This is a genomic window from Pseudomonas sp. F007 (assembly GCF_057814275.1).
The window spans coordinates 285728-340893 of the sequence record NZ_JBVATA010000002.1 but is presented as its reverse complement, the minus strand read 5'-3'; the positions used below and the strand labels follow the sequence as shown (position 1 = coordinate 340893).

The following is a 55166-nucleotide window of genomic DNA, read 5'->3' as shown; positions in this document are numbered from 1 at the left end:
CGCCATGTGCATGGCGTATTCACCGCTGACCTGATAGACAAAGGTCGGCACTTTAAATTCTTCTTTGACCCGATACAGGATATCGAGGTACGGCATACCCGGCTTGACCATGACCATATCCGCACCTTCGGACAGGTCGCTAGCCACTTCGTGCAAGGCCTCGTGGCCGTTGGCCGGGTCCATCTGATAGGAAGCCTTGTTGGCCTTGCCCAGGTTCGACGCGGAACCGACCGCATCGCGGAACGGCCCGTAGTAGGCACTGGCGTACTTCGCCGAATAGGCCATGATCCGCACGTTGACGTAACCGGCCAGCTCCAGCGCTTCGCGGATCGCCTGGATGCGGCCGTCCATCATGTCCGACGGCGCCACCACCTGGGCGCCCGCCGCTGCGTGGGACAGGGCCTGCTTGACCAGTGCATCGACGGTGACGTCGTTCTGCACATAGCCGTCTTCATCGAGGATGCCGTCCTGGCCGTGGGTGGTGAACGGGTCCAGGGCCACGTCGGTGATCACCCCCAGCTCCGGGAACTGCGCACGCAAGGCGCGAGTGGCGCGCTGGGCGATGCCTTGCGGATCCCAGGCTTGCGCCGCGTCGAGTGACTTGAGTTCAGTCGGGGTCACCGGGAACAGGGCAACGGCCGGAATTCCCAGCTCGACCCACTGCGCCGCTTCTTCGAGCAACAGGTCGATGGTCAGGCGTTCGACGCCCGGCATCGAGGCCACCGCTTCGCGACGGTTTTCACCGTCCAGCACAAACACCGGGAGGATCAGGTCGTTGGTGGTCAGGACGTTTTCACGGACCAGACGACGCGAAAATTCATCACGACGGTTGCGACGCAGGCGGGTTGCAGGAAACAAACGGTTGGCGGGGGTAAAGCTCACGGCAGACTCCTGAGCCCGCGCTGGCGGGCGAGCGTGACAGTTATAAGCGCACATTATGACCGTCGTGTGACAGTTATGTGCACCCCTGTGACCCGTAGTCGCATTCATTGTCCTTGTAGGATTTGTTCACGTCGAGACACATTTGGATACTTTCCTCCATGAGCCTAAGGGGTTAGGCTGCGCGTTCATTTCGCCAGCACCCAGACAATGCTCCAACAATTCCTGAATGACTTTGGCTACTTTGCCCTGTTCCTGGGCACGTTTTTCGAAGGCGAAACCATCCTGGTTCTTGCGGGATTCCTCGCGTTCCGTGGCTATATGGACATCAATATCGTGGTGGTCGTGGCGTTCCTCGGCAGTTATGCCGGCGACCAGCTGTGGTACTTCCTGGGCCGCAAGCACGGGCGCAAGCTGCTGGCCCGCAAGCCGCGCTGGCAATTGATGGGCGATCGGGCGCTGGAGCATATTCGCAAGCACCCGGACATCTGGGTCCTGAGCTTTCGCTTCGTCTATGGCCTGCGCACGGTAATGCCGGTGGCCATTGGCTTGTCGGGTTATCCGCCTGGCCGCTACCTGATCCTCAACGGTATCGGCGCGGCGATCTGGGCCGCTGCGCTGGCGGCCGCCGCGTATCATTTCGGCGCCGTGCTCGAAGGCATGCTCGGCAGCGTCAAGAAGTACGAGCTGTGGGTACTCGGCGCCCTGCTGGTGCTGGGCCTGGGCCTGTGGTTGCGTCGGCGTTTCAAGAATGCGCGACTGGCCAGGCAGATCTACGCCGACGAACAGGCACTCAAGGCCGAAAAAGCCCAGGGCGAGCCTAAGACGCCAGCCGAGTGACTCGCTGGCGGCTGCACAGCCCCATCACCCTCAGCAGGCTGTAACAGCCCGCGCAGTGCTCACCCTAAATTCATGGCGCGATCCACGGGAAACGGTTGTCCAACGATTAGGACTTAACCGCCATTGACCCTATGGCAACCGGTGACAAATTAGTGGACATTTAGCGCCATGAATCTGGAGAAGAACCCATGAGCAAAAAAGTTGCAGTGATACTTTCCGGCTGTGGCGTCTATGACGGTGCCGAGATCCACGAAAGCGTGATCACCCTGCTGCGCCTCGACCAGCGCGGCGCACAGGTGCAGTGCTTCGCCCCCAACATCGCGCAATTGCATGTGATCAACCACCTGACCGGTGAGGAAATGCCCGAGGCGCGCAATGTCCTGGTGGAGTCGGCGCGTATTGCCCGCGGTCAGGTCAAGGACATCCGCGAGGCCAACGCCGAAGACTTCGACGCGCTGATCGTGCCTGGCGGTTTTGGCGCGGCCAAGAACCTCTCCAACTTCGCCATCGAAGGCACCGGCTGCAGCGTGCAAGCAGAAGTCCTGGCCTTGGCCGAGGCCTTTGCCGAAGCCGGCAAACCGGTGGGTTTGATCTGCATTTCCCCGGCGCTGGCCGCGAAGATCTACGGTCCGGGCGTCACCTGCACCATCGGCAACGACGCCGACACTGCTGCGGCCATGACCAAGATGGGCGCCACCCACACCGATTGCGCCGTCACCGACATCGTCGAAGACAAGGCGCGCAAGCTGGTCAGCACCCCCGCCTACATGCTCGCGCAGTCCATCAGTGAAGCGGCCTCGGGCATCAACAAGCTGGTTGACCGGGTGCTCGAACTGACCCACGAAAACGACGCGTGAACCTCAGCCTTTGCGACTGAGCCGCGTGAGAATGCGGTCCAGCGCATTGGCAAACGCCTGTTTCTCCCGCTCGCCAAACGGCGCCGGGCCGCCGCTCATCTGCCCCTGCTCGCGCAGGTCGGTAAACAGATTGCGCACGGCCAGGCGCTCGCCCATGTTCTGCGCATCGAACTCCTTGCCACGCGGATCCAGGGCAGCAACGCCCTTCTTGACCAGGCGATCGGCCAGCGGCACATCGCTGCAGATCACCAACTCACCGGGCACCGCGTGCTCCACCAGGTAGTCATCTGCCGCATCCGGGCCGCTGGGCACCACGATCAGCTTGACCAGCGCCAGTGCGGGCTTGGTCTGCGGCTGGCCGGCCACCAGCACGACTTCGAACTGGCGCTTGAGGGCGAACTTCACCACCAGATCCTTCGCCGCCCTCGGGCACGCGTCGGCATCGATCCATACACGCACTGTGTTCCCCTCTGTAATGAACTACGCCGTCACCCGACGCTTCTCGGCCATACGACTACGGCTGTACAGCACGACAATCGCCAGGATCGCCAGCACCTGGGCGCTGAGTGAATAGGCATCGGCATGAATCCCCAACCAGTCGAAATCGAAGAACGGCACCGGCCGGGTGCCGAAGATCCCGGCTTCCTGCAGGGCTTTCACACCATGCCCGGCAAACACCACCGACAGCGCACAGAGTAGCCCGGCGTTGATCGAGAAGAACAGCGCCAGCGGCAGCTTCGCCGAGCCGCGCAAAATCACCCAGGCCAGGCCGATCAGCACCACAAAGGCGGTTGCGCCGCCGGCCAGTACGGCGTTATGCCCGGCGGGACCGGCTTGCAGCCACAGGGTTTCGTAGAACAGGATCACTTCGAACAGCTCGCGGTACACCGAGAAGAACGCCAGGATCGCGAAGCCGAAACGCCCGCCGCCGCCCACCAGGCTGCTCTTGATGTAGTCCTGCCAGGCCGCTGCGTGGCGCCGGTCGTGCATCCACACCCCGAGCCACAGCACCATCACACTGGCAAACAGCGCCGTGGCGCCTTCGAGCAGTTCACGCTGGGCGCCGCTGACGTCGATCACGTAGGCCGCCAGGGCCCAGGTCCCCAGGCCCGCGAGCAAGGCCAGGCCCCAGCCGACGTTGACGCTGCGCACCGCCGATTGTTGGCCGGTGTTGCGCAGGAATGCGAGGATCGCCGCCAGCACCAGAATCGCTTCCAGGCCTTCGCGCAGCAGAATCAACAAGCCGGAGATGTAACTCAGCGACCAGCTCAGGCCATCGCCACCGAGCAGGCCGGCGGACTCCTTGAGCTTGGCCTTGGCCGTGTCCAGACGCTGCTGCGCCTGCTCCACCGGCAAGCCATCCTGCAGCGACTGACGGTAGGCCATCAGCGACTTCTCGGTGTCCTTGCGCACGTTGGCGTCGACGTTGTCCAGCGAGCTTTCGACCAGTTCGAAGCCTTCCAGATAAGCTGCCACCGACAGGTCGTAGGCCTGGTCGTGGTCGCCGGCGCGGTACGCGGCGATGCTCTTGTCCAGGGTCGCCGCAGTGTAATCGAGCAACTGCGCCGGACCGCGCTGCACCTGCGGCGGCTGGGCCCGTTGTGCGCGGAAGGTGGCCGCTGCTTCCGGACCTTCAGCGGCCTGCACTTCTGCCGGGGTCTGACGGGCCAGATCGGCGAGGTTGTAGGTCTTGGCACCTTTGGCCGTCGCGGGGTCGGCGGTAAACCCGGCAATGTAGCTCGCCAGGTCCCAACGCTGACGCTCATCCAACTGGTCGGCGAACGACGGCATGTCCGTACCCTCGATGCCTTGCCCAAGGGTGCTGTAGATCGCATAGAGGCTCAGGCGGTCCTGACGGGCGCGATCCTGCAGGTTCGCCGGCGCCGGCTCCAGGCCCACGCCTGCAGGGCCATCACCGGCACCCGTGGCGCCATGGCAGACCGCGCAGTTCTGCGCATACAGCGGCGCGCCGCGGGCCGGGTCCGGGGTGATGATCGGCGCCTGGCTGACCTCATAGGCCACCGCCAGCTTCGCCCCCAGTTGCCGCGCCTGACGGGCGACCGTCGCACCGTCCTGGCGCTCGTCGACAGCCTTGGTCAACGCCGCCAGTCCCTGTTCCAGTTCAGGCTTCTGCGGATTGGCCGGTAATCCGCCGACAAAACCCTGCAGAGACTTCAGGAACTCCAGCTGTTCCTGGTATTCAGCGCTATCGATCACCTTGCCCGCTTCGACCGTCGCCGGGTAATCGGCGCCAATGTAGTCGAGGACATGCAGGGCTTGTGGGGCACCTTCCACGGTGTCGGCCAGCAGGTTGGAACTGCACAGCGCAAGCAACGGGAGGACCAGCCAGGCCAGGAAACGGGACGGCGCAGTCATGAATGAATCTCATTTGGTAATACGAAGTTACACATTGTTCACTTCGAATGAGTTTCACTCAAGCTTTGTCGGCCAATGGCAGGCGTTTTCAGGTGCCGAGAATGAGAAAGGCGACCCAGAGGTCGCCTTTCATTGAAGCGGGATGGTTCAGACCACGGCTTTACGCAAAGTCGCCATGAACGCCGCAGCACCGATGAACAGGCCGGCAAACGTACGGTTCATACGTTTCTGCTGCTTCGGTGTACGCAGCAGGCGCAACACTTTGGAGGCCAGTCCGGTGTAACCGGCCATCACGATCAGATCAACACAGATCATGGTCGCCCCGAGGATCAGGTACTGCGCCACCAGCGGCGCATGGGGGTCGATGAACTGCGGCAGTACCGCGAGCATGAACACCAGCGCCTTGGGGTTGCTGACGTTGACCAGGAAGCCCCGGAATACCAGCGCCATGGGTTTGCCGATCGGGCGGATCGCCGCGTCATCGCTCATGTCACTGGGCAGCGCCTTCCATTGCTTGACGGCGAGATACACCAGATACGCCACGCCGAACCATTTGATGGCATAGAACGCAGTCGCCGATGTCGCGAGAATCGCGCCGACGCCGGCAGCAACAATGGCGATCTGTAGCGCCAGGCCCAGTTGCAGGCCGAGGGCGTTCCAGTAGCCGCGCCAGAAACCGTAGCGCAGGCCGCTGGACATCGACGCAATGGCGCCGGCGCCCGGAGAAAGACTGATTACCCAGCAGGCGGCAAAAAAAGCCAGCCACGTTTCCAACACCATCGCACACCTCGGCAAACACGCTTGTCAGCCGTCTAAGCTAATGCGCCGGCCGGCGAATGACTACCGATTTCTTGCAGGATATGTCGACTGCCGACCAGCGACAGCAGGCGGGCGACTACTTCTCGAAGCCGCTGGACGGCAACACATCGCTGCCACGCCAGCGTCGGACCGAGCGCTGGAAGAACAGACTGTTGGGCACTTGCACCATGGCGCTGCCGGTGCCGAGCTCTTCGGCCTCGATCAGCGTGGTGTACAACAGGTTGATCGCCACTACCCGGCCCTTGACGCCGGGCTTGTCGGTGGTGTCCACCAACTCGACCACATCACCCAGGCGAAAGGGCCCGACGGTGAAGATCAGGATCGCGCACAGCAGGTTGGACAGCACACTCCACATGGCGAAAAACGCCACCGCCGCCACCGCGACAAATCCCGAGAGTGCAGTCCACAGTACCGTTGCCGAAACCCCAAGGCGCTCCAGCACGAAGATCAACGCGCTGCCCATGATCAGCCAACGCAGGCCACCACGCAGCGGCATCAGCAACTGCGGCGGGAACGGATAGCGCTCACCCAACCGGGTCAGGCCCTTGGCCACGAAGCGCTGCGCCAGGTAGCCCGCCAGCAGGATCAGGAGGATTTGCAGGCCCAGCCACAGCGGCTCGATCCACACTGCCGGCAAGGGCAGCTTGAATGCCTCCATCACGACAGTGCCTCCAGCTCCGCCTGCATGCTTTCCAGCAGTTCCAGCGCTTCCATCCAGGCTTCTTCAAGCTCCGCTTCGCGGACCTTCAATCGCGCCTGTTCGGCCAGCAGGTCGCGCAATTCGTTCTTGCGCGCTGGCTCGTAGATATCGCTGTCACCGAGGCTGGCATCGACTTTCGCGAGCTTCTCGTGGAGCTTGCTCAACTCGGCTTCGAGCTTGTCGGCTTCACGCTTGTGCGGCGCCAGTTGCTGACGCAACGCAGCGGCGGCCTGGCGCTGAGCCTTCTTGTCGGTCTTGTCCGGGTTGACTGGGGTGGAGCTCACCGGCGCATTGCGCTGGCGATACTCGACCAGCCAACGGGCGTAGTCCTCCAGGTCGCCGTCGAACTCTTCGACCTTGCCGTCGGCCACCAGGAAAAAGTTGTCGGTGGTGCTTTTCAGCAGATGGCGGTCGTGGGAGACCACCAGTACCGCGCCACTGAATTCCTGCAGGGCCATGGTCAGCGCCAGGCGCATTTCCAGGTCCAGGTGGTTGGTCGGTTCGTCGAGCAGCAGCAGGTTCGGCCGTTCCCAGGCGATCAGTGCCAGCGCCAGGCGAGCCTTTTCACCGCCGGAGAAGTTCAGCACCGGTTCGTCGATCCGCGCGCCGCGGAAATCGAAACCGCCGAGGAAGTCACGCAGGGTCTGTTCGCGCTCGCTCGGCGCCAGGCGCTGCAGGTGCAGCAACGGGCTGGCCTTGGCGTCCAGCGAGTCCAACTGGTGCTGGGCGAAATAACCGACCACGGTGTTCTCGCCACGGGTCAGGCGCCCGGCCAGCGGTGACAGCTCGCCGGCGAGGTTCTTGATCAGGGTCGACTTGCCGGCGCCGTTGGGGCCGAGCAGGCCGATCCGCGCGCCCGGGGTCAACTGCAGCTTGACCTTCTCCAGGATGGTCTTGTCGCCGTAACCCAGGCGGGCATCGGACAGGTCGATCAAGGGGCTGGAGATTTTCGTCGACTCGCGGAACACGAAATCGAACGGCGAATCGACGTGGGCCGCCGACAGCTCTTCCATCCGCTCCAGCGCCTTTATCCGGCTCTGGGCCTGGCGGGCCTTGGTGGCCTGGGCCTTGAACCGGGCGATGTAGCTTTCCATGTGCGCCCGTTGCGCCTGCTGCTTCTCGTAGGCCTGTTGCTGCTGGGCCAGGCGTTCGGCACGGGCCCGCTCGAAGGCCGTGTAGCCACCGCGGTACAGGGTGATCTTGCGTTGATCGACGTGCGCCACGTGATCGACCACCGCGTCGAGGAAGTCGCGGTCGTGGGAAATCAGCAGCAAGGTGCCGGGGTAGCTCTTGAGCCACTCTTCCAGCCAGATGATGGCGTCGAGGTCGAGGTGGTTGGTCGGTTCGTCGAGCAGCAACAGGTCCGACGGACACATCAAGGCCTGCGCCAGGTTCAGACGCATCCGCCAGCCACCGGAGAAATCTCCGACGCGACGATCCGTCTGTTCGTTGGTGAAACCCAGCCCCGCCAGCAGCTTGCATGCGCGCGCATCGGCGGTGTAGCCGTCGGCGCTGTCGAGCTCGGCGTGCAGGCGCGCCTGGGCGGCGCCATCGTGGGCAGCCTCGGCGGCAGCGAGGTCGCGCTGGACCTCGCGCAGGCGCAGGTCACCGTCGAGCACGTAGTCGACCGCCAGCCGATCCAGGGTATCGACCTCCTGGCGCATGTGGGCGATACGCCAATCCGCCGGCAGGAAGCAGTCGCCCGAGTCGGGATGCAATTCACCCCGCAGCAAGGCAAACAGGCTCGATTTGCCGGCGCCATTGGCACCGATCAGGCCGGCTTTGTGGCCGGCGTGCAGGGTCAGCTCGGCGTCTTCTAGCAGACGTTGCGGGCCACGCTGTAAAGTCAGGTTCTGAAGTCGAATCATAATGGCGGCGGAGTCTACCAGCTTCGCTCGCAACTGGCGCGAGTAGCACTATGTCCTCTGACCTGTGGAGCTTTTCCCTCGACACCTACGCAAGAGCGGGCGTGGAAGACGCCTGCCTGCGAATGCAGGACGCCGGTGCCAACGTGTGCCTGTTGTTGTGTGCGGCCTGGCTTGGCCAACGGGGTGTCGCCTGCAACCGTCAACGCTTGCAGCAACTACAGCAACTGGCAGGTCCCTGGTACAGCGAGGTGATCCAACCCCTGCGTGAACTGCGCAGACAATGGAAGACAGCGGCCATTGCCGATGCACCACTGAGTGCCCTGCGTACGCAAGTCAAAACCCTCGAGCTTGAAGCCGAGCGACAGTTGTTGTTGCGTCTGGAGCATTCGGTGCGGGAGTGGCCAACGGCTCAAGCGAATGACTTGGGTGCGTGGCTGGAAGGTATGGCGGCGGACGCCGCCAACCTTGATCGCGACGCGCTGCATCAGCTGCGCGTCGCGTTGACCGTGGCTTAGGAAGCGCTGGTCGGGGTGCTGGTGGCGCTGACTACCGGTGCCGGCGCTGCGGCAGGCGTGCTGGCTACCGATGCGGCGGCGGGTGCAGGCGAGGCAGCCGGTGCAGGGGTCGCGGGCTTGGCAGCGACCGGTGCGGCGGCAGGTTTGGCAGCAGCCGGTTTAGCCGCGACGGGCTTTTTCACTGCCGGTTTGGCCGCTGGTTTTGCAGCAGGTTTGGCCACTGGTTTGGCGGCAGCGGGTTTGGCGGCAGCCGGTTTTGCCGCAGCTGGTTTGGCGGCAGGCTTGGCGGCCGGTTTCGCAGCACTGGCAACTGCAGCAGGCTTGGCAGCAGCAGGTTTAGCCGCTGGTTTTGCCGCAGTCCTGGCTGGAGCTTTGGTAGCTGCCGGTTTGGCGGCGGGCTTGGCGGCTACAGGTTTGGCAGCAGCTTTGGCGGCCGGTTTTGCCGCGGCGGTTTTGGCCACAGGCTTGGTCGCTGCAGGTTTGGCTGCAGGTTTGGCTGCGGCCGTTTTCGCCACAGGTTTGGCAGCGGCTTTTGCGGCAGGCTTGGCAGCAACCGGTTTGGCAGCTGCTGTCTTCGCAGCAGGCTTGGCCGCTGCAGCTTTAGCCGGTGCCTTGGCAGCGGTCTTGGCAGGCGCCTTGGCGGCTGCAGGTTTGGCAGCCGGTTTTTTTGCCGCAGCTGCAGGTTTGGCAGCACGCAGAGTCAATGCCTTGCCAACAGCCTCTTTGACGCGACCTACACCTTGCGCCAGCTTCAGGCTTTCCTGAGCATCGCGCTTGAGTTGCAGGATGTAGTTACGGGTATCGGATTGACGCTTCTGCAGCGCATCGAGCAGGTCTTCCAGCTCCTTGACCGCGCCCTTGGCCTTGGCTTGTGCCTTGGCTTTACCGGACGTGGCGGCGTCCTGCAATTTGGTCCGGGACTTGTGCAGTTTTTCCTGCGCCTTGACGCGTTGTTTTTCCAGTTTGGCGAGCAGTTTTTCAGCATCAGCCAAGGCTTGCGAACAAGCAGTTTCCAAATGCTCGAGCAGGCTGCCCGAAAGCTGTTGGAGTAAGTGCAACGGAGTATTTACAGGCTTCTTATTGGCCGACATGGTTTACCTCCTGGCTGACGTGAGTGCGGCTCATACTAGACCTCTGCTGCTACCGCCGCTAGGGCATGTTGACAGTATCGATTGCCATGGGTTGCACGAAACGGAAAATGTTCTGGCTCGCGTGCAAAGCAGTTCTGCGATCACGCCCTTCACGCTGGCATAATCCAGCGCATTCCAAGCCGGAGAGCGCCCATGTCGCGTTTGCTTTTTTTACCTTTGTGCGTGGTTTTTTCGATGGCCCAGGCCGCAGGAAAAACCACGCAGAATGACGCCCACGATCTCGCCTACAGCCTCGGTGCGAGCTTGGGCGAACGCTTGCGCCAGGATGTTCCGGACTTGCAGATTCAGGCGCTGCTCGAGGGCCTGCAGCAGGCTTACCAAGGCAAACCCCTGGCGCTCGACGACCAACGCATCGAACAGCTTTTGGCTGCGCATGAAGCGCACATGGCCGAGCCGCCCAGCCAACCGAAAAGTGAAATCGCGCTGCAGGAAGAGCAGCGCTTTTTAACCGCGGAAAAAGCCAGGCCCGGCGTCAGGGTTTTGGCCGACGGCATTCTGCTGACGGAGTTGACGGCAGGTCACGGCAACACCGCGGGTGCCCACGGCAAGGTTCAGGTTCGCTACATCGGCCGGCTGCCCGACGGCAGCGTGTTCGACCAGAACGACCAGGCGCAATGGTTCAGTCTCGACAGCGTGATCCCTGGCTGGCGCACGGCGCTGAAAGACATGCCGGTGGGTGCGAAATGGCGGCTGGTCATCCCTTCTGCGCAAGCCTATGGCGCCGAGGGGGCGGGCGATCTGATCGAGCCCTTTACGCCGCTGGTTTTTGAGGTGGAACTGTTGGGCGCCACTGGCTGAACAGCCACTGAAATAAAAAACGGTGCGTCATGCGCACCGTTTCAGGGGGCTTGCCGATCAGACTCAGGCTTGTGCCGGAGCTTCTTCGTTGTGCGCCGTGTGCAGCACTTCAATCAGGCAGTCTTCGAGCTCGAAGCGCTCGTGCAGCAAACCACCCAGTTCCTTGAATTTCTCGGCGACACACTTGCCTTCGTCGCACAGATCGTTGAATGCCAGCAGCTTTTCAGTGATGACATCGATACGCGGATAGAGGGTCTCGGCCAGTTCCAGGCCACGCTTGTCGTTAAAGGCCTTGGCCTCGCCGGTGAGCTGTTCGTAGATTTCGAAATGGCCCGCCGATACGTAATCGACGAGAACGCCACAGAACTCCAGCAAGGGCTTTTGCTCTTTGCTCAAGGACTCAGGCTTGGCGCCGAGAGCATCATAGGCCCGAACCAGTTCGTGACGCTCCTGCAACCAGCGATCGATCAGCAGATGCACTCCACCCCAGCGTTCTTGAGCATTCTGACAACTTTCGAGCATGGTGATCTCTCTTCCCTTAAGGGTAATGCCGCCCGCGCTTGCCGCAAGACTTGAGTATCAAGGTTCGGCCAGGCGAAGCACCGTCGAGCAACATAAATCCAATGACGCGTGCGGGCCAGATTATGCTCGCACGCCAACTGCTTCAAGGTACGCAGGAGAGAAAGTTCATACAAGTGTTTAATCGCCGTCCGGGCCGCGGTGCGACGACTCGTCGCTGAACGGTCGCTGGCACCCATGGCAGACCAGTCGCAGGGTTTGATAAGTCGCGAGGATCGACACCGCGACAAAAAACATCAGGCTCCACTCGGCAATACTCAAGTCGAACAATGACCAGGAGATCCGCGCGCAATCGACAGTCCCCTCGAACATCTGCCGCAGCAGGCAAAGCAAGGGCATATCCCTGGAAAACCCCTGAGCGTCCGGTGAGCAGGCCACCAACTGTTCGACCGGGTCGCTCTGCAGCAGCACCTGGCGCCATGCGAAGGCCATGCCGGCGATGGCGCAGACCAGACTGGCCAGCCAATACAGGCCACTGCCCAGGTACTTCGGCCCATGCAACGCGGCGACCATGCACACCAGCATGAACAGCAACAGGCACAGGCGCTGCAACATGCACAGGCCACAGGGCTCGAGACCGACGGCAAACTCCAGATAATACGATGCGCCCAGGACCACGGCCCCCGCCAGGAAAGCCATGAAAAACAACGAGCGTGAGCAGGCCAATGACATGGCTTATCCGTAGAGGAAGGGACAGGCAATTACGGTAGAGGAAAGCGCTGCGGCCTTTCAAGACGGGTGAGCTTCAGGACTTCGACGCGAACGTAGGGAAATCCCGACAGTGTGGACAGGACTGTGCGTAGTACCTTGTAAGACTTTGCCTGCGACGTACAAAGCGATGCCGTCGCGTCATTTTTCAAGCCACAGGCTCGCCCCTTACGGCGAGCCTGATTGCTCAAATTCCTACACGCGTGCCGGTACGGGCAGTGGCGAGGCCAGCAGGCGCTCGTCGAGCAAGCCCAGGCCTTCCTGGAACAGCTGGTTGCTGCGCTCGGTATCGCCCAGTTGCGCCAGCAAGCGGGCCAGTTCGGCACAGGCCTCGGGATTACGCTGCAGGCGCAGGCTGCTCTCCAGATAGTCCCGGGCCTTGCCCCACAGACTGGTTTGCAGGCACAGCCGACCCAGGGTCAGCAGCAGGCTAGGGTCGTTGGGATGCTCCTTCAACCAGGTCTCGGCGATTTGCAGCTGGCGTGCTGGATCACTGCCGCGCAACAAGCCGTACAGACGTGCCAGGTGGCTGTCGTACTGACGCTTGAGCGCCGTGCGCAGGACCTCTTCGGCCTCGACCTCGGCGCCCAGCTGGCGCAATTGTTCGGCGTAGGCCAGCACCAGCTGCGGCTCCTGGCGTTGCGCGGAAGTCAGCTGCTGCCAGGCGCGGTTGAGTGACTGCAGACCCACGGCGCCGCTTTCCTCCCGGTGTGCCGCGAGGCTGAGGTTTTCACCCCAGGCGCGCCGCTCCAGTTCCGCCAGCTCGCTGGCGGGCAGCGCCTTGTCCTTGCGCAGTTCGGGCAACAGGCGGATCACCGAAGACCAATCGCCACGCTGCTGATGCAGGCGCTGCAATTGACGCAGGACCTGCACGCTATGGGGATGACGCTCGTGCATGGCCACCAGCGTGGTCAAGGCACCGTCGGTGTCGCCGCGGTCGGTCTGCAATTGCGCATGACTCAAGGCAATCGCCAATTCGGCCTGTGGTTGGCGCTCCAGTGCGCGCTCCAGCAGGCTGTCGCATTCTTCGTAGCGCCCTTGTTCATTGGCTGCGCGGGCAGCACCGAGGTAGTACAGCAGCGGTTGGCGCTCGGCTTCGGCGGCGCGCTGCAGATGGCGCTGGGCGCTGGCCCAGCGACCTTCGGCGAGGTCCAGCTGACCATGCTCGATGGCCACCTGCACCCGTCGGCTACGATTGCGGTTGGACCACGGATTGACCACGCCACTGGAAACCGCCACCAACTCGATCAACGCCTTGATGCCCCACAGCACCAGCCAGATCACAGCGATCAACAGCAAGGTGGCCCACAGGCTCGACTCGTAGCGGAAGGTGTCGTAGGCAATCAGCACGTAACCCGCGTGCTGGGCGATCGCCAGACCCAGGGCTCCGGCGGCCGCGATGACCAGGAACACAATGATGTACAGACGTTTCATTGGCTGGTCTCCGGCGTGGCTCCGGCAGCCTTGGCGGCGGGTTTGACCGACTCCTCGGCGTTCACATTACGACGCTCGAGGTAACCCTGGACCGCGCTCAGGGTGGTCGCCAGGTCGGGGGTGATCACCGTGACCGGCTGCTGGCTCAGTTCGCCAATCTGCTCGAGCATGACTTTGCTTTGCGGGTTGTCCTGATTGAAGCTGCCCTTGAGCACATCGCGCGCCTCTGCCAGCGCTTGGGTATAGACCGGCGCCTGACCGTTGAGCGCGGCCCACTGCGCCTGCTCCAGCGCCAGGCTCAAGGCCAGGCGGACCTGGGTCAGGCTCTGGCCGGCGAGCAACGGACGGATGTTCTTGTCGGCGCCGAAATCGATGCGGATGTAGCGCGAGATCTGATCCCACCACTGCGCCCAGCGACTGGCACCATCGCCATCGGCGGTCAGGCCGAGGAGGGACTCACCGCGATCGTGATATTCCGGCGCCAACTCGGTCAGCTCGGTCACCTGATCACGCAACGCTCCCAGCTTGAGGAACAGACCGGTACGGTCTGGCTGCTCGGTGCTGCGCAACGCCGCCAGGCTCCTGGCAATCTGCTCACGCGCAGCGAAGGAGCCCGGATCGTTCTGCTCGCGAAGGATTTCGTCTGCACCCTGGACCAGCGCCTGGGCACTGCTGATGTCCTGCAATGCCGACAGGCGCAAACTGGCCAGACGCAACAAGTGTTCGGCCTCGGCCAGGCGCCAGTCCTTGCGACTCGCGCCGAGGACGGTTTCCAGACGCTGATTGAGACGCTGCTGGTCGCCCTGCAACTGCGCGACCAGGCGGCGACGCTCTTCCAGTTCCTCGGCGGCCGGCAACTGCTCCAGGCGTGCCGACAGGCGCTGCTCGTTGAGCTTGAGGCTCTGCGCCTGGTCACCCAGGGCCTGCAACTGCCCCAATTGTTGCTGGGTGCTGGTGTGCAGCGTGCGCACCTGCCAGACACCCCAGCCGCCGACGGCAACACCCGCAGCGCCGACCAGCAACGCCACGAGCGCCAAGCCATTGCCGCGGCGCGGGGCTGGGTTGTTTACGGGTTCAACCGGCGCGTCGAGCGCGGGTTGCAGGTCATCTTTGGGCAAGGCTGTTTCGCTCACGTATCCATCCTTTGCATTAGAAAACGGGGCGGGTATCCCGCAACGCCGTCAGCAAAGCCGTGGCACTGGCACCACGACAATCCACAACTATTTGGGCGCCTGCCGCTCGCGCCATTTCGGCAACCCTGGGACTGGGCACAAACAAGGGCAACTGCGCGAGCGCCGGCCAGCTGTCACCGGCCAATTGCTGGAAGTGCTCGAAACCCTGTCCACTGCTGACCACCAGGCCGTTCAAGCGTTCCGCCGATATCCGCTCGAGCAAGGCGCCGGGCGCATAGGACGGCAAGCCGCGCCGATAGACTTCCAGATAATCGACACTAGCACCTCGCTCGCGCAATCGCTCAGCCAGCAGCTCGCGCCCGCCCTCCCCACGCAGGATCAACACCTGGGCGTCGGGTCGGGCGATTGCCTCGCTCAACGACGTCAGCGCCAGCAAGGCTTCGCTGTCGTCGCCCTGCTGCGGGAAGCTGACCTGCAGGCCGTGCTCCTGGAGCACCTGCGCCGTTGCCGCGCCGACACTGAACCACTGCATGGACGGCAAGCGTGGCCAGGACGGCGCGATCAGCGCCAGCCCCATGCGGGCGGCCGGCTTGCTGACCACGATCACCGCGCAATAGCGATCCAGGTGCTCGATCACGTCGCGCATTGTCGCAGAGGCTGCAATCGGCGCCATTTCTAAAAGCGGCAGGCTGCTGCTGAAAATCCCCTCTTGTGCCAAAAAAACTGCCAGCGCCGCAGAGTCTTCTGCCGGGCGCGTCAGCAGCAGGCGCCAGCCTGTCACTCGTGCCCCGCCTCACCGTAGACCGCTTTCAGAATCGTGTCGGCCCCCTGGTTCAGCAGGTCTTCGGCAACTCTCACGCCCAAGGCCTCGGCATCGCCCCGCGGGGCTCGAGCCTGGGCATTGAGCAGTTGGCTGCCGTTGGGATCGCCGACCAGGCCACGCAACCAGACCTGCTCACCCTCGAGCACGGCATAGCAGGCAATCGGCACCTGGCAGCCACCGTTGAGGTGCTTGTTCAGCGAGCGCTCGGCAGTCACGCGGGTCGCCGTGTCCTGATGATGCAGTGGCGCCAGCAGGGCGTGGATTTCGCTGTCGGCGCTGCGGCATTCGATACCCACCGCGCCCTGGCCACCGGCAGGCAGACTGTCGTCGACACTGATCGAGGAACTGATGCGATCTTCGAAGCCCAGGCGAATCAGGCCGGCCGCCGCAAGAATGATTGCGTCGTACTCGCCGGCGTCCAGCTTGGCCAGGCGCGTGTTGACGTTGCCGCGCAGAAAGCGGATCTGCAGGTCTGGGCGACGGCTGAGCAGTTGAGTCTGGCGACGCAGGCTGGAGGTACCCACCACACTGCCCTGGGGCAGCGCCTCAAGGCTGGCGTAGGTGTTGGAGACGAACGCGTCGCGCGGGTCTTCGCGCTCGCAGATGCAGTACAGGCCCAGGCCTTGCGGGAAGTCCATGGGCACGTCTTTCATCGAGTGCACGGCAATGTCGGCTTCGTTTTCAAGCAGCGCGGTTTCCAGTTCCTTGACGAACAGGCCCTTGCCACCGATTTTCGACAGCGGCGAGTCGAGCAGCTTGTCGCCGCGACTGACCATGGGCACCAGCGTCACGATCAGGCCGGGATGAGCCTGCTCCAGACGAGCCTTGACGTATTCGGCCTGCCACAAGGCCAGGGCACTTTTGCGGGTAGCGATGCGGATTTCGCGAGGGGACATGGATCAATCCGTACTGAATAGATACGGCGGATGATAACAGCTCAGCCAAATTCGCTTTGACTTGTATCAGGGGCAACGTGGCCTCCCTGGCCTCACATGCCCGGCAATAGGGTGCAGAATTTACGCGCGAACCTCGGCTTAAAGCTGTTGCATCATCTTGCGCACGCCCGCGACATGACGCCGGCTGACAATCAGCGCATCGCCATTGAGGCCTTTGAGAAACAGCTGGAAATGCCCGAGCGGCGTCCGCTGCAGCCGCTCGATCCGCTCTCGCGCCACCAGCGCATTGCGGTGGATCCGCACGAAGCGGTCGCCGAATTCGTCTTCCAGGGCCTTGAGTGGCTCGTCGAGCAGGACCTCGCCGCCTTCATGGCGCAACGTCACGTATTTGTGGTCGGCGATAAAATAGACCACCTGGGCCAATGGAATCAGTTCGATGCCTTTGCGGGTTCGGGCGCTGATATGACTGCGTGGGCCGCTGCCGCTTTCGGCTGCCGGCCGAGTCAGGGCTGCCAGTTGCACACGATTGGGACGCTCGGCTTTTTTCAGGGCGTCCAGCAGTTGCTCCGAACGCACCGGCTTGACCAGGTAGCCCACGGCGCTGGCTTGCAGGGCGGCGATGGCAAATTCATCCTGGGCGGCGCAGAACACTACTGCCGGCGGGGTTTCCCGTTCGCACAGTCGGGCGGCGACTTGCAGCCCATCGAGGCCGGGCATGCGGACGTCGAGCAGCACGATATCGGGCTTCAGGCTGTCGATCAGGGCCAATGCCTCTTCGCCATTGGTGGCGCTGGGCTCCAGGACACTGTACCCCTCGAGCTCACCGACCATACGGCTCAGGCGCTCGCGGGCCAGGGGTTCATCATCAACGATCAGGACATTCATATTGCGCTGGATTCCTGCGTGAGTCTCGCACAAGGATAGCGTAGACAGGTGAAGTGACATCCGTCACCGCGATCCACGCTAAGACTAGCGCGAGCGCCAAAAAGTGCCGCACGTCGGACAGCAATATTTATCGGTGTCGGTGCGACGGTGTGAAAACCCAGTCCTGACGAGGCAGCACCGCAGGCATTATCGATAGCCACTCTTCACACCCCCGCGCTCTTCAACTGTCGGCCTGGAGTCGGACCGGCGCGCGCCTGAATCGCACAATCACGCGGCCCCTATCGTCCAACTGTAGACGCTCGCCGTACCAACCGTCGGCAATTGACAAATATCGTTGCGCATTCCCGCTGACGACCCATGCTGCGCGACCGCGCAAAACAGCAAAAACCTGTCGACCGGCGTCACCGACAGGATTGGCAACCCTGTTATTATCCGCCGCAGGTTTTTACGCCATTCTCCTTCAGCCGATCACGAGCGAATTCATGAGCACTGACAAGACCAATCAGTCCTGGGGCGGCCGCTTCAGTGAGCCCGTCGACGCCTTCGTCGCCCGCTTCACCGCCTCCGTCACTTTCGACCAGCGCCTGTATCGCCACGACATCATGGGCTCCGTCGCCCATGCCACCATGCTGGCCAAGGTCGGCGTGCTGACCGATGCCGAGCGCGACAGCATCATCGACGGCCTGAACACCATCCAGGGCGAAATCGAAGCCGGTACCTTTGACTGGCGCATCGACCTGGAAGACGTGCACATGAACATCGAGGCGCGCCTGACCGACCGCATCGGCGTCACCGGCAAGAAACTGCACACTGGTCGCAGCCGCAACGACCAGGTGGCCACCGACATCCGCCTGTGGCTGCGTGACGAGATCGACCTGATCCTCGCTGAAATCACCCGCCTGCAAAAAGGTCTGCTGGAGCAGGCCGAGCGTGAAGCCGAGACCATCATGCCGGGCTTCACCCACCTGCAAACCGCCCAGCCGGTGACCTTCGGGCATCACATGCTGGCGTGGTTCGAGATGCTCAGCCGTGACTACGAGCGTCTGGTCGACTGCCGCAAACGCACCAACCGCATGCCCCTGGGCAGCGCCGCGCTGGCCGGCACCACCTACCCGATCGACCGTGAGCTGACCGCGCAACTGCTGGGCTTCGACGCCGTCGGCGGCAACTCGCTGGATAACGTGTCCGATCGCGATTTCGCCATCGAATTCTGCGCCGCCGCCAGCATCGCGATGATGCACCTGTCGCGCTTCTCCGAAGAACTGGTGCTGTGGACCAGCGCGCAGTTCCAGTTCATCGATCTGCCAGACCGCTTCTGCACCGGCAGCTCGATCATGCCGCAAAAGAAAAACCCGGACGTGCCGGAGCTGGTACGCGGCAAGAGCGGCCGGGTGTTCGGCGCGCTGATGGGTCTGCTGACCTTGATGAAGGGCCAGCCGCTGGCCTACAACAAGGACAACCAGGAAGACAAGGAACCCCTGTTCGACGCCGCCGACACCCTGCGCGATTCGTTGCGGGCCTTTGCCGACATGATCCCGGCGATCAAGCCCAAGCACGCCATCATGCGTGAAGCGGCCCTGCGCGGCTTCTCCACCGCCACCGACCTGGCGGATTACCTGGTGCGCCGCGGCCTGCCGTTCCGTGATTGCCACGAAATCGTCGGCCACGCGGTGAAATACGGCGTAGAGAGCGGCAAGGACCTGGCAGAGATGAGCCTGGAAGAACTGCGTCAGTTCAGCGACCAGATCGAGCAGGACGTATTTGCCGTATTGACCCTGGAAGGCTCGGTGAACGCCCGCAACCATATCGGCGGTACTGCGCCGGCACAGGTGAAGCTGGCGGTGGTGCGCGGCCAGGCGTTGTTGGCCAGCCGCTAAAAGCTTCGCGGCGAGCCCGCTCCCACAGGTCAATGTCACACACCTGCAGGAGCTGGCTTGCCAGCGAACGCCATCTAAAATCCAGCAAAGTCCTACTGCTTGGCAGCAATCATCGCCAAAAACTCCGGCATCGCCGCGTCCTTGTCCGCCGCAACTTTCTGCACATACGGGTCCTGCTCCAGCAACTCCAGCAACTCCAGCAACGCCTTCGCCTGCGGCAACTCGGCCAGCAGATCAATCCCGAACAACTTCTTCCCCACCCCATAGGCCAATGGCACGCTGTACAGGAAATACAGATCAGCCAGACTCAGGCTGTCGCCCGCCACATAGGGGGTAAATTTGCCGTGTCTGCCCAGGGCTGCAAATCCCAGCAGCAGCTCATTTCTGGCTTTTTCCTTGATAGGCTCTGGCACAACCCCACCGAAAAACGCCTCGCCATAACAGGCGCGCGCCGGCAGTTCGATGTACAGCTCGATTTCCTTGGCCAGCGCCAGCACTTGCGCCCGTTCGAACGGCTCGGTCGGCAGCAGCGGCTTGCCCGCCTGGCTGCTCTCGATGTACTCAAGGATTACCGCAGTTTCATTGATGTAGCCCTGATCAGTACCCAGCACCGGCACCTTGCCCCTCGGGCTGATCGCCAGCGATTCTGGCGACTGCGTCGGATAAAACCTGACCTCTTCGAACGGCAGGCCTTTTTCCAGCAGCGCCAGCTTGACCATGTTGTAGTAGTTGCTGACGGCGAATCCGTAAAGTTTGAGCATCACAAGCCTCCAGGCCGTGCGGGGTGGGCAGTGCCTGTTTATAGATCCCGTGGGGGATTCTTGCCAGCAGCATCAGTGGGCTGAATGCAGGTAAACTGGCGCTCTTTCCTTGAGGAGCCTGCCATGAGCGAGCCAACCGATATCGACACCGACGAAGAAGAGTTCGCCGAAACCACGCTGGTCGAAGCGATCGAAAACCAGATCGAAAGCGACAATCCGCCAGCAGCCAAGGCGACGTTCAACAAACTGACCCTGGTCGGCTACGAGCGTGACGAGATTCTCAATATGATGGCCCATGTCCTGGCGTACGAAATCGACGCCATCCTTGAAGAGGACCGCGCGTTCAACACCGAATGGTATGAAACCGCTCTGCGCGCCCTGCCCGAATTGCCGCCGGAAAAATCCTGATGTGAGTCGAACGCTCCCACCCCACGCTGCCTGTGCAGCGTCGGGAGCGAGTTCGCACGCAAGGCCGGCGGGCACCTCGCTGATCTGCGACGAAATGCTCTCAGCCAACACTGGACAGCCAAGCCCAGTGAGTTCACCTTAGGGGCGCTTGAGTCTTATTCCTAGAAAGTCTGGAGTCCTTATGTCGCTTACCCCTGAGTTGGTTGCCGAACTGGAAATCCTTGCACTCTTCAACCTGGACAGTTCCCAGGAAGGCCTGAAAATTCATCAGACCGCTGCCCCGAAAGCGATTGCCGCTGCACAACGCCTATATGAAAAAGAACTGACCGATCAACCTGATGGCGGTTACCTGACCAGCCTGGGACGTGACGCCGCGCAGAGTGTGCAGACCGTACTGACCATCCTGACCACATCAGCCAAAGAACCCGCATAACGACACCCGTATCGCCCACGGAAACCCCTGTGACGGGATTTCCGCGGGCCGACTGTCGCCCCCTGGTAGAAATCTGACGCCAGAAACCAACAATCAGCTTAAAAGTCATGCCGGCGAAGCTGTAGACTGGCTCCCGTCCCGAGACTTCCCACGTTCGTTCACTACGAGCCGGTTCAAGCTGACATGACCCGCACCCACGAAATCCGCCCCGACCTGGATGAGGGCATCGATCGCAAGGTCCTCGGACAACTGCGTGCGCGCTTTCTCAAGCTCAATGAAGGCCGGCTGGCACGCGCCGAGGAAGGTCTGTCGCCACGCCAGCAAGTCGTGCTGAAACTGCTGCCGCTGTTTTTTCACGTCAATCATCCCTTGCTGCCCGGCTATGTCTCGAGCAGCACGCCCGCCGGGCTGTCGAACTTCGAGCCCGACGCCAGTGCGCTTGCCGAAGCCCAGCGCCTGACCCGCTCGTTTTCCTACAAGACCCGCCTTGGCAATCCACCGCGGCCCATTCACGGCCTGTTTCTCATGGGCAGCCTCGGCACCCTGGCCCAGGCCGACCAGAGCGACATGGACGTGTGGGTCTGCCACGCCCCGGACCTGACGGACAACGAAGTCGCCGAGCTCGGTAAAAAATGCCAGCTACTGGAAGCCTGGGCCGCGAGCCAGGGCGCCGAAGTGCATTTTTTCCTGATCGACGCCCAGCGTTTCGTCCGCGGTGAGCGCGACAGTCAACTCAGCTCCGAAGACTGCGGCACCACCCAGCACTACCTGCTGCTGGATGAGTTTTACCGCACCGCAATCTGGCTGGCCGGGCGGACGCCGATCTGGTGGCTGGTGCCGGTGTACGAAGAAGCCGGCTACGAGCTGTACACCCACACCCTGCTGTCCAAGCGCTTTATCCGCGCCGACGAAACCCTGGACCTTGGCCATCTGGCGCATATTCCCCCCGGCGAGTTCATCGGCGCCGGGCTGTGGCAGCTGTTCAAGGGCATCGAGTCGCCCTACAAGTCGGTGCTCAAACTGCTGCTGATCGAGGTCTACGCCAGCGAACATCCGCGCGTCGAATGCCTGAGCCTGCGCTTCAAGCAGGCGGTGTTCGCCAACCGTCTCGACCTCGATGAGCTGGACCCTTACATCGGGGTCTACCGGCGCATCGAGGAATACCTGATGGCCCGGGGCGAACCGGAGCGCCTGGAATTGGTGCGGCGCGCCCTGTACCTCAAGGTCAACCGCAAGCTCACCGGCCTCGGCCGGCAGCGCAGCAACAGTTGGCAGCGGCAATTGCTCGAGCGCCTGACTCGCGAGTGGCACTGGGATCAGCGGCAACTGGCGATGCTCGACAGTCGTAGCCAATGGAAAGTCCGCCAGGTCAGCGCCGAGCGTCGTGCGCTGGTCAGCGAGCTCAATTACAGTTATCGCTTCCTGAGCCAGTTTGCCCGCAACGAACAGAGCGTCGGCCTGCTCAACCAACGCGACCTCAAGGTACTCGGGCGCAGGCTCTATGCGGCCTTCGAGCGCAAGGCCGACAAGGTCGAGGTGATCAACCCGGGGATTGCCCCGGACCTGGCCGAGGACACCCTGACGCTGGTGCAGTCCCGCGACAAGAACGAGCCAGGGCAAAGCCATTGGGGCTTGTACAACGGCAGCTTGAGCAAGTTGGAGTGGGAGCATTTCTCACCGATCAAGCGCAGCCGGCAGCTCCTAGAATTACTCACCTGGAGCCATCGCAACGGCGTGATCGACAGCAGCACGCGCCTGGCACTGCACCCCGGCAGCAGCGATCTGAGCGAATTCGAACTGTTCAACCTGCTGGGCAGCCTGCAACAGAGCGTTGCCCTGCCCTTGCCGATGGTCGACGAAGAACAGCTGCTACGTGCCAGCGTGCCCAGCGAAGTGCTGATTCTGGTGAACGTGGGACTCGACCCGCTCAAACAGCATCGCGAACTGAACATCCTGATGACGACCGAGCGCACGGATTCCTTGAGCTATGCCGGCGTGCGCGAAAACCTGGTGCTGACCCTCGACCGGGTCACGCTGAACAGCTGGAACGAAGTGCTGGTCAGCCGCCACGACGGTCCACATGCCCTGCTCGACTGCCTGCGTGACTACCTCAACGAGCTGCCACAGGACGCCCGACAGCCGCAGCTGCGGGTGCGTTGTTTCTGTCATAACCGGGCGCCGTTCATCGCTCAACGGGTGGAAGAGGTCTTCGACACCGCGCATAACCTGCTGCTCAGCGGGCTCAATCACCGCTATCTGATTCAGGTCCAGCAGCGCTACCACGTGCTGGAACTGGTGCCGGGACAGGTCCGGCATGTCGCCCTGGCCAACCTGCCGGCCCTGCTGGACTACCTGGGCAAGGAGCAGAAGCAGTACAGCCCGCTGCACCTGGACCCGATGGCCCTCGATGATGAGGACCTGGCGCTCATCCTGCCCATGGGGCTGCCGGGGTGCATCCAGGTGTTCTACCGGCTCTACGACAGAGCGGCCGAGCTGTACGTGCTCGATGAATTCAATGTGCTGTGGCGACAGCAGCAGCCGTTCCACGACGAAACCAGCCTGCTGCTGCCGCTGCAACGTTTCCTGCAGTCGATCCTGTATCGCCGCGAAGCGCTGATGCCCATGGATACCAGCCCATCAGCGACGGCGCTGGACACGCTGTACTACCAATTGCTGCCTTCGGGTGTCGGCCGGGCGCGCCGGGTCGAGGCGCGGCAAGCGCCACAGAGCGCCGCGGACAAGCCGTTCTACGAAGTCCAGGCAATTGTCGGCAAGGCCGCGCCCGGCAAGGTGCAGGTCACCTTGTATTGCAATCAGCGGGAGTTCAGCGAGCTGGAACACGGCGACGTACTGTTTGCGGTGGTCGCGCAGGCAATTGTCGAGCAACGTCGTGAAGTCCAGCCGTATCGCTGTTACATCACCGACCTCGACCTGTCGGGCCTGCCCGGTGACGGGCAAGGCTCAAGCCAGCTTTACCTGCGCTACAAGGCAGACCTGGAGCGCGCATTGAACAAGGCGCTCGAACAGGTTTAAAGCGTAATCACTCTGGAAAAGCGCCGCCATTGGCCGGTTGGCTTTCCACTTCGAGCAAGGTCAACTTCAGGGTCTTGCCACCAGGTGCCGGCCAGTCGATGTGCTGACCCACCTTCAGGCCCAGCAGGGCGCTGCCCACGGGCGCAAGAATGGAAATCTTGCCTTCGTCGGCGTTGGCATCCTTGGGGTAAACCAGGGTCAGGTGATAATCCTTGCCGCTGCTTTCCTCCCGGCAATGCACCCGCGAGTTCATGGTGACCACGTCGGCAGGCACCTCATCGTGACCGACCAGCGTTTCGGCGCGATCCAGTTCGGTTTGCAGCGCAATCACGCCCGGAAGCTTTTCATCCAGGCCGTCGATCAGGCGTTCCAGACGCTGTACGTCCAGACGAGTAAGGGTGATGGAAGGTGCGGTCATGATTCAGGCAGACTCCTTTCTTCTGCACGAAAAAAGCAAAACCCCGCCAAAAAATAGGCGGGGTTTTCACGCGCCTCGATGAGTTGAGGCGTAACCGGACACTATCACAGCTCAAAAAATATACAAGCCATCGGCAGCCCGACTCAGCTCGTACTGCGGCGTTGCGCCGCCTGCTGGCAAATCACCCGGCGTCGCTGGTCATCCGCCGAACGCCACTCGCGTATGTCTTCGACGTGGCGAAAACAGCCGATGCAGACCTTCTGCTCGTCGAGCCGGCAGACACTGGTGCAAGGCGACGGCACGGCCGGGCTGACATTGCTGAACAGCGGCTTGGGCGGGCGAACCGAGGCGGCCTGGGTCACGACTTCACAGACCTTCGAAATCGAGGTCGGCATCGGCCTGCTGCTTGACGATACGCTCGAGCATTTCACCCAACTGCTCTTCGCTCTTGTCGCACATCCAGCGCTCGCTTTCCTCGTCGTAGTCGAAATGGAAACCGCCGGATACGGCCGCCAACCACAGCTGACGCAATGGTTCCTGGCGACTGAAAATCAACTGGCTGCCGCCTTCGAACTTGACAGTCAGCACACCCGCCGAGCTTTCCAGGTCAACGTCCAGCTCGCTGTCGTCGAAAATATCTTCCAGGGTCTGCTGGGTGGCATCGACCAGGTCGTGGAAACGGGCTTCAGTCAAACTCATTGCGGCAACCTCGAAAAGTGTCTACTTGCGCTCAAGCGCCGCAAGATACGGACGCGCCGGGGCGATTGCAAAGGATAACGTTCAAGCACCGCAGACGCTTGCACAATAACCACCCGACGCCCTCGGAATGATCAGTGGCGATGGGCAAAGCCCCGCCAGACGGGTGGCCCGTCGCATAGGCAAGCTGCCGGGTGGCCGGTATACTCCGGCGCAATTAACGCATTTTCAAGGATTTCGCCATGAAGCGCCTGATCTCTTCCGTTGCTGCGCTCGCGTCACTCGTCGCTTTTACCTGCCTGTTGTCGGCCTGCGGCCAGAAAGGTCCGCTGTACCTGCCCGATGACAGCAAGCCTGCCGATGAGCAGGCCAAGTCGTCGCAGGCAAAATCCCATGACCACAGCAACAGCAGCAGCACCTACTAAGGGAACATCATGGACGCTTTTAACTACCGTGACGGTGAGCTGTTCGCGGAAGGTGTTGCCTTGTCCGCCATCGCCGAGCGCTTTGGCACGCCAACCTACGTCTACTCCCGCGCGCACATCGAGGCCCAGTACCTGGCCTATGCCGATGCACTGGCGGGCACGCCGCACCTGATCTGCTTCGCGGTCAAGGCCAACTCCAACCTGGGCGTGCTGAATGTCCTGGCGCGCCTGGGCGCCGGTTTCGACATCGTCTCCCGTGGCGAGCTGGAACGTGTACTGGCTGCAGGCGGCCAGGCTGACAAGATCGTGTTCTCCGGTGTCGGCAAGACCCGCGACGACATGCGCCGCGCCCTGGAAGTCGGCGTGCATTGCTTCAACGTCGAATCCACCGACGAGCTGGAGCGCCTGCAGGTAGTGGCTGCCGAGCTGGGTGTTCGCGCACCGATCTCCCTGCGCGTCAACCCGGACGTCGACGCCGGCACCCACCCGTACATTTCCACCGGCTTGAAAGAAAACAAGTTCGGCATCGCGATTGCAGATGCCGAAGACGTGTACATCCGTGCCGCCCAACTGCCCAACCTGGAAGTGGTCGGCGTCGATTGCCACATCGGCTCGCAACTGACCACTCTGCCACCGTTCATCGATGCCCTCGATCGCCTGCTGGGCTTGATCGACCGTCTCGGCGACTGCGGCATCTACCTGCGCCACATCGACCTCGGTGGCGGCCTCGGCGTGCGTTATCGCGATGAAGAGCCGCCATTGGCTGGCGACTACATCAAGGCGGTGCGCGAGCGTATCGACGGTCGCGATCTGGCACTGGTGTTCGAGCCCGGCCGCTTCATCGTGGCCAACGCCGGCGTACTGCTGACCCAGGTCGAGTACCTCAAGCACACCGAACACAAGGACTTCGCCATCGTCGACGCGGCGATGAACGACCTGATCCGCCCGGCGCTGTACCAGGCCTGGATGGACGTCACCGCCGTGCGCCCACGCGATAGCGCAGCACGTGCCTACGACATCGTCGGGCCGATTTGCGAAACCGGTGACTTCCTCGCCAAGGACCGTCAACTGGCGCTGGAAGAAGGCGACCTGCTGGCTGTGCATTCGGCCGGTGCCTACGGGTTTGTCATGAGTTCCAACTACAACACCCGCGGCCGTTGCGCCGAGGTGCTGGTGGACGGTGATCAGGCATTTGAAGTGCGTCGCCGCGAGACGGTAGCCGAGTTGTTCGCTGGCGAAAGCCTGCTGCCGGAGTAACCCCATGCTGCTGCGTTTTACCAAGATGCACGGCTTGGGCAACGACTTCATGGTCCTCGACCTGGTCAGCCAGCACGCGCACATTCTGCCCAAGCATGCCAAGCAATGGGGTGATCGGCACACCGGGATCGGCTTTGACCAGTTGCTGATCGTCGAGGCGCCGAGCAACCCGGATGTGGATTTCCGTTATCGGATCTTCAACTCCGACGGCTCCGAAGTCGAACAGTGCGGCAACGGCGCGCGCTGCTTCGCCCGGTTCGTCCTGGACAAGCGCCTGACCGCCAAGCGGCAGATTCGGGTCGAGACCAAAAGCGGCATCATCGAACTCGATGTGCGCAACGACGGCCAGATCAGCGTCAACATGGGCGCACCGCGCCTGGTGCCGGCGGATATTCCGTTCCAGGCCGAGGCGCAGGCTGCCAGCTATCCGCTTGAGATCGACGGCCAGACTGTCGAGCTGGCAGCGGTGTCCATGGGCAACCCCCATGCCGTGTTGCGTGTGAACGACATCAACAACGCACCGGTGCATGCACTGGGACCGAAAATCGAACATCACCCGCGCTTCCCGGCCCGGGTCAATGTCGGTTTCCTCCAGGTCATCGACCGCCACCGCGCGCAACTGCGCGTCTGGGAGCGCGGTGCCGGAGAAACCCAAGCCTGCGGCACCGGTGCTTGCGCCGCGGCCGTGGCTGCGATCAGCCAGGGGTGGATGGATTCGCCGCTATTGATCGACCTGCCTGGCGGGCGCCTGTCCATTGAATGGGCAGGTCCGGGCCAACCGGTGCTGATGACCGGACCGGCAGTGCGCGTATATGAAGGACAAGTGCGTCTTTGAGTGAGCCAAATCCATGACTGACAAGCCTCAGGTTCCAGCCCCACAGCCCGACGAATCCCCTTCCGAAAGCCTGGAGGCGGCGGCGATTGCCGCGTACCTAGAGGCTCATCCGGATTTCTTCGTCGAGCACGAAGAACTGCTCCCCGCCCTGCGCATTCCGCACCAGCGTGGCGACACCGTCTCGCTGGTGGAGCGGCAGATGAAAATCCTCCGCGAGCGCAACATCGAGATGCGCCACCGCCTCTCGCAGTTGATGGACGTCGCCCGCGACAACGACCGCCTGTTCGACAAGACCCGCCGCCTGATCCTCGCCCTGATGGATGCCAGCAGCCTCGACGATGTCGTCATGAGCGTCGAAGACAGCTTGCGCCAGGATTTCCAGGTGCCCTTTGTCAGCCTGATCCTGTTCAGCGACGAGCCGCTGCCAGTCGGGCGCTGGGTCAGCGCCAGCGAAGCGCAAAAAGCCATCGGCGGCTTGCTGGCCGAAGGCAAAAGCGTCAGCGGCAGCCTGCGTGAACACGAACTGGACTTCCTGTTCGGCGAAGACCAGCGCCAGCAGATCGGCTCTACCGCCGTGGTGGGCATCAGTCATCTGGGCCTGCATGGCGTGCTGGCGATCGCCAGTCGCGATCCGCAACACTACAAAAGTTCGGTCGGCACCCTGTTTCTCAGCTACATCGCTGAAGTGATGGGGCGCGTATTGCCACGGGTCAACAGCACCCTGCGCTCGGTACGCTGACCGTGGAACGACAACTGGACGCCTACTGCGAGCACCTGCGCAGTGAGCGTCAGGTGTCGCCCCATACGCTGCAGGCTTACCGCCGAGACCTGAACAAAGTCCTCGCGCATTGCGAAAAACAGCAGATCGCCAGCTGGAGCGCGTTGGACATCCAGCGCCTGCGCAGCCTGGTCGCACGCCTGCATGCCCAGGGCCAATCCTCACGCAGCCTGGCGCGCCTGCTCTCGGCCGTGCGCGGGCTCTACCATTACCTGAACCGCGAAGGCCTGTGCGATCACGATCCGGCCAACGGCCTGGCGCCGCCCAAGGGCGAACGACGACTGCCCAAAACCCTCGACACCGATCGCACCCTGCAACTGCTCGAGGGGGCGGTCGAGGATGACTTCCTGGCACGGCGCGACCAGGCCATTCTCGAGCTGTTCTACTCCTCGGGCCTGCGCCTGTCGGAGCTGACCGGTCTCAACCTGGAACAGCTCGACCTCGCCGATGGCCTGGTGCAAGTGCTCGGCAAGGGCAGCAAGACCCGCGTGCTGCCGATTGGCCGCAAGGCGCGCGAGGCGCTGCAGGCGTGGCTATCCCTACGCACAATGGCCAATCCGGCGGACGATGCAGTATTTATCAGCCAAAAAGGCCAGCGCCTGGGCCCGCGTGCGGTGCAGGCTCGGGTCAAGGCCGCCGGCGAACGCGAGCTGGGGCAAAACCTGCACCCGCACATGCTCCGGCACTCTTTCGCCAGTCACGTGCTGGAATCTTCCCAGGACCTGCGAGCCGTCCAGGAGTTGCTCGGCCACTCGGACATCAAGACCACGCAGATCTACACCCACCTGGACTTCCAGCACCTGGCCGCGGTCTACGACAATGCCCATCCACGGGCCAAACGCATCAAGGGCGACGAACAATGACCGTGCAACTGATCACCTTCGACCTCGACGACACCCTGTGGGATACCGCCCCGGTCATCGTCAGCGCGGAAGCCACCCTGCGTGAGTGGCTGGCCGAACACACCCCGGTACTTGGCGCCCTGCCGATCGAACACCTGTATGCGATTCGCGAACGGGTACTGAACCACGAGCCACAGCTCAAGCACCGCATCAGCGCGCTGCGCCGGCGTGTGCTGTTTCATGCCCTGGAAGAAGCCGGCTACGCCCACCAGCAGGCGAACGAACTGGCCGACCAGGCCTTTGAAGTGTTCCTGCACGCACGGCATCAACTGCAGATTTTCCCTGACGTGGCGCCCACCCTGGAAATCCTCGGCAACCGCTATGCACTCGGCGTGGTCACCAACGGCAATGCCGACGTGCGCCGCCTGGGGCTGGCGGACTACTTCAAGTTTGCCCTGTGCGCCGAAGACATCGGCATCGCCAAGCCCGATGCGCGGCTGTTCCACGAGGCCCTGCAACGCGGCGGCGCCAGTGCCGAAACGGCCGTGCATATCGGCGATCATCCCGGCGATGACATTGCCGGTGCCCAGCAGGCGGGATTACGCGCGATCTGGTTCAACCCGACGGGCAAGGTCTGGGAAGCGGAGCGCCTGCCGGATGCGCAGATTCGCAGCCTGACCGAGCTGCCGGCGCTGCTTGCCCGGTGGAACAGCGGCTCGGTCTGATCCGGGGTTTTTCTGCAGCCATGAAAAAGCCCGCAGCGACGGCGGGCTTTTTCAGCAAGCAAGGAGCTGTCCTTAGATAGGACGGCTGCCGTACTTGTTATCAGGCTTCTTTGGCGGATCAGCGACCACGTTGGCCTCGACTTCCTGAACCTTGCCACCTTTGGCCAGAAACTCTTCCATGGCACGGGCCAGAGCGTCACGCTCCTTGTTCTTGGCTTCGACACTCGGCAGCTCGTCTACCGACACCGCAGCCTTGGCCTTGCCCTTGGCGGTCGGGGCCGGCGCGTCATCACCGCCATCGTCGTCGGCAACGTCTTCGGCTGCCGCTTCAAGGCCTTCTTCGGTCTCGTCTTCGTCGCCTACTTCGAGGTCGTCGTTTTCCAGATCATCGTCGCTCATGTTCTACCTCATGACTTGCGAAAAGCAGATTAGTTATAGCCCAGCCTGATCGTCTGTCGACGACTGCCAGAAAAAATTCAACATCCACCGGTTACCGGTGGTGATGCCCCATCACCATGCAAGGTGGCGAGGACTTTACGAGCACCGCCGTGATCGCGGTGCTCGCCCAGATAAACACCTTGCCAGCTGCCTAACGCCAATCGGCCCGCCGTGATCGGCAAACTCAATTGACAGCCTAGCAAACTGGCCTTGAAGTGCGCCGGGAGGTCGTCCAGGCCTTCGTCGTCATGCTCATAGCCGGCTGTGCCTTGTGGGATCAGCCGATTGAAAAACCGCTCGAAGTCGCGACGTACCGCCGGATCGGCGTTCTCGTTGATGGTCAACGACGCCGAGGTATGCTGCAGCCACAAATGCAAAAGACCGACCCGGCATGCCTTGAGTTCAGGCAAGCCGGCGAGTAACTCGTCCGTCACCAGATGAAAGCCCCGGGGCCTCGCCCGCAGGGTAATCAGAGTCTGTTGCCACATACAGTTCTCCGCACGTTCGGGGCGCATTCTAGCGCGCTCTGGAAAAAAACAAAGACCCTAATATTCCTTCGTTGCTGTAAGCCATCGGCCCTACAAAAAGCTTGGCGATTATCGCCGGCAAAGGCCCGCGAAAAATCCTTTCAGCGCTACGTCGAGTGACAAATCCCGGACAAAAAAATGCCCGGCAAGCCGGGCAAGTTTTTTCTGGCGCCGGCTTACAGGTTGTAGCCACGCTCGTTGTGTTGAGCCAGGTCCAGGCCCACTGCTTCTTCCTCTTCGGTGACACGCAGACCCATGACGGCATCCAGCACCTTGAGGATGATGTAGGTCACGATACCGGTGTAGATCACCGTGAAGCCTACGCCTTTGCACTGAATCCATACTTGGGCGGCGATGTCGGTCACGGTGCCGAAACCACCCAGGGCAGGAGCGGCGAAAACACCGGTGAGGATCGCGCCGAGGATACCGCCGATACCGTGGACGCCGAAGGCGTCGAGGGAGTCGTCGTAACCCATTTTGCGTTTCAGGGTGGTGGCGCAGAAGAAGCACACCACGCCGGCCGACAGACCAATCACCAGAGCGCCCATCGGGCCCACGGTGCCTGCCGCTGGAGTAATGGCGACCAGGCCGGCTACCACGCCCGAGGCGATGCCCAGTGCGCTCGGCTTACCGTGAGTCAGCCATTCGGCCAGCATCCAGCCCAGGGCTGCAGCAGCGGTTGCGATCTGGGTGACCAGCATCGCCATGCCGGCAGTGCCGTTGGCCGCTGCGGCGGAACCAGCGTTGAAACCAAACCAGCCGACCCACAGCATGGCCGCGCCCATCAGGGTGTAACCCAGGTTGTGCGGCGCCATTGGCGTGGTCGGGAAGCCCTTACGCTTGCCCAGCACCAGGCAGCAGACCAGACCCGCGATACCGGCGTTGATGTGCACCACGGTGCCGCCGGCGAAGTCCAGCACGCCCCAGTCCCACATCAGGCCGCCGTTACCGGACCAGACCATGTGCGCGATCGGTGCATAGACCAGGGTGAACCAGATGCCCATGAAGATCAGCATCGCGGAGAACTTCATACGCTCGGCGAAGGCACCGACGATCAGCGCCGGGGTGATGATCGCGAAGGTCATCTGGAACGTGATGAAAACCGCCTCTGGGAACAGCGCCGCCGGGCCGGTCAGACTCGCTGGCGTGACACCGGCGAGGAACGCCTTGCCCATGCCACCGAAGAACGAGTTGAAGTTGACGACGCCCTGCTCCATGCCGGTGGTATCGAACGCGATGCTGTAGCCATAAATGACCCACAGGACGCTGATCAAGCCGGTAATGGCGAAGCACTGCATCATCACGGAAAGAACGTTTTTCGAACGCACCATGCCGGCGTAGAACAAGGCCAGGCCGGGAATGGTCATGAACAGCACGAGTGCTGTAGAGGTCAACATCCAGGCGGTGTCGCCGGAGTTGAGGACTGGGGCTGCCGCTTCGTCTGCCGCCATGGCCAGGCTGGGCATTACGATGGACAACAGGGCTCCTAGCCCTGCGAATTTACGCAGAGTCATATTGTTTTCTCCTGGGGCGTTGGGTTTGGGGCGGCTTAGATTGCGTCGGTATCGGTTTCGCCGGTACGGATGCGAATCGCCTGTTCCAGATTGACCACGAAGATCTTGCCGTCACCGATCTTGCCGGTGTTGGCCGCCTTGGTTATCGCCTCGATAACCCGGTCAAGATCCTTGTCGTCAATGGCGACATCGATCTTCACCTTGGGCAGGAAGTCGACCACGTATTCCGCGCCGCGATACAGCTCGGTGTGACCCTTCTGCCGACCGAAGCCCTTGACCTCAGTGACGGTAATGCCCTGCACGCCGATCTCCGACAACGACTCGCGTACGTCATCCAATTTGAACGGCTTGATGATGGCAGTGACTAGCTTCATGAAAACTCTCTCCCGAATAGGTGGACTTGCCCCAGGAAAACAAACCCGACTCAAGTCTAAGCGCAGTGCCTGGCTTTGTAACGCATCGTCGGCCATACCCGCCTGACCGACGCCAGTTAACCGCTGCCGGCGAAACTCCCCGCTTCGCCTGCCGCACTGCGTTCGTCACAGCGACTGCATCAGTGCAGGGGTCACAGTGGTCTTAGCAGAAAGCTTGCCATGTCCTGAAAAGTCCCTGATTTCAATCTCTTAACGGCCATCGCCAACAATTGTGGGGATTTCAAGCCGTCGATACGCACAATAACGGTGCGCCGACGAACGGCCAGATGCGCGAAAAGCGTGCGCGGACAAGGCGCCAATGGGCCACGAAGCTGCGTGTTACACTGGCCGCCAGCCGTTTTAAGGACCTCCCCCCATGCTTGCACCCAAAGACCTGCTCGACGCCCTCAGCGGCCACGCCTCCCGCCTGTTCAGCGGCGACACGCCGTTGCCGAAAAGCGAAATCGAAAGCCAGTTCAAGGCCCTGCTGCAAAGCGGCTTCAGCAAGCTGGACCTGGTAAGCCGGGAAGAGTTTGATAGCCAGATGGTGGTGTTGGCCCGCACCCGGGCGCGGCTCGAGAGCCTTGAGGCGAAAGTGGCCGAGCTCGAAGCCCGGCTCAACCCGAGCGCCGAGTAACCCGCCAGCCCGCAACATTCTGCGAACGTTTCGCGCCCCTGGCCGGGCGCTAAAACACCATCGCCCATCTACCCTTGAACAACCGCAGGAAGCGGCTCTCTCGTTCAAGGAATGATCATGTCCCTATCCATCGTCCACAGCCGCGCCCAGGTCGGTGTCGAGGCGCCTGCCGTTACGGTTGAAGTGCATCTGGCCAATGGCTTGCCGTCGCTGACCATGGTCGGCTTGCCCGAAGCGGCGGTGAAGGAAAGCAAGGACCGGGTGCGCAGCGCGATTATCAATTCCGGGCTGCAGTTTCCGGCGCGGCGCATCACCCTGAATCTCGCGCCCGCCGATCTACCCAAGGACGGCGGCCGGTTCGACCTGGCGATTGCCCTGGGTATTTTGTCCGCCAGCGTGCAAGTCCCGACCCTGACCCTGGATGACGTCGAGTGCCTGGGCGAACTGGCGTTGTCCGGCGAGGTGCGGGCGGTTCGCGGTGTGCTGCCGGCGGCGCTCGCGGCGCGTCAGGCCGGGCGTAGTCTAGTGGTGCCCTGGGCCAACGCCGAGGAAGCATGCCTGGCGTCCGGGTTGAAGGTCATTGCCGTGCATCATCTGCTCGAGGCGGTGGCGCATTTCAACGGCCACACGCCCATCGAACCCTACGCTTGCGACGGCTTGCTGCATGCCAGCAAACCCTATCCCGACCTCAGCGAAGTGCAAGGCCAGGTCGGCGCCAAGCGGGCCCTGCTGATCGCGGCGGCGGGCGCACACAACCTGTTGTTCTGCGGACCGCCAGGCACCGGGAAAACCCTGCTGGCCAGTCGTCTGCCGGGACTGCTGCCACCGCTGACCGAAAGCGAGGCCCTGGAAGTCGCGGCGATTCAGTCAGTGGCCAGTTGTGTGCCCTTGAGCCACTGGCCGCAACGGCCTTTCAGGCAACCCCATCATTCGGCATCCGGCCCGGCGCTGGTGGGCGGCAGTTCGAAACCGCAGCCGGGGGAAATCACCCTGGCCCATCACGGGGTGCTGTTCCTAGACGAGCTTCCGGAGTTCGATCGCAAGGTCCTGGAAGTCCTTCGCGAACCGATGGAATCAGGGCACATCGTGATAGCCCGGGCGCGGGACCGCGTGCGCTTCCCGGCGCGCTTCCAGTTGGTCGCGGCGATGAACCCCTGCCCCTGCGGCTATCTCGGCGAGCCTAGTGGTCGCTGCTCCTGCACCCCGGACATGGTCCAGCGCTACCGCAACAAACTCTCCGGGCCTTTACTCGACCGCATCGATTTGCACCTGACCGTCGCCCGCGAGGCGACGGCGCTCAATCCCGCCGTTGCACCCAGCGACAGCAGCGCCAGCGCCGCCGAACGGGTCGCCCACGCCCGCGACATACAACATCAGCGCCAGGGCTGCGCCAACGCCTTCCTCGATCTGCCGGGCCTGAAAAACCACTGCCAGTTATCCACAGCGGACGAAAGCTGGCTGGAGAATGCCTGCGAACGGCTGACCTTGTCGCTCAGGGCCGCCCACCGACTGCTCAAGGTGGCGCGGACCCTGGCCGACCTCGAGCAACTCCCCGGCATCAGCCGCGAACACCTGGCCGAAGCACTGCAGTACCGACCGGCAAATCAGTGATCGAGGCGCTCCACATCCGGCAACTCCATGGCCCGCGCCTCGCCCTGCAGGAAGTCGCTGAGACGGCGCAGTCGCTCACCGCCCGGACGGGTTTTCGGCCACACCAGGTAGTAGTTCAAGCCGCTGGCCACCGCGGTCGGCCAAGGCAGGCTCAAGCGCTCTTGCGCTACATCTTCGGCGACCATCAGCAAATCGCCCATCGACACGCCATAACCGCGCGCCGCGGCAATCATCCCCAACTCCAGGGTATCGAACACCTGGCCGCCCTTGAGTGACACCTGCTCGGACAAGCCCATGCGCTCCAGCCAACTGCGCCAGTCACGGCGATCGGGTGTGGGATGCAACAACTCGGTGCTGGCCAGGCGCTCGACATTCCACGGTTGATCATTAAGCAGATTCGGCGCACCCACCGGAATCAACAGCTCGGGAAACAGGAAGCTGGCTTCCCAGTCCGGCGGGAAATGTCCGTTGCTGAGCAGCACCGCACAGTCGAAGGGTTCGTGATTGAAGTCCACCGAGTCGACGTCCATCCAGGCGCTGGTCAACTGCACCTCGTTACCCGGCTGCAGGTGGCGAAACCGACTCAGGCGCGCCAGCAGCCAGCGCATGGTCAGGGTCGAGGGCGCTTTCATGCGCAGGATGTCGTCTTCGGCGCGCAGGGTGCTGCAGGCGCGTTCCAGTGCGCCAAAGCCTTCGCGCACGCCGGGCAGCAGCAGGCGCGCGGCTTCGGTCAGTTGCAAATGACGGCCACTGCGCAGAAACAATCGGCAGGCAAAATGCTCTTCCAGCGTACGGATGTGTCGGCTGACGGCGCTCTGGGTGATCGACAGCTCCTCGGCGGCGCGGGTAAAGGAGCTGTGACGCGCCGCTGCCTCAAAGGCACGCAGGGCATAAAGCGGAGGAAGACGACGAGACATCAGGAAAATTCCTATAGCGCAGACGGCAAACCCGACAAGGCCGCGGTAAGCATGAGTTTTAATCATGCGAGCAATCGTTTTTATCCTTTTGTGCATTTGCCTGCAAGCGCCGAAAATCATTGGCTCCCCCATTTTCATGGAAGAACAGCGTGATGATCATGCAGCATCCAGCACGTACCGAATTGCGAGCCATCCTGCGGCTGGCGGGGCCGTTGATTGCCTCGCAGTTGGCGCACATGCTGATGGTCCTCACCGACACCCTGATGATGGCCAAAATCAGCCCCGAAGCCCTGGCAGGTGGAGGCCTGGGCGCGGCGAGCTATTCATTCGTGTCGATTTTCTGCATCGGCGTGATTGCCGCCGTCGGCACCCTGGTGTCGATTCGTCATGGTGCCGGCGACATCATCGGCGCCGCCCGCCTGACCCAGGCCGGGATCTGGCTGGCCTGCCTGATGGCCCTGGTGGCGGGCCTGCTGCTGTGGAACCTCAAACCGCTGTTGCTGCTGTTCGGGCAAACCGAAAGCAACGTCAACATGGCCGGCCAGTTCCTGCTGATCCTGCCGTTCGCCCTGCCCGGCTACCTGACCTTCATGGCGCTGCGCGGCTTTACCAGCGCCATCGGCCGGGCGGCCCCGGTGATGGTCATCAGCGTGATCGGCACCGTGGCCAACTTTGTCCTGAACTACGCACTGATCACCGGGATGTTCGGCTTACCCAAACTGGGCCTGATGGGTATCGGCCTGGTCACCGCGATCGTCGCCAGCTGCATGGCGCTGGGCCTGGCCTGGCACATTAATCGCCACCCGGCATACGCGGCCTATCCGTTGCTCAAGGGCCTGTCACGCCTGAACGGCCAGTACCTGCGTGAATTGTGGTGCCTGGGTCTGCCGATTGGCGGCACCTACGCTGTGGAGGTCGGCCTGTTCGCTTTCGCGGCCCTGTGCATGGGCACCATGGGCAGCACGCAGTTGGGCGCCCACCAGATTGCCCTGCAAATCGTCTCGGTGGCATTCATGGTGCCGGCGGGCATGTCCTACGCGATCACCATGCGCATCGGCCAACACTATGGCGCCGGGCAGTTGCTCGACGCCCGCCTGGCCGGGCGGGTCGGGATCGGCTTTGGCGCGGTGGTGATGCTCGGTTTCGCGATGGTCTTCTGGCTGCTGCCGAATCAGTTGGTGGGCCTGTTCCTCGACCACAATGACCCAGCGTTCGCCGAGGTCATCGCCCTGGCGGTTAGCCTGCTGGCGGTGGCTGCCTGGTTCGAGTTGTTCGATGGCGTGCAAACCATCGCCATGGGCTGCATCCGCGGGCTCAAGGACGCCAAGACCACCTTCCTCGTGGGCCTGGGCTGCTACTGGCTGATTGGCGCGCCGGCGGCCTGGTGGATGGCCTTCCATCTTGCCTGGGGGCCGACTGGCGTCTGGTGGGGGCTGGCCCTGGGCCTGGCTTGCGCGGCCGTGAGCCTGACCCTGGCGTTCGAGTGGAAGATGCAGCGAATGATCCGTCAGGAGCCCTCGGCACAGGCGGGTTTCAGAATGCCCCAGGCGGACTAGACCCGTTCGACGAGCGCCAACTGGCTGCTGCCGAACGTCAGGTATTCCACCAGTTCCACCAACGGCAACGGTTTGCTGATCAGGTACCCCTGCACCTGATCGCAACCGAACCCGCGCAACAGGGCGAGCTGCTCCGGGGTTTCCACCCCTTCGGCGACCACCTGCAGGTGCAGGTTGTGCGCCAGGTTGATCATTGCGTGCACCAGCTTGCGGTTTTCTTCGCGCAGCTCCATGCCACCGACAAAACTCTTGTCGATCTTCAACAAGGCGATCGGCAGGCTGTTGAGGTGCACGAAGGAGGAAAACCCGGTGCCGAAGTCGTCCAGGGAGAACCGCACCCCCAGCCGCCCAAGGGCATCCATGGTTTGCTGCACCAGGTCGCTGCGGCGCATTACGGCGGTTTCGGTGAGTTCGAACTCCAGCCATTGCGCATCGACGCCACGCTCGGCAATCAGCCGGCTCAAGGTCGACAGCAGCTGGCTGTCCTGGAACTGGCGGAATGACAGGTTCACCGCCATGTGCAACGGTGGCAGGCCACGCTCGCGCAGCGCCTGCATGTCGCGCAAGGCGCGGGAGATCACCCAATACCCCAGTGGCACGATCAGGCCACTCTGCTCGGCCAGCGGCACGAACTCGCTGGGCGGCAGCAGGCCACGTTCGGCGTGCCGCCAGCGCACCAGGGCCTCCAGCCCGACAATTTGCCCGTCGTGCAGGTCAAGCCGCGGCTGGTAGTGCAGTTCCAGCTCATCGCGGCGCAAGGCACGCCGCAGCTCGGTCTCCAGATCAGCCATGCTGCGCGCGTTGCGATTGATCCGCTCGTTGAAAATGTGAAAGGTGCAGCCCTGGGTGCTCTTGGCCTGCTGCATGGCGATATGTGCGTGCCACATCAACGGGTCGGCACCGGCCTGCGCGCGCGCGTGGGCAACGCCCAGGCTGGCACCGATCAACAGGCTCTCGCCGTCCACCCAATAAGGCTCGGACAGCGCTTCAGTGATGCGCTCGGCCATCCACTCGGCCCGCTGCGGCGCGCGCCGGGTATCGATCAGCAGGGCGAATTCGTCGCTGCCCAGGCGCGCCAGTTGATCGCCTGCCTCAAGCTGGCTCTTGAGCCGCGAGACCACTTGCAGGATCAGCCGGTCACCGGCCTGATGACCGAGGGCATCGTTGGCGTGGCGGAAGTTGTCCAGATCCAGGTGTCCAAGCGCCAGGCCACGGCCCTCGTTTTCTGCCAGGCGAGCAGCCAGCAGGGTCTGAAAGCCCTGGCGGTTGGCGATGCCGGTCAGCGGATCTTGCTCGGCGAGTCGTTGCAGGGTGTTTTCCAGCAGCCCGCGTTCGCGGACATGACGCAGGCACCGGCGCAGGATATTGCTGTCGAGAACATCGCGAACCAGCCAGTCGCTGACACCATCCGGTGTCGCGGCGGGCTCCTGTTCGAGCAACAGGACAGTCGGCAGGTGGCAGCGCCCGGGCTCGGGTTGCAGGGCGGGCACCGTGAGCAGCACCGCACTGCGGTTGTCGGCAAACAGGCTGCTCACCGACTCCCAGGTCGGTGCACTGATCAGCACAGCCGAACTCCCCATGGGAGCCAGACACTCGCGCAACAACGCGGCCCAGGCTGGCTCTTCGGCCAGCAGCAGCAAGCGCAAGGGTTCGACAGGCGTAGACAAGCTAGCTCCCTAGACTCTGCAAAGGACGTTGGCGACGGGCATTATGACGCGCGGATAGTCAATGACATATAGCACTGGGCCGTACATTAGACGCAAATCCAGCACGCATCCTGCGCGAAAGTAACAAAACCGGCAAATTTAGATCGAGTGCTACGTCACAAGTCGGAGAGAGGCGGCAGAATCCCTGCATCCTGTTAAAATGCCCGCCCTTTTCGCCAATGACTCCTTTTTGACCTCATGTCCCGACTCAATCCCCGGCAGCAAGAAGCCGTGAGCTACGTCGGCGGCCCTCTTTTGGTGCTCGCCGGTGCTGGCTCCGGCAAGACCAGCGTGATCACCCGCAAGATTGCCCACCTGATCCAGAACTGCGGCATCCGTGCCCAGTACATCGTCGCCATGACCTTTACCAACAAGGCCGCGCGCGAGATGAAGGAGCGGGTCGGCACCCTGCTCAAGGGTGGCGAAGGCCGCGGCCTGACTGTGTGTACCTTCCACAATCTGGGCCTGAACATCATCCGCAAGGAGCATGTGCGCCTGGGCTACAAGCCCGGTTTCTCGATTTTCGACGAGACCGACGTCAAGGCCCTGATGACTGACATCATGCAGAAGGAATATTCGGGCGACGATGGCGTCGACGAAATCAAGAACATGATCGGTGCCTGGAAAAACGACCTGATCCTGCCACCCGAAGCCCTGGAAAATGCGCGCAATCCAAAGGAGCAGACCGCGGCCATCGTCTACACCCACTATCAGCGCACCCTCAAGGCGTTCAACGCAGTGGATTTCGACGACCTGATCCTGCTGCCGGTAAAGCTGTTCCAGGAACACGCCGACATTCTCGAAAAGTGGCAGAACAAGGTCCGCTACCTGCTGGTGGACGAATATCAGGACACCAACGCCAGCCAGTACTTGCTGGTGAAATTGCTGATCGGCAAACGCAACCAGTTCACCGTGGTAGGTGACGACGATCAGTCGATCTATGCCTGGCGCGGCGCGCGCCCGGAAAACCTGATGCTGCTCAAGGAGGACTATCCGTCCTTGAAAGTGGTGATGCTGGAGCAGAACTATCGCTCCACCAGCCGCATCCTGCGCTGCGCCAACGTGCTGATTTCGAACAACCCCCACGAGTTTGAAAAACAACTGTGGAGCGAGATGGGCCACGGCGACGAAATCCGCGTCATTCGCTGCCGCAACGAAGACGCCGAGGCCGAGCGCGTGGCCGTGGAAATCCTCAGCCTGCACCTGCGTACCGATCGCCCGTACAGCGATTTCGCGATTCTCTATCGCGGCAACTACCAGGCCAAGCTGATCGAACTGAAACTGCAGCATCACCAGGTGCCCTATCGTCTTTCCGGCGGCAACAGCTTTTTCGGACGCCAGGAAGTCAAGGACCTGATGGCCTACTTCCGCCTGATCGTGAACCCGGATGACGACAATGCCTTCCTGCGGGTGATCAACGTCCCACGCCGCGAGATCGGTTCGACGACCCTGGAAAAGCTCGGGAACTACGCCACCGAACGCAAGATCTCGATGTATGCCGCCACCGATGAGATCGGCCTCGGCGAGCACCTGGACAGCCGTTTCACCGATCGCCTGTCGCGCTTCAAGCGCTTCATGGACAAGGTTCGCGAGCAATGCGCCGGCGAGGACCCGATCTCGGCCCTGCGCAGCATGGTCATGGACATCGACTACGAGAACTGGCTGCGCACCAACAGCTCCAGCGACAAGGCCGCCGACTACCGGATGAGCAACGTCTGGTTCCTGATCGAGGCGTTGAAGAACACCCTGGAGAAGGACGAAGACGGCGAAATGACCGTCGAGGATGCCATCGGCAAGCTGGTCTTGCGCGACATGCTCGAACGCCAGCAGGAAGAAGAGGACGGCGCCGAAGGGGTGCAGATGATGACCCTGCATGCGTCCAAGGGCCTGGAATTCCCTTACGTGTTCATCATGGGCATGGAGGAGGAAATCCTCCCGCACCGCTCCAGCATCGAAGCCGACACCATCGAAGAAGAACGGCGCCTGGCCTACGTCGGCATTACCCGCGCGCGTCAGACCCTGGCCTTCACCTTTGCCGCCAAGCGCAAGCAGTACGGCGAAATCATCGATTGCTCGCCGAGCCGGTTCCTCGATGAGCTGCCCCCGGACGACCTGGCCTGGGAAGGCAACGACGATACCCCGACCGAAGTCAAAGCCGTGCGCGGCAATAACGCATTGGCAGATATACGCGCGATGTTAAAGCGCTAGAATCGACTACTTTTTAATCTACTTTCGGCGCCCGTTGCGCCAACCGAGGAAGCTGTTGTGGAAGCACTGCACAAGAAAATTCGCGAAGAAGGCATCGTGCTTTCCGACCAGGTCCTGAAAGTCGACGCCTTTCTGAACCACCAGATCGACCCGGCCCTGATGAAGCTGATCGGCGACGAGTTTGCCGCGCTGTTCAAGGACTCGGGGATCACCAAGATCGTCACCATCGAAGCCTCCGGCATTGCCCCGGCGATCATGACCGGCCTGAACCTTGGCGTGCCGGTGATTTTCGCCCGCAAGCAACAGTCCCTGACCCTGACGGAAAACCTGCTGTCGGCCACGGTCTACTCGTTCACCAAGAAAGTCGAAAGCACCGTGGCGATCTCCCCGCGTCACCTGACCAGCAGCGACCGCGTACTGGTGATCGATGACTTCCTGGCCAACGGCAAGGCATCCCAGGCGCTGATCTCGATCATCAAGCAAGCCGGCGCCACCGTGGCCGGCCTGGGCATCGTGATCGAGAAGTCGTTCCAGGGCGGCCGCGCCGAACTGGACGCGCAAGGTTATCGCGTCGAATCGCTGGCCCGGGTCAAGTCCCTGGAAGGCGGCGTCGTGACCTTCATCGACTGACACTGATCCCCCCTGTAGGAGCGGGCTTGCTCGCGAAGGCGGCCTGACAGACAACAATGATGTTGAATGTGAAGTCCTCATCGCGGGCAAGCCCGCTCCCACAGGAGCGTTATTGCGCGGTGGCTTTCAATCCGGTGAGCAACAAGCGCTGATACAACTCCTCTTTCAGCCCCTGCGGGCTGGTCAGCTGCATCCGCTCCAGGTGCAGCGGGTATTCGCCAGGCTCCGGTGCATCCAGCGCGGCCTTGCCCAACTGCACGATCTCGGTGAGTTTGAATTTGCTCTTCAGCCAGTTCAGCGCCCGCAACAGATCCCGCTCCTCGCCTGAAAAATCGCTGCCCAGCGGGTACTCCGCAAACAATCCCCTATGTCGCGCGGCAATTGCCTGCAAGCGCTGCGGACTGTTGTCGGTGAACCGCGGTTCGAGGCGGAAATCCTTCGCCAGCTTGCCGGCCTTTTGCGCCTGCTCGATCAAGCCCGGCTGGAAACGCGAGTCGCTGATGTTAAGCAGCGCCTCGATGACTTTGGCGTCGGTCTTGCCGCGCAGGTCGGCGATGCCGTACTCGGTAATCACGATGTCGCGCAGGTGGCGTGGGATCGTGCAATGGCCGTACTGCCAGACGATGTTGGAACTGACCTCGCCGCCGGACTCGCGATAGCTGCGCAAGATCAGAATCGAACGCGCGCCCTCCAGCGCATGGCCTTGGGCGACGAAGTTGTATTGCCCACCGACGCCGCTGAGCACTCGCCCGTCTTCCAATTGATCGGCCACCCCGGCGCCCATCAGGGTCATGGTGAAGGCACTGTTGATGAAACGCGCATCGCGGCGCTGCAGGCGCTTGAGTTCTTCCTGGCCGTACAGTTCGTTGATGAAGCTAATGGCGGTCATGTTGAATTCGGCGAGTTTGCTCTGGGGCAGCTCGTGCAGGCGTCGGTAGAAACTTCGGGGGCCAAGAAAGAAGCCGCCATGAATAGAAACGCCGCCCTGGCTGCTGGCCTCATCCAACGTCCCGGCATTGGCTTGCCGTTGCAACTCCACGCAGGGATAAACCTTGCGCCGCACAATGCCGGCGTCGGCCAGCGCCAACAGGCCGTTGACGAACATTTCGCTGCAGCCGTAGAGGCCTTGGGCAAACGGCTCGACGCCGCCCTCGCGGCTGATCAAGGGCGCCCAATAGTGGCCGTCGAGATCCGTCAACAAGGCACGATAGGCCTCGTTATCCGCCTGCCGTGCCAGCAAGGCGGCAGTCAGTGCATCACCCATGGAGCCGATGCCGATCTGCAGCGTGCCACCGTCTCGCACCAGGGTACTGGCGTGCAGGCCAATGAAATGATCCTGCAAGCCCACCGGCATGTTTGGCGTGGAAAACAGCGTGCTGCATTCTGGCTCATTGATCAGCCAGTCGAATGCACTGCGTTCGATCTCCGAATCACCGGGCATGTACGGCAGATCACTGTGCACCTGGCCGAGCAGCAAGATGGTTTCGCCCGCGGCACGGCGCCTGGCGATCATCGGCAGCAGGTCGAGGGTGATATCCGGGTTGCAGCTCAGGCTCAGGCGGTCCGGTTGTTGCGGATCATGGGCCACCAGTTGCGCAATCAGGTTCAGGCCGGCGGCATTGATGTCCCGGGCAGCGTGGCTGTAGTTGCTGCTGACGTAGTCCTGCTGCGCCGCTGCGCTGTGCAGCAGACTGCCCGGTTGCAGGAAAAACTGCTCGATGTGGATATTCGGCGCCAGGCTGTCTTTGTGCAGGTCGGCGAGGTAGTCCAGCTCCGGGTAGTCGCCGAACACCCGCTCGACGAAAGGCTCGAGGAAACGCCGCTGCAGTCCATCGCCCAGTGACGGACGCCCGAGGCTCAGGGCGGTGTAGATCGTCAGCTGACGCTCGGGCAACTGCGCGATGCGCTGGTAGAGCGCGTTGACGAAACGGTTGGGCTTGCCCAGCCCCAGGGGCATTCCCAGGTGAATGTGCGCGGGTAACCGTGCGAGCACATCCTCGACTGCCTGTTCGATTGAAACCGACTGCACCATCTGAGCCTCCCGACCTGTCCATGAGTTACGGTCGTTGGAGCTTGCCGTCTCCGGCTCCACATGACCAGCCTTGCTGGTCAAATCGCAGGCACAAAAAAGCCGCTCGCAAGCGGCTTTTTCGCTGAAGATAGGCGCTTATTTCAGGCCAGACATCTTCTGGATTGCGCCTTTGAGGTCATCATCGGAGCAATCGGCGCAGGTGCCTTTAGGTGGCATTGCGTTAATACCGGTGATGGCCTTGGCCAGGATGCCGTCAAGGCCGCCCTGGTGATCGGCACGCTCTTTCCAGGCTGCGGTGTCACCGATTTTCGGTGCGCCCAGCAGGCCGCTGCCGTGGCAAGCGTTGCAATGTTTGGCAATGATCTCGTCAGGGGTTTTCGCCCCACCGCCGCCTGCCGAAGCAGCGACTTCCATCCCCTTGCACTCTTGACCTTGTACACAGACCTGGCCGACGGGTTCAAGGCGTTTGGCAATATCGTCGTTGGTTGCAGCTTGAGCGCTGGCTGCCCATAGGGCCAATACGGCTGCTGGTGCGGCCAGCATTTTCATAATTAGATTCACGCGTACACCCTCAATGGTGGCTAGTCACGCCCACGGCCACGGTTTCGCGGGCGGGCGCAAGTATAACGGTAAGCCCGCCAGTCTGAAACAACCCTAAAGTCTCAGGGGTATTAAGACCTGGCGAAAAACAGCTCGGGCGCCTCACAAAACCTCGGCTGGCGCCTCTTTTCCTAGAAATTCGCCGGTGTCGCTGCGCTGATTAGTCGCGCCGGTGCATCAAAGGGATTACGAAAACGATGGGGCTTGGTGCTTTCAAAGTAGTAGCTGTCACCGGCTTCGAGGATAAAAGTCTCGAGACCGACCACCAACTCGAGCCGTCCCTCCAGCAGAATGCCGGTCTCTTCACCGTCATGGGTGAGCATCTCTTCTCCGGTATCGGCACCCGGTGGGTAGATTTCAGTGAGAAACGCAATGGCCCGGCTCGGATGCGCCCTGCCAACCAGTTTCATGGTCACGGCACCATCGGAGATATCAATCAGCTCATTGGCTTTATAGACGATCTGCGTCGGGTTTTCCTGGAGGATCTCCTCGGAAAAGAACTCGACCATGGACATGGGGATGCCGCCAAGCACCTTCCTCAGCGAACTGATGGAGGGGCTGACACTGTTTTTCTCGATCATCGAAATGGTGCTGTTGGTCACCCCAGCACGCTTGGCGAGTTCGCGCTGGGACAGGCCTTTGAGTTTACGGATCGATTGCAGTCGTTCACCGACGTCCAATGCAATAGCCTCCCAGGATTCAGGTTATATAGATAGTGAGCGTTATCATGGCGACAGCGTTCAGTATTTACAACACTTGAGCCCGAGTCCTGTTCGGCTTATCGATCGCGGCCCTGCCCCCCGCCCCGTCAGGCCTCGGAATAGAGCCGTGGCACCCGGCGTAGGTTGCAGAAGATCTGGTACGGAATGGTGCCTGCGGCCATGGCCACGTCACTGGCGAGGATGTTCTTGCCCCACAACTCGACGGTCGAACCCAGCCCGGCCTGCGGTACATCGGTCAGGTCGATGCAGAGCATGTCCATCGACACCCGGCCCAGCAACTGGCTGCGCTGACCGGCCACCAGCACCGGCGTGCCGGTAGGCGCCTGGCGTGGATAACCATCGGCGTAACCCATGGCAACCACACCGATGCGCATCGGCTTTTGCGTGATGAATTTAGCGCCGTAGCCCACGGGCTCGCCGGCCGGTAACTCGCGTACGCTGATGACTTTCGATTCCAGGGTCATCACCGGTTGCAGGCGCGCCGCCAGGGCGTTGGCTTGTTCGAATGGGGTCGCGCCGTACAGCATGATGCCCGGACGCACCCAGTCACTGGGCACTTGTGGCCACCCCAGTAACGCCGGCGAGTTGCGCAGGCTGACCTCGGCTGACAGGCCCTGGCGCGCGGCCTCGAACACCGCCACCTGCTCGCTGGCGCTGCTGCTGTCGAGTTCGTCGGCGCGGGCGAAGTGGCTCATCAGGACAATTTTGGCGACCTGGCCGCTGGCCAGCAGCCGCTGGTACGCCGCCTGATAATCCGCCGGGTGCAGGCCCACGCGGTGCATGCCCGAGTCGAGCTTGAGCCAGACGGTGATCGGCTTGCGCAAGGTCGCCTGCTCGATGGCGTCAAGTTGCCAGAGGGCGTGGACCACGCACCACAGGTCGTGCTCGACAATCAGCGCCAACTCATCGGCTTCGAAAAAGCCTTCCAGCAGCAGGATCGGCGCGCGAATACCGGCCGCCCGCAACTCCAGGGCTTCTTCGATGCACGCCACGGCGAAACCATCGGCCTCGGCTTCCAGGGCCTGGGCACAGCGCACGGCGCCATGGCCATAAGCGTCGGCCTTGATCACCGCGAGCGCGCGAGCGCCCGAGCTTTCGCGGGCCAGTTGATAGTTGTGACGCAGGGCTTGCAGATCGATCAGGGCGCGAGCAGGACGCATGGCGGCAGGCTTCCAGGCGGTGGACGGGGAATAAAAAACCGGCGCTGGTGGGCAACATGAATTGCCTGGAGCGCCGGAAGAGGGAGTGTTTAAGGCAGAGCGGCGACGATCGAGATTTCGACCAGGATTTCCGGCTCACAGAGCTTGGCTTCAACCGTCGCCCGGGCTGGCGCAACGCCGTGTGGTAGCCAGCTGTCCCAGATACCGTTCATGCCTTCGAAGTCGGCATCGATGTCTTTCAGGTAGATAGTCGCCGACAGCAGGCGGGTTTTGTCGGTGCCCGCCAGGTCCAGCAAGCGCTCGATGTTGGCCAGGGTTTCGCGAGTCTGCTGGGCAACCCCGGCGCTCATGTCGTCGCCAACCTGGCCCGCCAGGTAGACGGTACCGTTATGGACGACGATCTGGCTCAGACGCTCATTGGTGAGCTGGCGCTGGATTGACATGTTTTGCAGCCTCCTGGTTGCTGTTGCTGTAACGAGAAATATCGAGACCTTCGGCACTGATTTGCGGAGTTTTCTTCGCCATCAGGTCGGCCAGCAGGCGGCCGGAACCGCAGGCCATGGTCCAGCCCAGTGTGCCGTGGCCGGTGTTCAGGAACAGGTTCTTGAACGGCGTCGCACCGACGATAGGCGTGCCATCGGGGGTGGTCGGACGCAGGCCGGTCCAGAAACTGGCCTGGGCCAGGTCGCCGCCCTGAGGATAGAGATCGTTGACGATCATCTCCAGCGTTTCGCGTCGACGTGGGTTCAGCGACAGGTCAAAACCGGCAATCTCGGCCATGCCGCCGACCCGAATGCGGTTGTCGAAACGGGTGATCGCGACCTTGTAGGTCTCGTCGAGAATGGTCGAGGTCGGGGCCATGGCCGGGTTGGTAATCGGCACGGTCAGCGAGTAACCCTTGAGCGGATACACCGGAGCCTTGATGCCCAGCGGCTTGAGCAATTGCGGCGAGTAGCTGCCGAGGGCCAGGACATAACGGTCGGCGGTTTCCAGCTTGCCGTCGATCATCACGCCATTGATCCGGTCACCGGCGTAGTCCAGGCGCTGGATATCCTGGCCGAAGCGGAATTCGACACCCAGTTTGACTGCCATCTCAGCGAGGCGCGTGGTGAAGATCTGGCAATCGCCAGTCTGGTCGTTCGGCAGGCGCAAGGCACCGGCGAGGATGTCGGTGACGCTGGCCAGGGCCGGTTCGACGCGGGCAATGCCGGCGCGGTCGAGCAGTTCAAAAGGAACGCCGGACTCCTTGAGTACGGCGATGTCCTTGGCGGCACCATCGAGTTGCGCCTGAGTGCGGAACAGCTGAGTAGTACCCAGGCTGCGGCCTTCGTAGGCAATCCCGGTTTCGGCGCGCAGTTCGTCGAGGCAGTCGCGGCTGTACTCGGACAAGCGGACCATGCGCTCCTTGTTCACCGCATAACGGCTGGCGGTGCAGTTGCGCAGCATTTGCGCCATCCACAGGTACTGGTCGATATCGGCCGTGGCCTTGATCGCCAGCGGTGCGTGGCGCTGCAGCAGCCACTTGATGGCCTTGAGCGGCACGCCCGGGGCAGCCCAGGGCGACGCATAGCCAGGCGACACCTGGCCGGCGTTGGCGAAACTGGTTTCCATGGCAGCGGCTGGCTGACGGTCGACCACCGTCACTTCAAAGCCGGCCCGAGCCAAATAGTAGGCACTGGCGGTACCGATGACGCCGCTACCCAAGACCAGAACGCGCATTTTTTATCCCTCATCGCGGCATGCCGCTGACGTGTGTTGTGTACGAGCATTGATGGGCGCAGTGTAAAAAACATTTGCCAGTGCTTTTCACTATATAAGCGCCTATATTTGGCGACAATTCTCGGCAAAACCCCTTTTCACGGAGGCGCATCCCCTATGCGTACCAACACCCAGACCAAACGCGAGCTGGACAAGATCGATCGCAATATCCTGCGCATCCTGCAAGCGGACGGACGGATTTCATTTACCGAGCTGGGGGAAAAGGTTGGTCTGTCGACCACGCCCTGCACTGAGCGGGTGCGGCGCCTGGAGCGCGAGGGGATCATCATGGGCTACAACGCCCGGCTCAACCCACAGCACCTGAAAGGCAGCCTGCTGGTGTTCGTCGAGATCAGCCTCGACTACAAATCCGGCGACACCTTCGAAGAATTCCGACGCGCCGTGCTGAAATTGCCCCACGTGCTGGAGTGCCACCTGGTGTCAGGCGACTTCGACTACCTGGTGAAGGCGCGGATTTCCGAGATGGCCTCGTACCGCAAACTGCTGGGCGACATCCTGCTCAAGTTGCCTCACGTGCGTGAGTCCAAGAGCTATATCGTGATGGAAGAGGTCAAGGAAAGCCTGAATTTGCCGATTCCGGATTGATCCAGACTGCTAGACCAGGACCTGGCGCGTGCTGGCCATGTAAGCGTGAATCTGCTTCTCGACTCGCGGATGAATCAGCTCCACCGGGCCACGGCCGTTGGGGCATGGCAGGCTCGGCGTGGTGCCGAACAGCCGGCAGATCAGCGGCCGTTCGTCATACACGGTGCAGCCGTTGGGGCCCAGGTGCACGCAGTTGAGTTCCTCCATGGCGGCATCCTGCTCGGCCCGGGTCTTGCGCGGCAGGCGCGACATTTCTTCCGGCGAAGTGGTCACCGGACCACAGCAATCGTGGCAGCCGGGCACGCACTCGAAGGAGGGAATCTGCTGACGCAGTGTGCGAACGGTCTGGCGGTTGCAGCTCATCGAAACGAATACCGAAATGGGACAAGCCGGAATTTTGCCTTAAATACCCGGCACCAGACAGTCGCAACCGACCAATGTTGCCCGGGCCGAAAGGTCCGGCTTATGCTCCGTAAAATTTACTCAACACCCGACTATCAGGATCGCCCCATGACTGCCCGCGTCCAGCCACCGGTGCCGAGCAACCACACCGCCTCCTATTACGCTGCCACGAGCCAGGCGCAGCCGGATTATCCAGTGCTGCAAGGCGAACAATTGGCGGACGTGTGCGTGGTCGGCGGCGGCTTTTCCGGCTTGAACACCGCCATCGAACTGGCCCAACGCGGCTTCAGCGTGATCCTGCTGGAAGCCCGCAAGATCGGTTGGGGTGCCAGTGGACGCAATGGCGGGCAGTTGATCCGCGGCGTCGGTCACGGCCTCGACCAATTCGCCCCGGTGCTGGGCACCGACGGCGTGCGGCAGATGAAACTGATGGGCCTGGAGGCGGTGGACCTGGTGCGCCAGCGCGTCGAACAGTTGCAGATCGCCTGCGACCTGACCTGGGGTTACTGCGACCTGGCCAACAAACCTCGCGACCTCGAAGGTTTTGCCGAGGACGCCGAGGAACTGCGCAGCCTCGGCTACCGCCATGAGATGCACCTGCTGCAGGCTGACGAGATGCACAGCGTGGTGGGTTCGGACCGCTATGTCGGTGGCCTGATCGATATGGGATCGGGACATCTGCACCCGCTGAATCTGGCGCTGGGGGAAGCCGCTGCCGCCGCGCAACTGGGCGTGCAGTTGTTCGAACAGTCTGCCGTCAGCCGCATAGATTACGGCACCGAGATCAAGGTCCACACGGCTCAGGGTACGGTTCGTGCGAAAAACCTGGTACTTGGTTGCAACGCCTATCTGAACGAGCTCAACCCGGAACTCAGCGGCAAAGTGCTGCCCGCCGGCAGCTACATCATCGCCACCGAGCCCTTGAGTGAAGAACAGGCGCATGCCGTTCTGCCGCAGAACATGGCGGTGTGCGACCAGCGGGTGGCCCTGGACTACTACCGTCTTTCGGCCGACCGTCGCCTGCTGTTCGGCGGCGCCTGCCACTACTCCGGCCGCGATCCAGCGGACATCGCCGCCTATATGCGGCCGAAGATGCTGGAAGTGTTCCCACAACTGGCCGGCGTGAAAATCGACTATCAGTGGGGCGGGATGATCGGCATCGGCGCCAATCGCCTGCCACAAATCGGCCGCCTCAAGGATCAGCCAAATGTCTATTACGCCCAGGCGTACTCAGGGCATGGGGTGAACGTGACGCACCTGGCCGGCAAGCTGCTGGGCGAAGCCATCAGCGGCCAGCAAGGCGGTGGCTTCGACCTGTTCGCCAAGGTGCCGCACATGACCTTCCCCGGTGGTCGACACCTGCGCTCACCGCTGCTGGCACTGGGCATGCTGTGGCATCGACTCAAAGAGTTGGCGTGAGCTGATCGATCACAGCTGCCAGAACGGCTTCAAACCCTCGGCACGCGCCTGCTCCCGGCTCAACCCGACGTCGCGCAACTGCTCCGGGGTCAGCTCGAGCAAGGTTTTGCGCGTGTGCAGACGATGCCAGAACAGGCCCCAGCGGCCCAGGCAGGACGGCGCATTGCGCAGCGCTTGCGCACCCATGCCCCACTCACGCCCTGCCTCCAGTTCCTGACTGTGTAACGTCAACCGCACATCGCTCAAGCCGTTCATTTCGCATGCTCCTGTTTACTTGGGTAGCCAGAGATTCCATGATGCGCGGAGCTGAAAAACCGTTACAGATTCAATAGAACTGTATTACTTCCATACAGTTTTTCCGATTTCCCGGCTGAATCACGGTTTTTCCACGTATCTGTACTGGTACCCACCCTGAGGCTGCGCCATGACGCTCTATGTCAACCTCGCCGAATTGCTCGGCACCCGTATCGAACAGGGCTTCTATCGCCCCGGCGACCGCCTGCCCTCGGTGCGGGCCTTGAGCATTGAACACGGGGTCAGCTTGAGCACCGTGCAACAGGCCTATCGGGTACTCGAAGACAGCGGCCTGGCGCGGCCGAAGCCAAAGTCCGGTTATTTCGTACCGGTGGGCCGCGAACTGCCCGAGCTGCCGGTAGTGGGGCGTCCCGCCCAGCGCCCGGTGGATATTTCGCAGTGGGACCAGGTGCTGGAACTGATCCGCGCCGTGCCGCGCAAGGACGTGGTGCAGCTGGGCCGCGGCATGCCGGATGTGACCACGCCGACCATGAAACCGCTGCTGCGCAACCTGGCGCGCATCAGTCGCCGGCAGGACATGCCCGGACTGTATTACGACAACATCTACGGCACCCTCGAACTGCGTGAGCAAATCGCCCGGCTGATGCTCGATTCCGGCAGCCAGTTGAGCGCCAACGACCTGGTGATCACCACCGGTTGCCACGAAGCGCTGTCCACCAGCATCCGCGCGATCTGTGTGCCCGGAGACATCGTCGCCGTCGACTCACCGAGTTTTCACGGGGCCATGCAGACCCTCAAGGGCCTGGGCATGAAAGCCCTGGAAATCCCCACCGACCCACTCACCGGGATCAGCCTCGAAGCACTGGAACTGGCCCTGGAGCAATGGCCGATCAAGGCCATACAGTTGACGCCCAACTGCAACAACCCGCTGGGCTACATCATGCCGGAGTCGCGCAAACGCGCGTTGTTGACGCTTGCCCAGCGCTTTGACGTGGCCATCATCGAAGACGATGTGTATGGCGAACTGGCGTATACCTACCCTCGCCCTCGCACCATCAAGTCGTTCGACGAGGACGGTCGCGTGCTGCTGTGCAGCTCGTTCTCCAAGACCCTGGCACCCGGCCTGCGCATCGGCTGGGTGGCGCCGGGACGCTACCTGGAGCGCGTGCTGCACATGAAATACATCAGCACCGGCTCCACCGCGCCACAACCGCAGATCGCCATCGCCGAATTTCTCAAAGGCGGGCACTTCGAACCTCACTTGCGGCGGATGCGCACGCAGTACCAGCGCAACCGCGACCTGATGCTCGATTGGGTCAGCCGTTATTTTCCGGCCGGCACCCGTGCCAGCCGTCCTCAAGGCAGCTTCATGCTCTGGGTCGAATTGCCGGAAGGCTTCGACACCCTCAAGCTCAATCGGGTCTTGCTCGATCAGGGCGTACAGATCGCGGTCGGCAGCATCTTTTCCGCCTCGGGCAAGTACCGCAATTGCCTGCGCATGAACTACGCGGCCAAGCCGACCCCGCAGGTCGAAGAGGCGGTGCGCAAGGTCGGTGCAGCGGCGATCAAGCTGTTGGCCGAATGCCCCGACGGCGACCGCTGAACATCGGCAAAGCCGTGCCATACTTCGAGCCTGGTCTTCAGCGGGAACCTTCGCCTTGCGCCCACGACACGCCCTGCTCTGCGCGTTACTCGTCACGCTGATAAGCGGTTGCGCCACCCTGAATGCTCCGCGCGAGCCCAGCCAGGCATTGCCAGCGGCCGAGTCGGCGTTCGGCCGCTCGATCCAGGCCCAGGCGGCCGAACACCAAGGCCGCTCGGGCTTTCGCCTGCTCTCGGACAGCAGCGAAGCCTTCGCCGCCCGGGCCGAATTGATCCGCAATGCGCAACGCAGCCTCGATTTGCAGTACTACATCGTCCATGACGGCATCAGCACCCGGCTGCTGGTGAGTGAACTGCTCAAGGCCGCCGACCGCGGCGTGCGTGTGCGCATCCTGCTCGACGACTTCACCAGCGATGGCCAGGACCAGACCATTGCCACCCTCGCCGCCCATCCGCAGATCCAGATTCGCCTGTTCAACCCCCTGGCCCTCGGCCGCAGCACCGGGGTCACGCGGGCCATGGGCCGGCTGTTCGACTTGTCGCTGCAACACCGGCGCATGCACAACAAGCTGTGGCTGGCTGACAACAGTGCGGCGATTGTCGGTGGGCGCAATATCGGCGATGAGTATTTCGATGCCGAACCCAAGCTCAATTTCACCGATATCGACCTGCTGGGGATCGGACCGGTCGCCGAACAGCTCGGGCACAGCTTCGACCAGTACTGGAACAGCGCCCTGAGCAAACCGGTCGCCGAAGTGATCTCCAGCCAACCCGACACCCGCGACCTGGCGAAGTCCCGCGAGCGACTGCAGGCGTACCTCGACCAAACCCGCCAGCAAAACCACGCGCTCTACCAGCAACTGAAGACTTATCAGACCGATCCGCGCCTGGACCTCTGGCGAAGCGAGCTGATCTGGGCCTGGAACCAGGCGCTGTGGGATGCGCCGAGCAAAGTCCTGGCCAGCGGCGAGCCCGATCCGCAACTGTTGCTGACCACCCAACTGGCGCCCGAGATGCAACGCGTCAACCAGGAACTGGTGATGGTCTCCGCCTACTTCGTGCCCGGCCCGCCCGGCCTGGTCTACCTGACCGGACGCGCCGATGCCGGGGTGGCGGTCAGTCTCCTGACCAACTCCCTGGAGGCCACCGACGTGCCCGCAGTCCATGGCGGCTACGCGCCCTACCGCAAGGCATTGCTGGAGCATGGCGTGCGCCTGTTCGAATTGCGTCGCCAGCCGGGCGATGGCGGTGGCAGCGGGCCGAATCTGTTCCGCAGCTCGGCCTATCGCGGTTCCGACTCCAGCCTGCACAGCAAGGCGATCATCTTCGACGGGCAAAAGGCATTTATCGGTTCGTTCAATTTCGATCCGCGCTCGGTGCTGTGGAACACCGAGGTCGGGGTCCTGGTCGACAGCCCGGAGCTGGCCGGGCAGGTGCGCGAGCTGGCCTTGCAAGGCATGGCGCCGACCTTGAGCTACGAGGTGCGGCTGGAGGATGGCGCGCTGGTGTGGGTCACCGAAGACAATGGCCAGATGCATACCGTGACGCAGGAACCGGGCAACTGGTGGCGACGCTTCAATGCCTGGCTCAGCAACACCGTGGGCCTGGAGCGCATGCTCTGACTTCAGGCAGTCTGCGCCTCGCCAAACGCGCCCTGGCGCAACAGCAGGATCACCAGGCCAAAGGCCCCCGCCGCCATCAACCAGGGCAAGGCGTGACCACTGACCCACTGGCTGCCGGCACCGGCAGCGAGCGGCCCGACCAAACACCCGATGCCCCACAGTTGCGCGACATGGGCGTTGGCGCGCACCAGGGCATCGTCACGGTAACGCTCGCCAATGAGGATCAGCGACAAGGTAAACAGGCCCCCGGCGCTGGCGCCGAACAGCACCCACAGCGGCCAGATCAATAGCGTATCGAGCAACATCGGAATCGCCAGGCTCGAGAGCATGAGGATCACCGCGCAACCCGTGAACAAGGCGCGTCGTGACAGGTAGTCCGCCAGGGCACCAATCGGCAACTGCAATAACGCATCTCCGACTACCACAGTGCTGACCATCGCCAGGGCGACTTGCTCGGTGAACCCCTGTTGCAGGCAATACACCGGCAGCAGGGTCAGAATCATTGCCTCGAAGGCCGCGAATAACGACACGCCCCAGGCAATCGCCGGCAGACCACGACAAAAACCCAATAGATCCCTGAAGGTCACACTCATCGCCTCACTGCTCGGCGCACCACTGCGCCCCAAGAGCACCAGCGGTGAAATGACCAGCAGTACCACACCCACCCAGAAGCCCAGATCGTTGGCGGTGCCCAACACCCCCAGCAGCAGCGGGCCGGCCAATTGGCTCAAGGCATAACTGCAGCCATACAGCGCGACCAAGCGGCCGCGCCATTGCTCGACCACCAGTTGATTGATCCAGCTTTCGCCGAGGATGAACACGATGGTCAGGATGACCCCGATCATCAGCCGTAACAGCAGCCACACCGGATAACTGGGCATCAACGCCAGCAAGCCGATGGACAATGCGCCGGCCCACAAGCACAGGCGCATCAGGTTGGCGGTGCCCAGTCGGGCCGCCAGGCGACTGGAGATTTTCGCCCCCAGCAGCACGCCCACCGCCGGCATGGCCGCCATGACCCCGATCGCAAACGCGCCATAGCCCCAGCTTTCCAGGCGAAACGACACCAGCGGCATGCTCAC

56 protein-coding genes and 1 pseudogene (2 of these 57 running past the window's edge) are annotated in these 55166 nt (G+C 62.4%); 23 read left to right on the top strand and 34 right to left on the bottom strand.

The window, feature by feature from the left end; genetic code table 11:
• Nucleotides 1-882, bottom strand: the 5' portion of a protein-coding gene (gene hemB / locus ACZYR5_RS05750; RefSeq protein ID WP_489088789.1) for a porphobilinogen synthase. It extends 132 nt beyond the left edge of the window; the window shows 882 of its 1014 coding nt (coding positions 1-882); it begins with the start codon at nucleotides 880-882; its stop codon lies beyond the left edge, outside the window.
• Between the two features lie 207 nt (nucleotides 883-1089).
• Here hemB and ACZYR5_RS05745 point away from each other — a divergent pair, with 207 nt between their 5' ends.
• Nucleotides 1090-1719: a DedA family protein gene (locus ACZYR5_RS05745; protein ID WP_489088790.1), complete on the top strand. Its 630-nt coding sequence runs from the start codon at nucleotides 1090-1092 to the stop codon at nucleotides 1717-1719.
• A 188-nt stretch (nucleotides 1720-1907) separates the two neighbouring features.
• Entirely contained in the window at nucleotides 1908-2576 is a 669-nt protein-coding gene (gene elbB, locus ACZYR5_RS05740; protein ID WP_489088791.1) for an isoprenoid biosynthesis glyoxalase ElbB, read from the top strand.
• Nucleotides 2577-2579: 3 nt separating this feature from the next.
• Here elbB and ACZYR5_RS05735 read toward each other — a convergent pair whose 3' ends face one another.
• The 5 genes from ACZYR5_RS05735 to ACZYR5_RS05715 form a co-directional block, all read right to left on the bottom strand.
• Nucleotides 2580-3035 (bottom strand): YaiI/YqxD family protein, encoded by a 456-nt coding sequence (locus tag ACZYR5_RS05735; protein WP_027616876.1) that lies wholly within the window; start codon nucleotides 3033-3035, stop codon nucleotides 2580-2582.
• A gap of 21 nt (nucleotides 3036-3056) precedes the next feature.
• Nucleotides 3057-4952 carry an FTR1 family protein gene (locus ACZYR5_RS05730; protein WP_489088792.1) on the bottom strand — a complete coding sequence of 632 codons (1896 nt, stop codon included), beginning with the start codon at nucleotides 4950-4952 and terminating at the stop codon, nucleotides 3057-3059.
• Between the two features lie 147 nt (nucleotides 4953-5099).
• Nucleotides 5100-5732 (bottom strand): LysE family transporter, encoded by a 633-nt coding sequence (locus ACZYR5_RS05725; protein WP_489088793.1) that lies wholly within the window; start codon nucleotides 5730-5732, stop codon nucleotides 5100-5102.
• Between the two features lie 115 nt (nucleotides 5733-5847).
• A complete protein-coding gene (locus tag ACZYR5_RS05720) occupies nucleotides 5848-6429 on the bottom strand; it encodes a mechanosensitive ion channel domain-containing protein (RefSeq protein ID WP_489089052.1) in 582 nt (193 codons plus the stop codon).
• On the bottom strand, nucleotides 6429-8339 hold the full coding sequence (locus ACZYR5_RS05715; RefSeq protein ID WP_489088794.1) for an ATP-binding cassette domain-containing protein: 1911 nt from the start codon (nucleotides 8337-8339) through the stop codon (nucleotides 6429-6431). The genes ACZYR5_RS05720 and ACZYR5_RS05715 overlap by 1 nt, the downstream gene beginning before the upstream one ends.
• Before the next feature lie 50 nt (nucleotides 8340-8389).
• On the opposite strand from ACZYR5_RS05715, the gene ACZYR5_RS05710 reads away from it, so the two are divergent.
• On the top strand, nucleotides 8390-8854 hold the full coding sequence (locus tag ACZYR5_RS05710) for a TIGR02444 family protein (RefSeq protein ID WP_489088795.1): 465 nt from the start codon (nucleotides 8390-8392) through the stop codon (nucleotides 8852-8854).
• On the opposite strand, the gene ACZYR5_RS05705 is transcribed toward ACZYR5_RS05710, so the two are convergent.
• Entirely contained in the window at nucleotides 8851-9945 is a 1095-nt protein-coding gene (locus tag ACZYR5_RS05705; protein ID WP_489088796.1) for an AlgP family protein, read from the bottom strand. The genes ACZYR5_RS05710 and ACZYR5_RS05705 overlap by 4 nt on opposite strands.
• A 192-nt stretch (nucleotides 9946-10137) precedes the next feature.
• On the opposite strand from ACZYR5_RS05705, the gene ACZYR5_RS05700 reads away from it, so the two are divergent.
• Entirely contained in the window at nucleotides 10138-10803 is a 666-nt protein-coding gene (locus ACZYR5_RS05700; protein WP_489088797.1) for an FKBP-type peptidyl-prolyl cis-trans isomerase, read from the top strand.
• Between the two features lie 63 nt (nucleotides 10804-10866).
• Here ACZYR5_RS05700 and rsd read toward each other — a convergent pair whose 3' ends face one another.
• From rsd to ACZYR5_RS05660, 8 genes and pseudogenes are all read right to left on the bottom strand, one after another.
• Nucleotides 10867-11325, bottom strand: a complete 459-nt coding sequence (rsd, locus tag ACZYR5_RS05695) for a sigma D regulator (RefSeq protein WP_489088798.1) — start codon at nucleotides 11323-11325, stop codon at nucleotides 10867-10869.
• A 177-nt stretch (nucleotides 11326-11502) separates the two neighbouring features.
• A complete protein-coding gene (locus ACZYR5_RS05690) occupies nucleotides 11503-12054 on the bottom strand; it encodes a disulfide bond formation protein B (protein ID WP_489088799.1) in 552 nt (183 codons plus the stop codon).
• A gap of 231 nt (nucleotides 12055-12285) precedes the next feature.
• Nucleotides 12286-13524: a heme biosynthesis protein HemY gene (locus ACZYR5_RS05685; RefSeq protein WP_489088800.1), complete on the bottom strand. Its 1239-nt coding sequence runs from the start codon at nucleotides 13522-13524 to the stop codon at nucleotides 12286-12288.
• Nucleotides 13521-14657: a uroporphyrinogen-III C-methyltransferase gene (locus ACZYR5_RS05680; RefSeq protein WP_489088801.1), complete on the bottom strand. Its 1137-nt coding sequence runs from the start codon at nucleotides 14655-14657 to the stop codon at nucleotides 13521-13523. Before ACZYR5_RS05680 ends, ACZYR5_RS05685 begins: the two co-directional genes overlap by 4 nt.
• 16 nt (nucleotides 14658-14673) lie before the next feature.
• Entirely contained in the window at nucleotides 14674-15438 is a 765-nt protein-coding gene (locus ACZYR5_RS05675) for a uroporphyrinogen-III synthase (protein WP_489088802.1), read from the bottom strand.
• Nucleotides 15435-16376, bottom strand: coding sequence for a hydroxymethylbilane synthase (gene hemC, locus ACZYR5_RS05670; RefSeq protein WP_489088803.1), 942 nt, complete (start codon nucleotides 16374-16376; stop codon nucleotides 15435-15437). Before hemC ends, ACZYR5_RS05675 begins: the two co-directional genes overlap by 4 nt.
• Before the next feature lie 138 nt (nucleotides 16377-16514).
• Entirely contained in the window at nucleotides 16515-17261 is a 747-nt protein-coding gene (locus tag ACZYR5_RS05665; protein WP_489088804.1) for a LytR/AlgR family response regulator transcription factor, read from the bottom strand.
• Nucleotides 17258-17389: pseudogene (locus tag ACZYR5_RS05660) on the bottom strand (sensor histidine kinase); the annotation flags it as partial. The gene ACZYR5_RS05665 and the pseudogene ACZYR5_RS05660, both read right to left, overlap by 4 nt.
• A gap of 354 nt (nucleotides 17390-17743) precedes the next feature.
• Between ACZYR5_RS05660 and argH the strand changes: the two are divergent.
• Complete coding sequence (gene argH, locus ACZYR5_RS05655; protein ID WP_489088805.1) at nucleotides 17744-19138, top strand: argininosuccinate lyase; 1395 nt, start codon at nucleotides 17744-17746, stop codon at nucleotides 19136-19138.
• A gap of 92 nt (nucleotides 19139-19230) precedes the next feature.
• Here argH and ACZYR5_RS05650 read toward each other — a convergent pair whose 3' ends face one another.
• Entirely contained in the window at nucleotides 19231-19899 is a 669-nt protein-coding gene (locus ACZYR5_RS05650) for a glutathione S-transferase family protein (RefSeq protein ID WP_489088806.1), read from the bottom strand.
• A gap of 123 nt (nucleotides 19900-20022) precedes the next feature.
• On the opposite strand from ACZYR5_RS05650, the gene ACZYR5_RS05645 reads away from it, so the two are divergent.
• From ACZYR5_RS05645 to ACZYR5_RS05635, 3 genes are all read left to right on the top strand, one after another.
• Complete coding sequence (locus tag ACZYR5_RS05645; RefSeq protein WP_489088807.1) at nucleotides 20023-20307, top strand: hypothetical protein; 285 nt, start codon at nucleotides 20023-20025, stop codon at nucleotides 20305-20307.
• Nucleotides 20308-20488: 181 nt separating this feature from the next.
• Nucleotides 20489-20740: a TIGR02647 family protein gene (locus ACZYR5_RS05640; protein ID WP_489088808.1), complete on the top strand. Its 252-nt coding sequence runs from the start codon at nucleotides 20489-20491 to the stop codon at nucleotides 20738-20740.
• A gap of 183 nt (nucleotides 20741-20923) precedes the next feature.
• Entirely contained in the window at nucleotides 20924-23773 is a 2850-nt protein-coding gene (locus ACZYR5_RS05635; protein WP_489088809.1) for a class I adenylate cyclase, read from the top strand.
• Between the two features lie 7 nt (nucleotides 23774-23780).
• Here ACZYR5_RS05635 and rnk read toward each other — a convergent pair whose 3' ends face one another.
• From rnk to cyaY, 3 genes are all read right to left on the bottom strand, one after another.
• Nucleotides 23781-24191, bottom strand: coding sequence for a nucleoside diphosphate kinase regulator (gene rnk, locus ACZYR5_RS05630; protein ID WP_489088810.1), 411 nt, complete (start codon nucleotides 24189-24191; stop codon nucleotides 23781-23783).
• Nucleotides 24192-24334: 143 nt separating this feature from the next.
• The gene (locus tag ACZYR5_RS05625) at nucleotides 24335-24553 is read right to left on the bottom strand and encodes a DUF1289 domain-containing protein (protein WP_489089053.1); all 219 of its coding nucleotides are present in this window, start codon (nucleotides 24551-24553) and stop codon (nucleotides 24335-24337) included.
• A 4-nt stretch (nucleotides 24554-24557) separates the two neighbouring features.
• Nucleotides 24558-24890: an iron donor protein CyaY gene (cyaY, locus tag ACZYR5_RS05620; protein WP_489088811.1), complete on the bottom strand. Its 333-nt coding sequence runs from the start codon at nucleotides 24888-24890 to the stop codon at nucleotides 24558-24560.
• A 239-nt stretch (nucleotides 24891-25129) separates the two neighbouring features.
• On the opposite strand from cyaY, the gene lptM reads away from it, so the two are divergent.
• Genes lptM through ACZYR5_RS05590 form a run of 6 tightly spaced genes read left to right on the top strand, consistent with a single transcriptional unit; the run spans nucleotide 25130 to nucleotide 29749 of the window.
• Entirely contained in the window at nucleotides 25130-25312 is a 183-nt protein-coding gene (gene lptM / locus ACZYR5_RS05615; RefSeq protein WP_489088812.1) for an LPS translocon maturation chaperone LptM, read from the top strand.
• Nucleotides 25313-25321: 9 nt separating this feature from the next.
• Nucleotides 25322-26569: a diaminopimelate decarboxylase gene (gene lysA, locus ACZYR5_RS05610; protein ID WP_489088813.1), complete on the top strand. Its 1248-nt coding sequence runs from the start codon at nucleotides 25322-25324 to the stop codon at nucleotides 26567-26569.
• A gap of 4 nt (nucleotides 26570-26573) precedes the next feature.
• The gene (gene dapF / locus ACZYR5_RS05605; protein ID WP_489088814.1) at nucleotides 26574-27404 is read left to right on the top strand and encodes a diaminopimelate epimerase; all 831 of its coding nucleotides are present in this window, start codon (nucleotides 26574-26576) and stop codon (nucleotides 27402-27404) included.
• 13 nt (nucleotides 27405-27417) lie between these two features.
• Nucleotides 27418-28143, top strand: a complete 726-nt coding sequence (locus tag ACZYR5_RS05600) for a DUF484 family protein (RefSeq protein ID WP_489088815.1) — start codon at nucleotides 27418-27420, stop codon at nucleotides 28141-28143.
• A 2-nt stretch (nucleotides 28144-28145) separates the two neighbouring features.
• Nucleotides 28146-29045 (top strand): tyrosine recombinase XerC, encoded by a 900-nt coding sequence (gene xerC, locus ACZYR5_RS05595; protein ID WP_489088816.1) that lies wholly within the window; start codon nucleotides 28146-28148, stop codon nucleotides 29043-29045.
• Nucleotides 29042-29749, top strand: a complete 708-nt coding sequence (locus tag ACZYR5_RS05590; protein WP_489088817.1) for an HAD family hydrolase — start codon at nucleotides 29042-29044, stop codon at nucleotides 29747-29749. Before xerC ends, ACZYR5_RS05590 begins: the two co-directional genes overlap by 4 nt.
• Nucleotides 29750-29821: 72 nt before the next feature.
• Here ACZYR5_RS05590 and sutA read toward each other — a convergent pair whose 3' ends face one another.
• The 4 genes from sutA to glnK all read right to left on the bottom strand — a co-directional run bounded on the left by sutA (nucleotide 29822) and on the right by glnK (nucleotide 32602).
• On the bottom strand, nucleotides 29822-30148 hold the full coding sequence (gene sutA / locus ACZYR5_RS05585) for a transcriptional regulator SutA (protein WP_489088818.1): 327 nt from the start codon (nucleotides 30146-30148) through the stop codon (nucleotides 29822-29824).
• Between the two features lie 77 nt (nucleotides 30149-30225).
• Nucleotides 30226-30675: a secondary thiamine-phosphate synthase enzyme YjbQ gene (locus ACZYR5_RS05580; RefSeq protein ID WP_489089054.1), complete on the bottom strand. Its 450-nt coding sequence runs from the start codon at nucleotides 30673-30675 to the stop codon at nucleotides 30226-30228.
• A gap of 215 nt (nucleotides 30676-30890) precedes the next feature.
• Nucleotides 30891-32228, bottom strand: coding sequence for an ammonium transporter (locus ACZYR5_RS05575; protein ID WP_489088819.1), 1338 nt, complete (start codon nucleotides 32226-32228; stop codon nucleotides 30891-30893).
• Nucleotides 32229-32263: 35 nt separating this feature from the next.
• Nucleotides 32264-32602, bottom strand: a complete 339-nt coding sequence (gene glnK / locus ACZYR5_RS05570; protein ID WP_002555808.1) for a P-II family nitrogen regulator — start codon at nucleotides 32600-32602, stop codon at nucleotides 32264-32266.
• A 415-nt stretch (nucleotides 32603-33017) separates the two neighbouring features.
• Between glnK and ACZYR5_RS05565 the strand changes: the two genes are divergently transcribed.
• Nucleotides 33018-33278, top strand: coding sequence for an accessory factor UbiK family protein (locus tag ACZYR5_RS05565; protein ID WP_489088820.1), 261 nt, complete (start codon nucleotides 33018-33020; stop codon nucleotides 33276-33278).
• 117 nt (nucleotides 33279-33395) lie between these two features.
• Nucleotides 33396-34889: a YifB family Mg chelatase-like AAA ATPase gene (locus tag ACZYR5_RS05560; protein WP_489088821.1), complete on the top strand. Its 1494-nt coding sequence runs from the start codon at nucleotides 33396-33398 to the stop codon at nucleotides 34887-34889.
• Here ACZYR5_RS05560 and ACZYR5_RS05555 read toward each other — a convergent pair.
• On the bottom strand, nucleotides 34883-35806 hold the full coding sequence (locus ACZYR5_RS05555; protein WP_489088822.1) for a LysR substrate-binding domain-containing protein: 924 nt from the start codon (nucleotides 35804-35806) through the stop codon (nucleotides 34883-34885). The two genes, ACZYR5_RS05560 and ACZYR5_RS05555, sit on opposite strands and share 7 nt — an antisense overlap.
• A gap of 158 nt (nucleotides 35807-35964) precedes the next feature.
• On the opposite strand from ACZYR5_RS05555, the gene ACZYR5_RS05550 reads away from it, so the two are divergent.
• Nucleotides 35965-37362 (top strand): NorM family multidrug efflux MATE transporter, encoded by a 1398-nt coding sequence (locus ACZYR5_RS05550; protein ID WP_489089055.1) that lies wholly within the window; start codon nucleotides 35965-35967, stop codon nucleotides 37360-37362.
• Here the strand turns inward: ACZYR5_RS05550 and ACZYR5_RS05545 are convergent.
• Entirely contained in the window at nucleotides 37359-39029 is a 1671-nt protein-coding gene (locus tag ACZYR5_RS05545) for a putative bifunctional diguanylate cyclase/phosphodiesterase (RefSeq protein WP_489088823.1), read from the bottom strand. The two genes, ACZYR5_RS05550 and ACZYR5_RS05545, sit on opposite strands and share 4 nt — an antisense overlap.
• A gap of 237 nt (nucleotides 39030-39266) precedes the next feature.
• Here ACZYR5_RS05545 and rep point away from each other — a divergent pair, with 237 nt between their 5' ends.
• On the top strand, nucleotides 39267-41276 hold the full coding sequence (rep, locus tag ACZYR5_RS05540) for a DNA helicase Rep (protein WP_489088824.1): 2010 nt from the start codon (nucleotides 39267-39269) through the stop codon (nucleotides 41274-41276).
• Nucleotides 41277-41333: 57 nt separating this feature from the next.
• On the top strand, nucleotides 41334-41906 hold the full coding sequence (locus ACZYR5_RS05535) for a xanthine phosphoribosyltransferase (RefSeq protein ID WP_489088825.1): 573 nt from the start codon (nucleotides 41334-41336) through the stop codon (nucleotides 41904-41906).
• A gap of 109 nt (nucleotides 41907-42015) precedes the next feature.
• Here ACZYR5_RS05535 and ACZYR5_RS05530 read toward each other — a convergent pair whose 3' ends face one another.
• The 6 genes from ACZYR5_RS05530 to dadA all read right to left on the bottom strand — a co-directional run bounded on the left by ACZYR5_RS05530 (nucleotide 42016) and on the right by dadA (nucleotide 48139).
• Nucleotides 42016-43938 (bottom strand): acetyl-CoA hydrolase/transferase C-terminal domain-containing protein, encoded by a 1923-nt coding sequence (locus tag ACZYR5_RS05530; RefSeq protein WP_489088826.1) that lies wholly within the window; start codon nucleotides 43936-43938, stop codon nucleotides 42016-42018.
• A 135-nt stretch (nucleotides 43939-44073) separates the two neighbouring features.
• The gene (locus ACZYR5_RS05525) at nucleotides 44074-44487 is read right to left on the bottom strand and encodes a c-type cytochrome (RefSeq protein ID WP_489089056.1); all 414 of its coding nucleotides are present in this window, start codon (nucleotides 44485-44487) and stop codon (nucleotides 44074-44076) included.
• A 182-nt stretch (nucleotides 44488-44669) separates the two neighbouring features.
• Nucleotides 44670-45218, bottom strand: coding sequence for a cupin domain-containing protein (locus ACZYR5_RS05520; protein WP_489088827.1), 549 nt, complete (start codon nucleotides 45216-45218; stop codon nucleotides 44670-44672).
• Between the two features lie 128 nt (nucleotides 45219-45346).
• Entirely contained in the window at nucleotides 45347-46420 is a 1074-nt protein-coding gene (alr, locus tag ACZYR5_RS05515; RefSeq protein ID WP_489088828.1) for an alanine racemase, read from the bottom strand.
• 89 nt (nucleotides 46421-46509) lie between these two features.
• Entirely contained in the window at nucleotides 46510-46863 is a 354-nt protein-coding gene (locus ACZYR5_RS05510) for a RidA family protein (protein WP_489088829.1), read from the bottom strand.
• The gene (gene dadA, locus ACZYR5_RS05505; protein WP_489088830.1) at nucleotides 46835-48139 is read right to left on the bottom strand and encodes a D-amino acid dehydrogenase; all 1305 of its coding nucleotides are present in this window, start codon (nucleotides 48137-48139) and stop codon (nucleotides 46835-46837) included. The genes ACZYR5_RS05510 and dadA overlap by 29 nt, the downstream gene beginning before the upstream one ends.
• Nucleotides 48140-48295: 156 nt before the next feature.
• Between dadA and ACZYR5_RS05500 the strand changes: the two genes are divergently transcribed.
• Nucleotides 48296-48784: an Lrp/AsnC ligand binding domain-containing protein gene (locus tag ACZYR5_RS05500; protein WP_003206849.1), complete on the top strand. Its 489-nt coding sequence runs from the start codon at nucleotides 48296-48298 to the stop codon at nucleotides 48782-48784.
• A gap of 9 nt (nucleotides 48785-48793) precedes the next feature.
• Here the strand turns inward: ACZYR5_RS05500 and ACZYR5_RS05495 are convergent, their stop codons facing one another.
• Nucleotides 48794-49147 carry a YkgJ family cysteine cluster protein gene (locus ACZYR5_RS05495; protein WP_489088831.1) on the bottom strand — a complete coding sequence of 118 codons (354 nt, stop codon included), beginning with the start codon at nucleotides 49145-49147 and terminating at the stop codon, nucleotides 48794-48796.
• 147 nt (nucleotides 49148-49294) lie between these two features.
• On the opposite strand from ACZYR5_RS05495, the gene ACZYR5_RS05490 reads away from it, so the two are divergent.
• On the top strand, nucleotides 49295-50605 hold the full coding sequence (locus ACZYR5_RS05490) for an NAD(P)/FAD-dependent oxidoreductase (protein WP_489088832.1): 1311 nt from the start codon (nucleotides 49295-49297) through the stop codon (nucleotides 50603-50605).
• Between the two features lie 9 nt (nucleotides 50606-50614).
• Here the strand turns inward: ACZYR5_RS05490 and ACZYR5_RS05485 are convergent, their stop codons facing one another.
• Nucleotides 50615-50860 carry a DUF1127 domain-containing protein gene (locus tag ACZYR5_RS05485; protein WP_489088833.1) on the bottom strand — a complete coding sequence of 82 codons (246 nt, stop codon included), beginning with the start codon at nucleotides 50858-50860 and terminating at the stop codon, nucleotides 50615-50617.
• A 169-nt stretch (nucleotides 50861-51029) separates the two neighbouring features.
• Here ACZYR5_RS05485 and ACZYR5_RS05480 point away from each other — a divergent pair, with 169 nt between their 5' ends.
• Nucleotides 51030-52463 carry an aminotransferase-like domain-containing protein gene (locus ACZYR5_RS05480; RefSeq protein WP_489088834.1) on the top strand — a complete coding sequence of 478 codons (1434 nt, stop codon included), beginning with the start codon at nucleotides 51030-51032 and terminating at the stop codon, nucleotides 52461-52463.
• 55 nt (nucleotides 52464-52518) lie between these two features.
• The gene (locus ACZYR5_RS05475) at nucleotides 52519-54084 is read left to right on the top strand and encodes a phospholipase D family protein (protein ID WP_489088835.1); all 1566 of its coding nucleotides are present in this window, start codon (nucleotides 52519-52521) and stop codon (nucleotides 54082-54084) included.
• 2 nt (nucleotides 54085-54086) lie between these two features.
• Here ACZYR5_RS05475 and ACZYR5_RS05470 read toward each other — a convergent pair whose 3' ends face one another.
• Nucleotides 54087-55166, bottom strand: partial view of an MFS transporter gene (locus ACZYR5_RS05470; RefSeq protein WP_489088836.1) — the 3' portion only. Its footprint extends 63 nt past the window's final position; the window shows 1080 of its 1143 coding nt (coding positions 64-1143); the start codon falls outside the window, past its right edge — the gene reads right to left on this strand; it ends in the stop codon at nucleotides 54087-54089.

What these genes read in the sequence shown, in the direction of transcription:
- ACZYR5_RS05745 (WP_489088790.1), top strand. Translation starts at nt 1,090, where the DNA reads ATGCTCCAACAATTCCTGAATGACTTTGGCTACTTTGCCCTGTTCCTG.
- elbB (WP_489088791.1), top strand. Translation starts at nt 1,908, where the DNA reads ATGAGCAAAAAAGTTGCAGTGATACTTTCCGGCTGTGGCGTCTATGAC.
- ACZYR5_RS05730 (WP_489088792.1), bottom strand. Translation starts at nt 4,952, where the DNA reads ATGACTGCGCCGTCCCGTTTCCTGGCCTGGCTGGTCCTCCCGTTGCTT.
- ACZYR5_RS05725 (WP_489088793.1), bottom strand. Translation starts at nt 5,732, where the DNA reads ATGGTGTTGGAAACGTGGCTGGCTTTTTTTGCCGCCTGCTGGGTAATC.
- ACZYR5_RS05720 (WP_489089052.1), bottom strand. Translation starts at nt 6,429, where the DNA reads ATGGAGGCATTCAAGCTGCCCTTGCCGGCAGTGTGGATCGAGCCGCTG.
- ACZYR5_RS05715 (WP_489088794.1), bottom strand. Translation starts at nt 8,339, where the DNA reads ATGATTCGACTTCAGAACCTGACTTTACAGCGTGGCCCGCAACGTCTG.
- ACZYR5_RS05710 (WP_489088795.1), top strand. Translation starts at nt 8,390, where the DNA reads ATGTCCTCTGACCTGTGGAGCTTTTCCCTCGACACCTACGCAAGAGCG.
- ACZYR5_RS05705 (WP_489088796.1), bottom strand. Translation starts at nt 9,945, where the DNA reads ATGTCGGCCAATAAGAAGCCTGTAAATACTCCGTTGCACTTACTCCAA.
- ACZYR5_RS05700 (WP_489088797.1), top strand. Translation starts at nt 10,138, where the DNA reads ATGTCGCGTTTGCTTTTTTTACCTTTGTGCGTGGTTTTTTCGATGGCC.
- rsd (WP_489088798.1), bottom strand. Translation starts at nt 11,325, where the DNA reads ATGCTCGAAAGTTGTCAGAATGCTCAAGAACGCTGGGGTGGAGTGCAT.
- ACZYR5_RS05690 (WP_489088799.1), bottom strand. Translation starts at nt 12,054, where the DNA reads ATGTCATTGGCCTGCTCACGCTCGTTGTTTTTCATGGCTTTCCTGGCG.
- ACZYR5_RS05685 (WP_489088800.1), bottom strand. Translation starts at nt 13,524, where the DNA reads ATGAAACGTCTGTACATCATTGTGTTCCTGGTCATCGCGGCCGCCGGA.
- hemC (WP_489088803.1), bottom strand. Translation starts at nt 16,376, where the DNA reads ATGTCCCCTCGCGAAATCCGCATCGCTACCCGCAAAAGTGCCCTGGCC.
- ACZYR5_RS05665 (WP_489088804.1), bottom strand. Translation starts at nt 17,261, where the DNA reads ATGAATGTCCTGATCGTTGATGATGAACCCCTGGCCCGCGAGCGCCTG.
- argH (WP_489088805.1), top strand. Translation starts at nt 17,744, where the DNA reads ATGAGCACTGACAAGACCAATCAGTCCTGGGGCGGCCGCTTCAGTGAG.
- ACZYR5_RS05650 (WP_489088806.1), bottom strand. Translation starts at nt 19,899, where the DNA reads ATGCTCAAACTTTACGGATTCGCCGTCAGCAACTACTACAACATGGTC.
- ACZYR5_RS05645 (WP_489088807.1), top strand. Translation starts at nt 20,023, where the DNA reads ATGAGCGAGCCAACCGATATCGACACCGACGAAGAAGAGTTCGCCGAA.
- ACZYR5_RS05640 (WP_489088808.1), top strand. Translation starts at nt 20,489, where the DNA reads ATGTCGCTTACCCCTGAGTTGGTTGCCGAACTGGAAATCCTTGCACTC.
- ACZYR5_RS05635 (WP_489088809.1), top strand. Translation starts at nt 20,924, where the DNA reads ATGACCCGCACCCACGAAATCCGCCCCGACCTGGATGAGGGCATCGAT.
- rnk (WP_489088810.1), bottom strand. Translation starts at nt 24,191, where the DNA reads ATGACCGCACCTTCCATCACCCTTACTCGTCTGGACGTACAGCGTCTG.
- cyaY (WP_489088811.1), bottom strand. Translation starts at nt 24,890, where the DNA reads ATGAGTTTGACTGAAGCCCGTTTCCACGACCTGGTCGATGCCACCCAG.
- lptM (WP_489088812.1), top strand. Translation starts at nt 25,130, where the DNA reads ATGAAGCGCCTGATCTCTTCCGTTGCTGCGCTCGCGTCACTCGTCGCT.
- lysA (WP_489088813.1), top strand. Translation starts at nt 25,322, where the DNA reads ATGGACGCTTTTAACTACCGTGACGGTGAGCTGTTCGCGGAAGGTGTT.
- dapF (WP_489088814.1), top strand. Translation starts at nt 26,574, where the DNA reads ATGCTGCTGCGTTTTACCAAGATGCACGGCTTGGGCAACGACTTCATG.
- ACZYR5_RS05600 (WP_489088815.1), top strand. Translation starts at nt 27,418, where the DNA reads ATGACTGACAAGCCTCAGGTTCCAGCCCCACAGCCCGACGAATCCCCT.
- ACZYR5_RS05590 (WP_489088817.1), top strand. Translation starts at nt 29,042, where the DNA reads ATGACCGTGCAACTGATCACCTTCGACCTCGACGACACCCTGTGGGAT.
- sutA (WP_489088818.1), bottom strand. Translation starts at nt 30,148, where the DNA reads ATGAGCGACGATGATCTGGAAAACGACGACCTCGAAGTAGGCGACGAA.
- ACZYR5_RS05580 (WP_489089054.1), bottom strand. Translation starts at nt 30,675, where the DNA reads ATGTGGCAACAGACTCTGATTACCCTGCGGGCGAGGCCCCGGGGCTTT.
- ACZYR5_RS05575 (WP_489088819.1), bottom strand. Translation starts at nt 32,228, where the DNA reads ATGACTCTGCGTAAATTCGCAGGGCTAGGAGCCCTGTTGTCCATCGTA.
- glnK (WP_002555808.1), bottom strand. Translation starts at nt 32,602, where the DNA reads ATGAAGCTAGTCACTGCCATCATCAAGCCGTTCAAATTGGATGACGTA.
- ACZYR5_RS05565 (WP_489088820.1), top strand. Translation starts at nt 33,018, where the DNA reads ATGCTTGCACCCAAAGACCTGCTCGACGCCCTCAGCGGCCACGCCTCC.
- ACZYR5_RS05560 (WP_489088821.1), top strand. Translation starts at nt 33,396, where the DNA reads ATGTCCCTATCCATCGTCCACAGCCGCGCCCAGGTCGGTGTCGAGGCG.
- ACZYR5_RS05555 (WP_489088822.1), bottom strand. Translation starts at nt 35,806, where the DNA reads ATGTCTCGTCGTCTTCCTCCGCTTTATGCCCTGCGTGCCTTTGAGGCA.
- ACZYR5_RS05550 (WP_489089055.1), top strand. Translation starts at nt 35,965, where the DNA reads ATGCAGCATCCAGCACGTACCGAATTGCGAGCCATCCTGCGGCTGGCG.
- rep (WP_489088824.1), top strand. Translation starts at nt 39,267, where the DNA reads ATGTCCCGACTCAATCCCCGGCAGCAAGAAGCCGTGAGCTACGTCGGC.
- ACZYR5_RS05530 (WP_489088826.1), bottom strand. Translation starts at nt 43,938, where the DNA reads ATGGTGCAGTCGGTTTCAATCGAACAGGCAGTCGAGGATGTGCTCGCA.
- ACZYR5_RS05525 (WP_489089056.1), bottom strand. Translation starts at nt 44,487, where the DNA reads ATGAAAATGCTGGCCGCACCAGCAGCCGTATTGGCCCTATGGGCAGCC.
- alr (WP_489088828.1), bottom strand. Translation starts at nt 46,420, where the DNA reads ATGCGTCCTGCTCGCGCCCTGATCGATCTGCAAGCCCTGCGTCACAAC.
- ACZYR5_RS05510 (WP_489088829.1), bottom strand. Translation starts at nt 46,863, where the DNA reads ATGTCAATCCAGCGCCAGCTCACCAATGAGCGTCTGAGCCAGATCGTC.
- dadA (WP_489088830.1), bottom strand. Translation starts at nt 48,139, where the DNA reads ATGCGCGTTCTGGTCTTGGGTAGCGGCGTCATCGGTACCGCCAGTGCC.
- ACZYR5_RS05500 (WP_003206849.1), top strand. Translation starts at nt 48,296, where the DNA reads ATGCGTACCAACACCCAGACCAAACGCGAGCTGGACAAGATCGATCGC.
- ACZYR5_RS05495 (WP_489088831.1), bottom strand. Translation starts at nt 49,147, where the DNA reads ATGAGCTGCAACCGCCAGACCGTTCGCACACTGCGTCAGCAGATTCCC.
- ACZYR5_RS05490 (WP_489088832.1), top strand. Translation starts at nt 49,295, where the DNA reads ATGACTGCCCGCGTCCAGCCACCGGTGCCGAGCAACCACACCGCCTCC.
- ACZYR5_RS05485 (WP_489088833.1), bottom strand. Translation starts at nt 50,860, where the DNA reads ATGAACGGCTTGAGCGATGTGCGGTTGACGTTACACAGTCAGGAACTG.
- ACZYR5_RS05480 (WP_489088834.1), top strand. Translation starts at nt 51,030, where the DNA reads ATGACGCTCTATGTCAACCTCGCCGAATTGCTCGGCACCCGTATCGAA.